Below are 43,915 nucleotides of genomic sequence, written 5' to 3' on the forward strand. Positions count from 1 at the left end.
CCAAGGAGGAGGGTGGCCGTCACACGCCGTTCTTCACGAACTACCGGCCGCAGTTCTACTTCCGCACGACGGACGTGACCGGGATCTGCACGCTGCCGGAGGGCACCGAGATGGTGATGCCAGGCGACAACGTGACCATGGACGTGGCGCTGATCGTGCCGGTGGCCATGGAGGAGAAGCTGCGCTTCGCCATCCGCGAGGGCGGCCGCACCGTCGGTGCCGGCGTCGTCGCCGCCATCAACGATTGAGATCCGGTCCGGAGCGGCGCGCCCTGCCGCTCCGCCTCTTCGGCGCCGGTCTCCGTCTCGACGGGGGCCGGCGTTGTCGTGTCGGCGACGATTTCCACCCGGAGTCGCTGCGCGGCGCCTGCCGGGCTCGATGCCAAACCGGATCCGCCTCGCCGCCCCTGTTTCCTCGCGCCTGAAGCTCCTCGGAATTCGATCCGGCGCCGGCCGCCTCGAATCGGTCACGCGCCCCCTTGCAAGCCGGGCCGCGATGGGGCATTGGGCGGTGCGCTAGGAGTGTAGCTCAACTGGTCAGAGCGCCGGTCTCCAAAACCGGAGGTTGCGGGTTCGAGTCCCTCCACTCCTGCCAGACATTCAGCCCGATCCCGAGCGCCGGCCCGGTCGACAAGCCGGGGGAGTTGCGCTAGAGCGGGCGCAATCCGAGATCTGAAGCGACCGTCGGTGCGGGCCCATCCGGGTCCTCGGCGCCGACATTCGCATTCCCGGATGCGGTCTCTGCCTCGGGGCCGAACACGCACAGACACTGGCGCCATGGCATCGAACGAAGCGACCAAGAAGGTGGACCTGGTGCGCGGCGCAGCCCGCGGTCCCGTGAATCCGCCGCCGGCCCGTCCGGCGACGCCGTCCCGGGCGCCGCAGAAGCGCGCCACGCCGGGCGAGTTCTTCGCGCAGGTCCGCGACGAGGCCCGCAAGGTCACGTGGCCGAGCCGCCGGGAGACCACCATCACCACGATCATGGTCTTCGTGATGGTCGTCGCCGCGAGCCTGTTCTTCACGGTGGTGGACCAGGCCCTGCGCTTCCTGGTCGGCCTGATCCTGGGCGTCTGAATTCTGGGTGTGTGAGGGCGGCTCGCCGCCGATGGGGGAGCCCCCCGCGGACTTTTCGGAGTTGAACGGAACCGTGTCGAAGCGCTGGTACATCGTCCACGCCTACTCGAACTTCGAGAACAAGGTCGCCCAGTCCATCAAGGATCAGGCGGCCCAGCGCGGGCTGACCGAGCTGTTCGACGAGGTGATGGTCCCGACCGAGAAGGTCGTGGAGGTGCGCCGTGGCCGGAAGGTCGATGCCGAGCGCAAGTTCTTCCCCGGCTACGTCCTGGTGAAGTGCGACCTCACCGACGAGGTCTACCACCTCATCAAGAACACCCCGAAGGTCACGGGCTTCCTCGGCGCCGACAAGTCGAAGCCGGTGCCGATCCCCGATGCCGAGGCCGAGCGCATCAAGGGCCAGGTGGCCGAGGGTGTCGACCGGCCCAAGCCCTCGATCTCCTTCGAGATCGGCGAGACCGTCCGGGTCGCCGACGGCCCGTTCGCTAGCTTCAACGGCACCGTCGAGGAGATCGACGATGCTCGCTCCCGCCTCAAGGTGGCCGTGTCGATCTTCGGCCGCGCGACTCCGGTGGAGCTGGAATACGCCCAGGTCGAGAAGGCCTGAGCCTCTTGAATTTGGCGGTGCTGAAGCCGCCCCGTCCTTCCGGCCGTCGCTGAGCGGCGGCCGCGCGTTTGCCGTCTCCTCTTAAGGAGGCGGCATCATCCGCGGGAGATCCGCCCGGCCTCGCCTCCGGGATCCACGGCTCGCACCGCGACCTGCAACCGTCCGACCCGCCGCGCTTCAGGCCGCGTGGGGGCGGATCCTCATTGGGAGCAGTCCCATGGCGAAGAAGATCACGGGCTACGTGAAGCTTCAGGTCCCGGCCGGCGCGGCGAACCCGTCGCCGCCGATCGGTCCCGCGCTCGGTCAGCGCGGCCTTAACATCATGGAATTCTGCAAGGCCTTCAACGCGAAGACCGCGCAGATGGAGAAGGGCACCCCGATCCCGGTGATCATCACCGCGTATCAGGATCGCTCCTTCACCTTCGAGATGAAGCAGCCCCCGGTCACCTTCTTCCTGAAGAAGGCCGTCGGCCTGAAGCTCGGCAAGAAGCCGGCCTCCGGCTCCAAGACCCCGGGCAAGGGTCCGACCGTCGGCAAGATCTCCGAGGCGCAGCTCCGCGAGATCGCCGAGAAGAAGATGCCCGACCTCAACTGCGACTCGATCGAGTCGGCCGTCGCCATGATCCGCGGCTCTGCCCGGGCCATGGGCCTCGAAGTCACGGCCTGAGGGAGGACATCATGGCTAAGGAAGGCAAGCGCATCCGCGCCGCCCGCGAGGGCATCGAGGTCACCAAGCTCTATCCCCTCGACGAGGCGATCAAGCTGGTGAAGGAGCGGGCGACCGCGAAGTTCGACGAGACCGTCGAGGTCTCGATGAATCTCGGCGTCGACCCCCGTCACGCCGACCAGATGGTCCGCGGCGTCTGCAATCTGCCGAACGGCTCCGGCCGGACGGTCCGGGTCGCGGTCTTCGCCCGCGGCGCCAAGGCGGACGACGCCAAGGCCGCGGGTGCCGACATCGTCGGCGCCGAGGATCTCCTGGAGATCGTGCAGAGCGGCAAGATCGACTTCGATCGCTGCATCGCGACCCCCGACATGATGCCGCTGGTCGGCCGTCTCGGTAAGGTGCTGGGTCCGCGCGGCCTGATGCCGAACCCGAAGGTCGGCACCGTCACCATGGACGTGAAGGGCGCCGTCGCCGGCGCCAAGGGCGGCTCGGTGGAGTTTCGCGTCGAGAAGGCCGGTATCGTCCATGCCGGCGTCGGCAAGGTCTCGTTCGACGCCGACAAGCTCGTCGAGAACATCAAGGCCTTCGCGGACGCCGTCGCCAAGGCGAAGCCCGCGGGCGCCAAGGGCACCTACGTCCAGCGCATCGCCGTCACCTCGACGATGGGCCCGGGCGTGAAGGTCGAGCCGAACACGGTCCTGACCGCCTGAGGCAAGGCTCATAGTCCACGCTGCGGAGCGCCCGGCCGGAAACGGCCGGGCGTTTTTTTTCCGTGGCGGGGCGGCGATGGAGCGAATTTCCCACGTCTACATGCTCGCGAGTCGGCGAAATGGGACGCTGTACACGGGCTCGACCACGGATCTCGCGCGGCGCGTTTGGGAACACCGCACGGGCGTCATGCCGGGCTTCACCCGGGATTACGGTGTGACCATGCTGGTCTGGTATGAGGCTTACCCGCGGATCATCGATGCGCGGGTGCGGGAATATGCGATCAAGCGGTGGCGACGGGCTTGGAAGCTCGCGCTGATCGAGGAATTCAATCCGGTGTGGCGGGATCTGTATGATGATCTGAGCCGATGAGCCACTGCGCGGCGCGTCGTGTGCTGGGTCCCGGATCAGGTTCCGCTTCGCTCCACCTGTCCGGGAAAGGGGTGGTGCAGGATGAAACGTCTACCCTTTCCCGGGCGCATGCAGCGCCAGCGGAATGCGACCCGGGACCCAGCACAAGAATCGCCGCCAAGCAGCACCACTCTTCCTCACGCCTTTCTCAACCCCAGAGGGGGGCGCCAACGCGCGCGGCTGTGCTAGATAGGCCACCATGCGATGCACCCTGACGGTCACCTCCAAGCGACGCATCCTGTGCGTCTTCCCCGCCTACACGCCGTCCTTCGGGACGTTCTCCCACGCCTACCCGCTGATGGGCGGGGTGAAGGCGTTCATGCCGCCCCAGGGGCTGCTGCTGATCGCGGCCTATATGCCGGATGCGTGGGAATGCCGGTTCATCGATGAGAATATCCGCCGTGCGAGCCCGGCCGACTTCGCCTGGGCCGATGCGGTGTTCGTCTCCGGGATGCACATCCAGGAACCGCAGATCCACGACATCCGCGACCGCGCCCGCGCGGCCGGCAAGGTGACGGTGCTGGGCGGCCCCTCGGTCTCCGGCGCCCCGGAGAAGTACGGCGATTTCGACTACCTCCATGTCGGCGAGATCGGCGATGCCACCGACCAGCTCGTCGCGCGCCTCGACGCCGACCTGACCCCGCCGCCCGCCCAGGTGCTGCTGGAGACGAAGGACCGCCTCGCGCTGGCGGATTTCCCGGCCCCGGCCTACGAGGCGGCGCCGCTCAAGCGCTACCTGATCGGCTCCCTGCAATTCTCCTCGGGCTGCCCCTATCGGTGCGAATTCTGCGACATCCCGCAGCTCTATGGCCGCCAGCCGCGGCTGAAGAGCCCCGAGCAGATGTGCGCCGAACTCGACGCCATCATCAGCCAGCCGGGCCACCCGGCGGTGGTCTACTTCGTCGACGACAACTTCATCGCCAACCGCAAGGCGACCCGCGAGATGCTGCCGCACCTCGTGGCCTGGCAGAAGAAGAACAACTACCCGCTCCAGTTCGCCTGCGAGGCGACGCTGAACATGGCCAAGCAGCCCGAGATCCTCGAGCTGATGCGGCAGGCGAACTTCATGACGGTGTTCGTCGGCATCGAGACGCCGGAGGCAGAAGCCCTCAAGGGCATCGACAAGACCCACAACGCGGCCGTGCCGATGTACGAGGCGATCGAGACCCTCAACTCCTACGGGCTCGAGGTGACCTCGGGCATCATCCTGGGCCTCGACTCCGACACCGACAAGTCCGAGCAGAACCTGATCGACTTCATCGACCGGTCGGCGATCCCGGTGCTGACCATCAACCTGCTCCAGGCCCTGCCCAAGACCCCGCTCTGGGACCGGCTGGAGCGTGAGGGCCGGCTCCTCCACGATGCCAGCCTGGAGTCGAACGTCCTGTTCAAGCGCCCGCACGATTCGGTGGTGAAGAGCTGGCGCCGGGCGATCGCGCATGCCTACGAGCCGGACAAGATCTTCGAGCGCTTCAAGCACCAGTGCGCGGTGACCTATCCGAACCGGATCACCACGCCGCCCGCCGGCAAGCTGACCTTCACCAACTTGCGGCGCGGGTTGATCCTCGGCTTCAATATCATCACCCGGGTCGGAATCTTCTCCGACTACCGCAAGCCGTTCTGGAGCGCGGCCGGCTACGCGCTGAAGCGGGGGCAGATCGAGGCGGTGTTCAACATGGGCTTCGTGGCCCACCACCTGATCCGCTTCACCCGCGAGGCCCTGCGCGGCGAGCACAACGCCTCTTTCTATGCCGCCAAGGCCGCGGAGGCGAAGGCGGCCCGCGACCGGAGCTGGTGGGAGGCGGCCCGGCGCAAGCTGGTCCCCGAGCGCGAGGCGGCGTAGCCTGGATCCGACGACCCGCCGAGCGATGCAATCGCGGCAAGGCTCCTCCGCTAGCCCTTGCCTGCGGCGGAAAAGTCGCGCTTCGGCCCTTGGCAGGCGGCTTGCTAGGCTCTATACACCGCGCCTCACGCATTTCATCCTTACGGAAGGAAACGGCCGATTGGCCGGTTTCCGCTCGAAATGTCGCCCGGGCAACCGGGTGGCACTGGCCGGCAGGATCCAGAGGGCACCACGCCCCGCGGAGCCTCGTCCGGCCATGTCCTGTCCGAGACTGCAGGTGCCGGTTCGCCGGCTTAATCCACCAGCCTGCACAGACGGGGAAGACCGAATTCGAAACGCCTCGCCACGGCCCAGGCCGCGGAGGGGTATCGGTTTGAACCAACTCACCCGAAGCGGCCCCTCAAGGGTACGTGCGGGGACAGGGCCGCGAAGCGTCGTTCGGACGTTCCCGGTCTTTCGAAGGCCGAGACCACGTCCGGGCGGCATGTGCAACCGGCGGGCCCGATTCCGGGTCCCGCCAACCGGAGAGAGCCCAGTGGACCGGACAGCTAAAGCTGACCTCGTCTCGACGCTCAACGGCGTGTTCAATCAGAGCGCCGTCGTCGTCGTGGCCCACTACAAGGGCCTCACGGTCGCCGACATGCAGAAGCTGCGCTCGCAGATGAAGCAGGCCGGCGCCACCGTGAAGGTCGCCAAGAACAGCCTCGCCGGCATCGCACTCGATGGTACGGACGTCGCCTCCATCAAGCCGCTCCTGAAGGGCCCGACCCTGCTCGCCTATTCGGGCGATCCGGTCGCAGCCGCCAAGGTCGCGGTGGATTTCGCCAAGACGAACGACAAGCTCGTGATTCTCGGCGGCGCGATGGGCACGACAACCCTGAACCCGGACGGCGTGAAGGCCCTCGCCTCGCTCCCGTCCCTCGACGAACTGCGCGCCAAGATCGTGGGCCTCGTGCAGGCGCCCGCGACGAAGATCGCTCAGGTCGTCAATGCGCCGGCGGCGAAGCTCGCCCGCGTGTTCGGGGCCTATGCCACCAAGGACGAGGCCGCCTGAGGCCCTTCAAAAACCACCCGTTCGAACCGATATCTGAGAGGAATTCAAAATGGCTGATCTTGCCAAGCTCGTCGACGACTTGTCCTCGCTGACCGTGCTCGAGGCCGCTGACCTGGCCAAGATGCTCGAAGAGAAGTGGGGCGTCTCGGCCGCCGCTGCCGTCGCCGTCGCCGCCGGTCCGGCTGCCGGTGGCGCCGCGGCCGCCGTCGAGGAGCAGACCGAGTTCACGGTCGTCCTCGCCGCCGCCGGCGACAAGAAGATCGAGGTCATCAAGGAGGTCCGCGCGATCACCGGCCTCGGCCTCAAGGAAGCCAAGGACCTCGTCGAGGGCGCGCCGAAGCCGGTCAAGGAAGGCGTCGCCAAGGACGAGGCCGAGAAGCTCAAGGCCCAGCTCGAGAAGGCCGGCGCCAAGGTCGAGCTCAAGTAAGTCGACGATGGGCCGGCCCCGGCCCATCACCCCACGCAGGCCCGTCTCGGGCCTGTCGTGACTGGAGCCCGCGGGTGCTGCGCCCGCGGGCTTTAGGCCGCTTCGGCGGACGGTCCCGGGCGGGGCCGATTGAGAGAGATTCGGTTCGGTGGCGCGGCTCGGCGGGGCGCGCGTCACGGCCCGGCGCGGGAGGCCCCTTCACGGGAGCGCTTCCCCGGGCGCGAGGCACGCGGGTAGGAGCGAGGTCACATGGCCAACACGCTGGTCGGTCGCAAGCGCATTCGGAAGTTCTTCGGCAAGATCAAGGAAGTTGCCGAGATGCCGAACCTCATCGAGGTTCAGAAGGCGTCCTACGACCAGTTCCTGATGGTCGACGAGCCCGAAGGCGGGCGCGGCGACGAGGGGCTGCAGAGCGTGTTCAAGTCGGTCTTCCCGATCTCCGACTTCGCCTCCACGGCCCTCCTGGAATTCGTGCGCTACACCTTCGAGGCGCCCAAGTACGACGTGGACGAGTGCCGCCAGCGCGGCATCACCTTCGCGGCGCCGCTGAAGGTCACGCTCCGCCTCATCGTGTTCGATGTCGATCCCGACACCCAGGCCAAGTCGGTCAAGGACATCAAGGAGCAGGACGTCTACATGGGCGACATGCCCCTGATGACGGAGAACGGCACCTTCATCGTCAACGGCACCGAGCGCGTCATCGTCTCGCAGATGCACCGCTCGCCGGGCGTGTTCTTCGACCACGACAAGGGCAAGACCCACTCGTCGGGCAAGCTCCTGTTCGCCGCCCGCATCATCCCGTACCGGGGCTCCTGGCTCGACGTCGAGTTCGACGCCAAGGACATCGTGCACGTCCGCATCGACCGGAAGCGCAAGCTGCCGGCGACGTCGCTGCTCTACGCGCTGGGCCTCGACGGCGAGGAGATCCTGTCGACCTTCTACAACCGCGTCGCCTACGACCGGGACGGCGCCGACTGGCGCGTGCCGTTCGATGCCGAGCGCATGAAGGGCATGAAGGCCACGGTCGACCTGATCGACGCCGATTCCGGCGAGGTCGTGCTCGAGGCCGGCAAGAAGCTCAACGCCCGCAACGCCCGCCAGATCACCGAGAAGGGGACCAAGTTCCTCAAGGCGACCGACGAGGATCTCGTCGGCCAGTACATCGCCGAGGATCTGGTCAACGCCCACACCGGCGAGATCTGGGCCGAGGCCGGTGAGGAGATCACTGACAAGCTCCTGAAGAGCCTGGAGGATGTCGGCATCACCGAGCTGCCGGTACTCGACATCGACCACGTCAATGTCGGTCCCTACATCCGCAACACCCTGGCGGTGGACAAGAATTCCGGCCGCGAGGGTGCGCTGTTCGACATCTACCGGGTCATGCGCCCGGGCGAGCCGCCGACCCTCGACACCGCCGAGGCGATGTTCCACTCGCTGTTCTTCGATTCCGAGCGCTACGACCTCTCGGCGGTCGGCCGCGTGAAGATGAACATGCGCCTCGACCTCGACGCCGCCGACACCGTGCGCACGCTGCGCAAGGAGGACATGCTGGCGGTGGTCAAGGCGCTCGTGGAGCTGCGCGACGGCAAGGGCGAGGTCGACGACATCGACCACCTCGGCAACCGCCGCGTCCGCTCGGTGGGCGAGCTCATGGAGAACCAGTACCGTCTGGGCCTCCTGCGCATGGAGCGTGCCATCCGCGAGCGCATGAGCCAGGTCGATATCGACACGGTGATGCCGCAGGACCTGATCAACGCGAAGCCCGCGGCCGCCGCCGTGCGCGAGTTCTTCGGCTCGTCGCAGCTGTCGCAGTTCATGGACCAGACCAACCCGCTCTCCGAGGTGACGCACAAGCGCCGCCTCTCGGCCCTCGGCCCGGGCGGTCTGACCCGCGAGCGCGCCGGCTTCGAGGTGCGCGACGTGCACCCGACGCATTACGGCCGCATCTGCCCGATCGAGACGCCGGAAGGCCCGAACATCGGCCTGATCAACTCCCTCGCCACCTTCGCGCGGGTCAACAAGTACGGCTTCATCGAGACCCCGTTCCGCCGCGTGCGCGACGGCGTGGTCACCGACGAGGTCGCCTACCTCTCGGCCATGGAGGAGGCGAAGTACTACGTCGCCCAGGCCAACGCCCAGATGGACGAGAACCGCAAGCTCACGGAGGACCTCGTGGTCTGCCGTCGCGCGGGCGAAGTGATCGTCGTGGGTCCTGAGCGCGTCGACCTCATGGACGTGTCGCCGAAGCAGCTCGTCTCGGTCGCCGCGGCTTTGATCCCCTTCCTCGAGAACGACGACGCCAACCGCGCGCTCATGGGCTCGAACATGCAGCGCCAGGCGGTGCCGCTTGTCCGCGCCGACGCCCCGTTCGTGGGCACCGGCATGGAGGCTGTGGTCGCCCGCGATTCCGGCGCCGCCATCGCGGCCCGCCGGGCCGGCATCATCGATCAGGTCGACGCGACCCGTATCGTCATCCGCGCCACGGAAGAGGCGGATGCGACTAAGCCGGGCGTCGACATCTACCGTCTTCAGAAGTTCCAGCGCTCCAACCAGTCGACCTGCATCACGCAGAAGCCGCTGGTCCGCGTCGGCGAGTTCGTGAAGAAGGGCGAGATCATCGCCGACGGTCCCTCGACAGAGTTCGGTGAGCTGGCGCTCGGCCGGAACGTGCTCGTCGCGTTCATGCCGTGGAACGGCTACAACTTCGAGGACTCGATCCTGCTCTCCGAGCGGATCGTGAAGGATGACGTGTTCACCTCGATCCACATCGAGGAGTTCGAGGTGATGGCCCGCGACACCAAGCTCGGGCCGGAAGAGATCACCCGCGACATCCCGAACGTCTCGGAAGAAGCGCTCAAGAACCTCGACGAGGCCGGCATCGTCTACATCGGTGCCGAGGTGAATGCCGGCGACATCCTCGTCGGCAAGATCACCCCGAAGGGCGAGAGCCCGATGACGCCGGAGGAGAAGCTGCTCCGCGCCATCTTCGGCGAGAAGGCCTCGGACGTGCGCGACACCTCGCTGCGGGTGCCGCCGGGCGTCACCGGCACGATCGTCGAGGTCCGGGTGTTCAATCGCCACGGCGTCGACAAGGACGAGCGCGCCCAGGCGATCGAGCGCGAGGAGATCGAGCGGCTCGCCAAGGACCGCGACGACGAGCAGGCGATCCTCGACCGCAACACCTACGCCCGTCTGGCGGACGTGCTGATCGGCCAGGCGCCGGTGGCCGGCCCGAAGGGCTTCCGGAAGGACACCACGCTCACCCGCGAGCTGATCAACGACTACCCGCGCTCGCAATGGTGGCAGTTCGCCGTCATCGAGGACCGTCTCATGACCGAGATGGAGGCGATGCAGAAGCAGTACGACGAGTCGAAGAAGCGCCTGGAGCAGCGCTTCCTCGACAAGGTCGAGAAGCTGCAGCGCGGCGACGAGCTGCCCCCCGGCGTCATGAAGATGGTCAAGGTCTTCGTGGCGGTGAAGCGCAAGATCCAGCCTGGCGACAAGATGGCCGGCCGTCACGGCAACAAGGGCGTCGTGTCGCGGATTGTGCCGATCGAGGACATGCCGTTCCTGGAGGACGGGACGCATGCCGACATCGTGCTCAACCCACTGGGCGTGCCCTCGCGCATGAACGTCGGTCAGATCCTGGAGACGCACCTCGGCTGGGCGGCTGCGGGCCTGGGTCGCAAGGTGTCGAAGGCGGTGGATGCCTATCTGAAGTCGCACGATATCGCGCCGCTGCGGGAGGAGATGACGGCGATCTACTCCCCGGGCGAGCTCGACGGCCTGACGGACGAGGAGCTGGCCGAGGCCGGCAACAACGTCCGCCGCGGCGTGCCGATGGCCACCCCGGTGTTCAACGGCGCCAAGGAGGCCGACATCGAGCAGATGCTGGAGATGGCCGGGCTCGACCGCTCGGCGCAGTCGACGCTCTACGACGGGCGCACCGGCGAGCCCTTCGACCGCAAGGTGACGATGGGCTACATCTACATGCTGAAGCTCCACCACCTCGTGGACGACAAGATCCACGCCCGGTCGATCGGCCCGTACTCGCTCGTCACCCAGCAGCCGCTGGGCGGCAAGGCGCAGTTCGGCGGTCAGCGCTTCGGCGAGATGGAGGTCTGGGCGCTGGAGGCCTACGGCGCGGCCTACACGCTGCAGGAGATGCTCACGGTGAAGTCGGACGACGTGGCCGGCCGCACCAAGGTCTACGAGGCGATCGTCCGCGGCGACGACACCTTCGAGGCCGGTATCCCCGAGTCGTTCAACGTGCTCGTCAAGGAGATGCGCTCGCTCGGCCTCAACGTCGAGCTCACCTCCTCCAAGAAGGCGGCCAACGACCAGCTCGAGCCGCCGGCCGACGCGGCCGAGTAGATCTGAGAACCACACCTCCCGTGGCGGCTTCGGGCCGCCACGGTCGAGCGGGGAGGGGAGGGGCCTCCCGGCTACGACGACGGTGAGCAGCGCCCGCGCGGGGCGCGGCGCCGGATCTTTTTCAGGACGCGGTGGCCCGGGCGCAGGGTTGCCGGCGTCAACAAGGAGCGGATCATGAACCAAGAGGTCATGAACCTTTTCAACCAGCAGGCCACGCCGGTCAGCTTCGATCAGATCAAGATCTCGATCTCGTCCCCGGAGAAGATCCTCTCCTGGTCGTACGGCGAGATCAAGAAGCCCGAGACCATCAACTACCGGACCTTCAAGCCCGAGCGCGACGGCCTGTTCTGCGCGCGGATCTTCGGACCGATCAAGGACTACGAGTGCTTGTGCGGCAAGTACAAGCGCATGAAGTACAAGGGCGTCATCTGCGAGAAGTGCGGCGTCGAGGTCACCCTCGCGCGCGTCCGGCGCGACCGCATGGGCCACATCGAGCTGGCCGCCCCCGTCGCGCACATCTGGTTCCTGAAGTCACTGCCGAGCCGCATCGGCCTGCTGCTCGACATGGCGCTCAAGGACCTCGAGCGGATCCTGTACTTCGAGTCGTACTGCGTCATCGAGCCGGGCCTCACCCCCCTGAAGGAGCGTCAGCTCCTGTCGGAGGAGGAGTACCTGCGCGCCCAAGAGGAGTACGGCGAGGATAGCTTCACCGCCATGATCGGCGCCGAGGCCATCCGGCGCATCCTGCAGGAGCTCGACCTCGACAAGATCGCCAACGATCTGCGCGAGGAGATCGCGGTCACGACATCGGAGCTGAAGCCCAAGAAGCTCCTGAAGCGGCTCAAGATCATCGAGGCCTTCCAGATGTCCGGCAACAAGCCGGAATGGATGATCCTCACGGTCGTGCCGGTGATCCCGCCGGACCTGCGCCCGCTGGTCCCCCTGGATGGCGGCCGCTTCGCGACCTCCGACCTGAACGACCTGTATCGCCGCGTCATCAACCGCAACAATCGCCTGAAGCGGCTGATCGAGCTGCGCGCCCCCGACATCATCATCCGCAACGAGAAGCGGATGCTGCAGGAGGCGGTCGACGCGCTGTTCGACAACGGCCGCCGCGGCCGCGTCATCACGGGTGCAAACAAGCGCCCGCTGAAGTCGCTCGCCGACATGCTGAAGGGCAAGCAGGGCCGGTTCCGCCAGAACCTGCTCGGCAAGCGCGTCGACTACTCGGGCCGCTCGGTGATCGTGGTCGGTCCGGAGCTGAAGCTGCACCAGTGCGGCCTGCCCAAGAAGATGGCGCTGGAGCTGTTCAAGCCGTTCATCTACGCGCGCCTCGACGCCAAGGGCTTCTCGGCTACCGTCAAGCAGGCCAAGAAGCTCGTCGAGAAGGAGAAGCCGGAGGTCTGGGACATCCTCGATGAGGTGATCCGCGAGCACCCGGTGATGCTGAACCGCGCGCCGACGCTCCACCGCCTCGGCATCCAGGCCTTCGAGCCGAAGCTGATCGAGGGCAAGGCGATCCAGCTGCACCCGCTGGTCTGCGCCGCGTTCAACGCTGACTTCGACGGCGACCAGATGGCCGTGCACGTCCCGCTGTCGCTCGAGGCGCAGCTGGAAGCGCGCGTCCTGATGATGTCGACCAACAACATCCTGCATCCGRCCAACGGCCAGCCGATCATCGTGCCCAGCCAGGACATCGTGCTCGGCCTCTACTACCTGTCGATCGTGGCCGAGGGCATGCCGGGCGAGTTCAAGGCGGACAACGCCAAGAACCCGATGCAGGGCGTCTACGGCGATATGGGCGAGCTGGAGCACGCCCTCGCCGCCAAGGCCGTGTCGCTGCACACCAAGATCAAGTGGCGCTGGACCGGCATCGGTCCGGACAATCAGCCCCTGACCAAGACCTACGAGACCACGCCGGGGCGGGTGATCCTGTCCGGCGCCCTGCCGAAGCACGCCAAGGTGCCCTTCGAAGTCGTCAACAAGCTGATGACCAAGAAGGAGATCTCGGCGATGATCGACACCGTCTACCGCCACTGCGGTCAGAAGGAGTCGGTGATCTTCTGTGATCGGATCATGGCGCTCGGCTTCAACCACGCGTTCAAGGCCGGCATCTCGTTCGGCAAGGACGACATGGTCGTGCCGGACAACAAGTGGTCGATCGTCGACACCACCCGCGCGCTCGTGAAGGACTACGAGCAGCAGTACAACGACGGCCTGATCACCCAGGGCGAGAAGTACAACAAGGTGGTCGATGCCTGGGCCAAGTGCTCGGACAAGCTGGCCGCCGAGATGATGGGCCGCATCTCCGCGGTCCAGAAGGACGAGAACGGCGCCGACAAGCAGATCAACTCGATCTACATGATGAGCCACTCCGGCGCCCGTGGCTCGCCCGCCCAGATGAAGCAGCTCGCGGCGATGCGCGGCCTCATGGCCAAGCCGTCGGGCGAGATCATCGAGACCCCGATCATCTCGAACTTCAAGGAAGGCCTGGACGTTCTGGAGTACTTCAACTCCACGCACGGTGCCCGTAAGGGCCTGGCCGACACCGCCCTGAAGACCGCCAACTCCGGTTACCTGACCCGCCGCCTCGTCGACGTGGCCCAGGACGCCGTGATCCGCGAGGTGGATTGCGGCACGACCAACGGCATCAAGATGCGCGCCATCGTGGATGCCGGCCAGGTCGTGGCGACGCTGGCCACCCGCATCCTGGGCCGCGCCACGGCCGAGGATCTCGTGGCGGCCGATGGTACGGTGATCGTCAAGACCGGCGAGACCATCGAGGAGCGGCACCTGCCGGCGATCAACGCCGCCGGCATCCAGGAGGTGAAGATCCGCTCGGTGCTGGTCTGCGCCACCAAGAGCGGCGTCTGCGCCACCTGCTACGGGCGCGACCTCGCCCGCGGCACGCCCGTCAACATGGGCGAGGCCGTCGGCGTCATCGCGGCGCAGTCGATCGGCGAGCCGGGCACGCAGCTCACGATGCGCACCTTCCACATCGGCGGTGCGGCCCAGATCGCCGACTCGTCGTTCATCGAGTCGAGCTTCGAGGGCACGATCAAGATCCGCAACCGGGCCATCGCCAAGAACTCGGACGGGGACCTGATCGCGACCGGCCGCAACGTGGCGGTGGTGGTCGTCGGGTCGGACGGGGTCGAGCGGGCGGTCCACCGCCTGCAATACGGCGCCAAGCTCCGGGTCGATGAGGGTGACAAGATCAAGCGCGGGCAGCGGATCGCCGAGTGGGATCCCTACACCCGTCCGATCCTCACCGAGGTCGACGGCATCGTGGCCTACGAGGATCTGGTCGATGGCCAGTCGATGACCGAGACCACCGACGAGTCGACCGGCATCGCCAAGCGCGTCGTCGTCGACTGGCGCGGCTCGGCCCGGACGTCGGACCTGAAGCCCGCGATGGTCGTGGTCGATCGGGAGGGCAAGGCGCTCAAGCTGCCGCGCGGCTCGGACGCCCGCTACTTCCTGCCGGTCGATGCCATCATCGGCTTCGATCCGGGCGCGAAGGTCAATGCCGGCGACATCCTGGCCCGCGTCTCGACCGACTCGGCCAAGACCCGCGACATCACCGGCGGTCTGCCGCGGGTGGCGGAACTGTTCGAGGCCCGGCGCCCGAAGGACGCGGCGATCATCGCCGAGAAGTCGGGCACCATCGCGTTCGGCCGCGACTACAAGAACAAGCGCCGGCTCACGCTGACGCCGCATGACGGTTCGGAGGCGGTCGAGTACCTGATCCCGAAGGGCAAGCACATCCACCTGCAGGACGGGGACGTGGTCGAGCTCGGCGATTACATCGTCGACGGAAACCCCGCTCCGCACGATATCCTGGCGATCAAGGGCGTGGAGGAACTCGCGGCCTACCTCGTCAACGAGATCCAGGAGGTCTACCGGCTGCAGGGCGTGTCGATCAACGACAAGCACATCGAGGTGATCGTCCGTCAGATGCTGCAGAAGGTCGAGGTGACCGATGGCGGCGACTCGGACATCCTCTCGGGTGACCAGATCGACCGGACCGAGCTGACCGACTTCAATGAGAAGTTGCTCGCCGAGGGCAAGAAGCCCATCCAGGGCGTTCCGGTCCTGCTCGGCATCACCAAGGCGTCGCTGCAGACGAAGTCGTTCATCTCGGCGGCCTCGTTCCAGGAGACCACCCGCGTCCTCACCGAGGCGGCGGTCAACGGCAAGGTCGACACCCTGGAAGGCCTGAAGGAGAACGTGATCGTCGGGTCGCTGATCCCGGCCGGCACCGGCTCGATGGTGGCGGATATCCGCTCCATCGCTCGCCGCCGCGACGCGATGATCCTGCAGCAGAAGCAGACCGAGAGCGGCGCGATGCCGGTCGAGGAGCTTCCGCCTGCCGCCGAATAAGGGCTAGCGGCAGGTTCGTGATGGGAGAGGGCGGCCTCCGGGCCGCCCTTTTCTGTTGTGGCGTGCCCCTGTCAACGCGGCCGTCTTTGCGAGCGCAGCGAAGCAACCCAGGGCGGCGCCATGCTTGCTGACGTCCCGCTGCCCTGGTTCACTTCGCTCCGCTCGTGATGACGGAGCGGGAGGCGTCAGCCGCAGCGTTCAACCCGAGACCGTATCGAGACACGCGCAACCACCCGGCCTTAACGGCGGCTCAACCATGCCGCGCGATAAATCCCGGGCGGCCGCAGAAACACCCTGGAAACGGGGAGGATCGGGCCGGTTCGGGTGCGTGAGTGCGGGTCTGGCGTCGTGGGCACGAGACGAGGACGGGAATCGAGCCTGCGCTGGCTCTCGGCGGCCCTAACGCCCTGGATGGTCGGGTTCGGCCTGCTGGTGTCGTTCACGGCCGATGCCGGCACGGAGAACGCCATCGGTGCGAGCCGGCTCGGGGTGATCGATGCCGAGACCGTTCCGCCCCTGCCGCCCGGCACCCTGCTGATCGGATCCGCCCTGCGCCGCCTCGGCGGCGAGCCGCCCCAGGCGGTGTTCAAGACCGGCGCGCACGTCTTCCCGGTGGTCCAGCGGGGGGGCAAGGGCAACCCGGCACGGCCCCCGGCCGAGAGCTTCGCCCGCCGGGCTGCCAACCTGCGGGAGCCCGGGGGCGCCCTGGTGTTCGGCGACGTCACCGGCAGCGTCACCGGCGTGCTGACGCAGGGAGCCGCGGTCTGGGATCCGGATTCCGAGCCGGAGGCCGCCTTCGTCCCCGTGCCTGATCTCGGCCTCACCACCGGCGCCGGCACCGCCGCCTCCACGGGGGAGGGTACGGCCGACCTCACCGAGGATGGCGGTCCCGAGCGCTTCGACGGCTCGACCCCGCCGGTGCCCCGCGCCATCGCCCTGTCCTCCACGACGCCGGCGCCCGCGGACGCGATCCCCGTCGAGATCGCCGCCGCGAGCCTCGCGCTGCCCGATTTCGCGATCCGCACCGAGCGCCCGGACAGCGCCCAGCCGGTGCCCGAGGATGCGCGCCGGCGCTACGCCGACCTGATCGACCCGAACGCCCTCGACAAGGAGCAGCGCTGCCTCTCCGAGGCGGTCTATTTCGAGGCCCGGAGCGAGCCCGAGGCGGGCCAGGCCGCCGTCGCCCAGGTGGTGCTCAACCGCGTGAAGAGCGGTCTCTACCCGGCGAGCGTCTGCGGCGTCGTCTACCAGAACCGGCACCATTACATGGGCTGCCAGTTCTCCTTCGCCTGCGAGGGCAAGTCCCTGCGCATCACCGATGCCGGCGCCTGGGAATCGGCGACCCGCATCGCCCGCTCGGTGATCGAGGGCCGGACCTACCTCGCCGAGGTCGGCGCCGCGACCCACTACCACGCCGACTACGTCCGTCCGGGCTGGGCGCGCCGCCTGCGCAAGATGGACGTGATCGGCCGCCACATCTTCTACCAGCTCCGCGCCGGGCAGACCTGACCCGGGACGGATCGGGCTTCATAAGAGTGCCTGTCGAAGATCTAAACAATTCTACCTAGGTAGGCGACGACTAAGCAGTCGAAACCAAGGGTTAATTTTACCTTCGATTCTGATAATGCTTGCGCGCCAGGCAACGAGTCTGGCCTCTGGTACGTCGAGACGAGCGCCGCCTGCGCGCCGCTTCTCGTAGTAATGCGTATCAGAGGATGTCCATGACCGCGCCGGCCGCTCGCACCGCTCTCCTTGCCGCCACCCTCGGCGGCGTTCTCCTCGCGGCACCCGCCCAGGCCGGCGGCTGCTACGGCTCCGAATGCTACCGCCACGTCGTCACGCCGCCGGTCTACGACACCGTGCAGGAGAACGTGCTGGTGCGCCCGCCCCGGACGGTCTACCGCACCGCGCCGCCGGTCTACGACACGGTGTCGGAGCGCGTGATGGTCTCGCCGGGCGGGCGGTTCTGGCAGACGAGCCGCGGTCCCGGCGGCGAACTGATCGGATGCTGGGTCACCACGCCGCCGCGCTTCGCCGTGCGCACCCGGACCGTGCTGGTCCGTCCGGCGCAGTCGATCCCCGAGACGATCCCCCCGGAATACGCCAGCGTCAGCCGGCGGGTCCTCGTGGCGCCCGCCCGTGCCGGCTGGGTGCCGGTCGGCGGCGGCTATGGGGGCGGCTACGGCTACCGGTCCGCCGCCTATGGCGGCCCGCTGGTCGGCTCGATCCCGGACGCGGTCGGCATCACCGGGGCCAGTTCCTCGGATGTCGGCGTCGGTCTCGGCTTCTACACGGGCAGCCGGTACGAGGGTTACTGATCCGATCCCGGAGGCTTGATTCCGGACGTCCCGGCGACACCTCACCGCACAACACGGGAGGTGACGATGGGAACGTTCAAGGCCTGGGTGGTCGAGAAGACCGAGGGCGGCCAGAGCCTGGCCTTCCGGGATTTCGACGACGCCGACCTGATGGACGGCGACGTCACCGTGCGGGTGACGCACTCGACCCTGAACTACAAGGACGGCCTCGCGCTCACCGGCGCCTCGCCGGTGGTGCGGCGCTTTCCCATGATCCCCGGCATCGATTTCTCGGGGATCGTGGAGACGTCGGACCATCCCGAATACAAGCCGGGCGACACGGTCGTGCTCACGGGCTGGGGTGTCGGCGAGACGCATCTCGGCGCCTACGCCCAGCGCGCCCGGGTGAAGGGCGACTGGCTGGTGCCCTTGCCGCAGGGATTGACGGCCGAGCAGGCCATGGCGGTGGGCACCGCCGGGTACACGGCGATGCTGTGCTGCATGGCTCTCGAGGCCCACGGCGTGAAGCCGGAGCACGGCCCGGTCATCGTCACCGGCGCCTCGGGCGGCGTCGGCTCGGTCGCCGTGGCGCTCCTCGCGCGGGCGGGCTGGCACGTGATCGCCTCCACGGGCCGGGACGGCGAATCCGACTACCTGAAGGGCCTCGGCGCCGCCGAGATCCTCGACCGGGCCGAATTGTCGAAACCCGGCAAGCCGCTCGGCAAGGAGCGCTGGGCCGCGGGGGTCGACGCGGTCGGCTCCACGACGCTCGCCAACGTGCTGGCCATGACCAAGGCCGACGGCGCCGTCGCCGCCTGCGGACTGGCGCAGGGCATGGACCTTCCGACCTCGGTGGCGCCTTTCATCCTCCGCGGCGTCTCGCTGCTCGGCATCAACAGCGTCACCACCCCGCAGAAGAAGCGCCGCGAGGCCTGGGCGCGCCTCGCCCGGGACCTCGATCTCGACAAGCTCGCCGCCATGACGCGCAAGGTCCGCCTGGAGGAGGTCGGCCGGATGGGCGACGACATCCTGGCCGGCAAGGTCCGGGGGCGGACCGTGGTGGAGGTCGGGTAGGGCGGCTTTCAGGGCGTCGTCCGGGCCTGCGCGGTCGCGTCCCGCGCCCGGCGAGGGCTCGATCCGGTGTCCGATGGGATGGGCGACGGGGTTTTGGGGCCAGGACCGCGGGTCGGGGCCACGGGCCGGGCCTCTTTCTCGACCGCGCGGGAACCATTGCCGTGCTTTCGCTGTAGATGCCTTTATGAGCGTTGCATTCGTCAAAGAGCCCGAAGGCGGGGAAGCATTCGAGAACCTGCCGGATCGGCCGATCTCACCCCACACCAACTTCGTCACGCCGGAGGGCCTCGCGCAGATCGAGGCCGAGGTCGCGCGTCTGGAGAAGGAGGTCGCCTCCCTGGATCCCGCCGACAAGGCGGAGGATTCCCGTATCGGACGCGACCTGCGCTACTGGGCCGCCCGGAAGAACACCGCGCAGCTGGTGGAGCCCAAGAGCGGTGACACCGTTCAGTTCGGCGCCACCGTCACGGTGGTCCGCGAGGACGAGTCCGGGAAGGAGACCCGGCAGACGTTCCGGATCGTCGGCGAGGACGAGGCGGACCCGCACAAGGGCTCGATCTCCTACGTAGCCCCCCTGGCCCGGGCGATCACCGGCAAGACCGTGGGCGACGTGGTCGAGGTGAACGGTCACGACGTCGAGGTGGTCGAGATCCGCTGAGGCGGTCAGCGGCCCTCGAAGCGCGGCCTCAGGGGCACGAGCGCCTCTGCGACATGCTCCATGAAAGCCCGGACCCGTGCCGCGTGACGCAGGTCGGGATGCGTCAGGATCCAGAGGTCCGCCCCCAGCTCCGGATGCGGTCCGGACAGGCGGCGCAGCGCCGGGTTGGTGTCGGCTGTGAAGCAGGGAAGCGGCCCGATGCCGAGACCGGCCTCGACCGCCGCCTCCAGTCCCAGCACCGCGTTGATCCGCAGGCGGACGCGGTCGGGCGTCACCCGCGCCTCCACGAACCGCGTGAACGAGCCCCCCGCCACCAGGGGGCCTGGACTGATCCAGGCCTCCCGGGCGAGGTCGCCATAGGTGCGATCCGCGCGGCCATAGATCCCCCACGCCGTGAGGGCGAGACGCCGCCCGACCAGCGTCTCGCTCGGCTCCCGGCTGATCCGGATCGCCACGTCGGCATCCCGGCGTGAGAGGTTGAGCGTCGCCTCGGCGAGGATGAGCTCGATCCGAATGTCAGGGTACCGCTCCGTGAAGCTCGCGAGCATCGGCATCAGCAGCTCTGCGGCGAAGCCCGCCGGCGCGGTCACCCGCAATTCGCCGGACGGGTTCTCGCCCTGACCGGCCACCACGCGGGCGAAGCGCGTCACGTCCGCCTCGATCCGCCCGGCCGCCGCGATCATCGCCTGTCCGGCGGCCGTCGGCACGTAGCCCGTGCGCAGCCGCTCGAACAGGCGCGTGTCGAGCGTCGCCTCCAAGGCGGCGAGGCGCCGGAACGCCGTCGAGTGGTTGATCCCCAGGTCCTTCGCGGCCGCGGTCAGGCCGCCGCGTTCGGCCACGGCCTTCACGAAGCGGAACGCGTCCCAGTCGAGTGCCACGCCTGGATCCTTGCATCTGTGCAAGAGCACTCTTGCACGGCGGGGCATTCTTGCAAGACGCCGGATGCGCGATGGAGGAGCTTTCCGCCGGCCGATGAACCGGCCGTCCGACACGCAGGAGAAACCACCCCATGGCCAAGGTTCTGGTGCTGTACTACTCGACCTACGGACACGTGGAGCAGATGGCGTATGCCGTCGCCGAGGGCGCCCGCGAGACGGGGGCCGAGGTCGCCGTGAAGCGCGTGCCGGAGCTGGTGCCGGAGGAGGTGGCCCGCCAGAGCCACTTCAAGCTCGATCAGGCGGCGCCGATCGCCACCGTCGACGAGCTGGCGCAGTACGACGCCATCATCTTCGGAACGCCGACCCGCTACGGCAACATGGCCTCGCAGATGAAGCAGTTCATCGATCAGACCGGCGGCCTCTGGATGAAGGGCGCGCTGGTCGGCAAGGTCGGCTCGGTCTTCACCTCCACGGCCTCGCAGCACGGCGGCCAGGAGACGACGCTGACGAGCTTCCACACGGTGCTGTTCCACCACGGCATGGTGGTGGTCGGCCTGCCCTACAGCTTCCAGGGTCAGGCGGGTGTCGAGGCGGTCAAGGGCAACACGCCCTACGGCGCCAGCACGATCGCGGACGGCGACGGGTCCCGTCAGCCCAGCGCCATCGAGCTGGAGGGCGCCCGCTTCCAGGGCCGTCACGTGGCGGGAATCGCCGCCAAGCTGGCGCGGGACTGAGGAGCCAAGAAAAAAGGCTCGGATTGCTCCGAGCCTGGAAGGGAAAAGGCCATTTGGGGGCTGAGAAGGCCTTCGTGATCAATAAACGGACCAGCGCGAAGTCTGTTCCGCTGCCGGCGAAAAATTCTGCGCCGTCAGCGGGGCGCGGCGGCCCGGACGAGGCGGTCGCGGATCGCCTCGCCAAGGCCTGCCTCGGGGATCGGCGCGACCGCGATGGTCTCGGCCCCCGACGCGTCGAGATCGCGCAGGGCACCGAACAGCCGGGCCGCCGCCTCCGCGGGATCGCCCGCCGGACTCAGGTTGAGACTGGCCCGCGCGGTTTCGTGACCGGCCGGACGCCCGGCCCCGAACAGCAGCACCGCCTCGCCGGGCTCGATCCGCACCGCGTCCAGGCGCACCCGCGCCCGCGGCGCGTAATGCGAGGCGAGCATGCCGGGGCTCGCCGGCTGGTCGGCCTCCGCCGCGTCCGGAGCCGCGGGGTCCTGGCCGAGCACCGCCCGCAGCGCCGCCCGCGTGATGCCGCCGGGCCGCAGCACCCGCGGCGTGCCGCCGAGGCAGGCCACCACCGTCGACTCGACGCCCACCGGCGTGTCGCCGCCGTCGAGCACCGCGGCGATCCGGCCTGCAAGATCGTCGAGGACGTGGGTGGCCCGGGTCGGGCTGACCCGCCCCGAGCGGTTGGCCGAGGGCGCCGCCACCGGCCGGCCGGCCTCCGCGAGAAGGGCCTGCGCGAGCGGATGCGCCGGTACCCGCAGGGCGAGGCTCGGCAGGCCGGCGCGGGCGAGGTCGCAGACCCGCGTGCCCGGATGCGCCGGAACGACCAGGGTCAGGGGGCCGGGCCAGAAGGCCTCCGCGAGGCGCCGCGCCTGCGCGTCGAAGACCCCCTCCGCCAGGGCCGCCTCCGCATCCGCCAGATGCGAGATCAGCGGGTTGAAGCGCGGCCGCCCCTTGGCGGCGAAGATGCCCGCCACCGCGGCGGCGTCGGTGGCATCCGCCCCGAGCCCGTAGACCGTCTCGGTGGGGAATGCCACGAGCCGTCCCGTCCGCAGGAGCGCGGCGGCCTCCGCGATCCCGGCCGCGTCGGGGTGGAGCCGCCGGGTCGCCGCCGGGGCCGTTGACCCGGGATCATTCATGCGGGAAGCCGTCTCCGAGGTCATGGCGGCGCAAGCCGCGCGCGCCTATCCTCACCCCGCCCTAGCGCCGGTGCGCGGGCGCGGTCAAACCCGCCCCGGTTCGAACGCGCGGGCGGGCCGCAACACGGGAGGATCGTATGAGTTACCGCGCCCCGGTCCCCGAGATGCTCTTCACCCTCCGGCACGTGGCCGGGCTCGACGCGGTCGATCCCGACGACGCCGAGGCGATCCTGACCGAGGCCGGGCGGATCGCCGCCGGCGTGATCGCGCCGCTCAACCGCCTCGGCGACCGGCACGGCACCCCGTTCGCCGACGGGCGGGTCACGACGCCGCCCGGCTGGCGGGAGGCCTATCGCACCTTCACGGAGGGCGGCTGGAACGGGCTCTCGGCCGAGGCCGACCATGGCGGCCAGGGCCTGCCGAAGCTGGTCGAGGCCGCCTGCACCGAGATGTGGAACGGCGCCAACCTCGCCTTCGGCCTCTGCCCGCTGCTCACCCAGGGCGGCATCGAGGCGCTGGCGGCCCATGGCTCGGACGACCTGAAGGCGCGCTACCTCGCCAAGCTGGTCTCGGGCGAATGGCCCGCCACCATGAACCTCACCGAGCCCCAGGCGGGCTCCGACCTCGCCCTGCTGCGGACCCGGGCCGTCCCGGCGGGGGACGGCACCTACCGGATCACCGGCAACAAGATCTACATCACCTACGGCGAGCACGATCTCGCCGACAACATCGTCCACCTCGTCCTGGCCCGGCTGCCCGACGCGCCCGCCGGCACGCGGGGCATCTCCCTGTTCCTGGTGCCGAAGGTGCTGCCGGACGGCACCCGCAACGACCTGCGCTGCTCCGGCATCGAGCACAAGCTCGGCATCCACGCCTCGCCGACCTGCTCGATGGCGTTCGGCGACAACGGCGGCGCCACCGGCTGGCTGATCGGCCAGGAGAACAAGGGCCTCGCCTGCATGTTCACGATGATGAACGCGGCGCGGCTCGGCGTCGGCCTGCAGGGGGTCGGGGTCGCCGAGGCGGCGACCCAGCGGGCGCTGGCCTACGCCCAGGAGCGCCGCCAGGGCCGGGCTGTCGGGGCCGCCGAGGCGACGAGCCCGATCGTGGCGCATCCGGACGTCCAGCGGATGCTGCTCACCATGAAGGCGTTCACGGCGGCCGCCCGCGCCATCTGCTACCTCACCGCCGCGGCCCTTGACGCGTCGAAGGGGCCGGAGGGGCAGCCCGCCCTGGACCGCGCCTCCCTGCTGACCCCGGTGGCGAAGGCCTTCGCGACGGACCTCGCCAACGAGGTGACCTCGCTGGGCGTGCAGGTCCATGGCGGCATGGGCTTCGTGGAGGAGACGGGCGCGGCGCAGCTCATGCGCGACGCCCGCATCCTCGGCATCTACGAGGGCACCAACGGGATCCAGGCGATCGACCTCACCGCCCGCAAGCTGCCGCTGAACGGCGGGGGCACGGTCCGGTCGCAGATCGCCTGGATGCGCCGGGCCGCGGAGGGGCTGCTCAAGGCCGGCGATCCCGCCTTCGGCCACATGGCGGCGCGGCTGCGCGACGGGATCGGCAGCCTCGACCGGGCGACGAGCCACCAGCTCGCCGCGCTGACCTCGAACCGCCCCGAGGCGGCGCTGGCCGGTGCGACGCCGTATCTGCGCCTGTTCGGCCTGACGCTCGGGGGCGCCTGCCTCGCCCGCAGCGCCCTGGCCGCGAGCGCCGCCCTGAGGGCCGGCGCGACCGATCCGGCGCAGGCCGCTCGCATCGCCCTGGCCCGGTTCTACGCCGAGAACCTGCTGACCGCGGCCGGCGGCCTGGAGCAGACCGTCGTGGCGGGTGGCGCCTTCACGGACGACGCCGCCCTGGCGCTGGCGGTTTGAGGAGCGGATCATGGCCGACACCGTCGCGATCGACGATCTCCCGGGCGGCGTCCGCCTGATCACCCTGAACCGCCCGGAGAAGAAGAACGCGCTCACCGGCGCGATGTACGAGGCCATGCGCGAAGCGCTGGGGGAGGCCGACGCGTCGGACCGGATCGGCGCCGTAGTCTTCGCGGGCCAGCCCGGCATGTTCAGTGCCGGCAACGACCTCGCCGACTTCATGGGCCGGTCGTCCGGTGACAAGGCCGGGAACGGGTTCAGCGCCTCGCCGGCGCTGGCCTTCATCCGCCAGCTGGCCCGCACCCGCACCCCGATGGTGGCGGCTGTCGACGGGATCGCGGTGGGCATCGGCGCGACGCTCTGCCTGCACTGCGACCTCGTCTACGCGAGCCCGGCGGCCCGGCTGCGCATGCCCTTCGTCGAACTTGGCCTCGTGCCGGAGGCGGCGTCGAGCTACCTGCTGCCCCTGCGGGTCGGCCGGCTCAAGGCGACCGAGCTGCTGCTCCTGTCGCGACCGCTCGAGGCCGACGAGGCGCAGGCCCTCGGCCTCGTCAACGCGGTGCTGCCGGCCGACATGCTGGTGGAGCAGGCCATCGCCCAGGCGACCCGGCTGGCCGCCCTTCCGCGCGGGGCGCTGACGGCGTCCCGGGCGCTGATCCGGGGCGATCAGGCGCAGGTCGAGGCGGCCCTGGAGGCGGAGGCCAAGGCCTTCGACGCGCAGCTGCGCTCGCCCGAATCCCAGGAGCGGCTCGCCGCCTTCCTGTCGCGGTCGAAGCCCGCGTCCTCGGCGTGAGCCCGCCCGACCTCTCCCGGAAGATCTGCCTCGTGGCGGGCGCGTCGCGGGGCGTCGGGCGGGGGCTCGCCCGGGCGCTGGGGGAGGCGGGAGCCACCGTGATCGTCACCGCCCGGTCCAGCGAGACGGGCGCGCGCACCGAGATGCGGTCCGAGGCGATCGAGGATACCGCCCGCCTGGTCGATGCCGCGGGCGGGCGCGGGCACCACTACCTCTGCGACCACCGCTCCGAGCGTGCCACCGACACGCTGGTGCACTGGGTCCTGCGCCGGTTCGGGCGGATCGACGTGGCGGCCTGCAGCGTCTGGAGCGGCAACGAGGGCTACGACGGCGAGCGCTACCCGGACGGTGCCGGCTGGGGCACGCCGTTCTGGCGCCGCTCGGCGGAACCGTATCTCGGCCTCCTCGAAGCCGGTCCGGTGCCGGCCCTGCTGCTCGCTCGGGCTGTCGCCCCCGCCATGGTGGCGGCGCGCGCCGGCCTGCTCGCCCTCGTCTCCTTCGGGACCGAGGATTACCTCGGCGACGTCTACTACGATGCCGCCAAGGCGGCCTCCAACCGGCTGGCCCTGGCCTTCGCCCGGGAACTCGCGCCCCATGGCGTCACCGCCCTTGGCCTCTCGCCGGGCTTCGTGGCGACCGAGCGGGCGCGGGATCTCGGCCAGGAGAAGCACGCCACCGAGAGCCCGCTCTACGCCGGCCGGGCGCTGGCGGCGCTGGCCGCGGACCCCGATGTCGCGGCCCGGGCCGGCGCGGTCCTGCATGCCGGCGACCTCGCCCGGATCTACGGGTTCACCGATGCCGACGGGACGCAGCCGGAGCGGTTCCGGGTCGGGCCGTGACGGTCCCCGGCCTGTCGCCGAAATGGCGCAGCGCTCCGGCAAACGGGGCGGATGCGCCCCGGTGCCGGCCGGCGGGGTTGATTCGCGGCGTCCGGACGGGCGTGCTGTCCGGATCGGCGGCTCCGATTGCTGCGGGAGCGAAAAACGGCCTTAATTCCCCCGCAGGTCAGGTCTCGATCCCGTGTCCGCTCCGATCTCAGATCGGGCCGGGACCGTGCGTGTGAACGAAGGAAACTGGCATGTCGGAAGCGAACACGGCCCCGCGCGTGCTGATGGTGTTCCCGAAGTTCTACGAAAACTCCATGTGGAACTTCAAGGAGGCCATGGAGCTGCAGGGCGCCCGCGCGCCCGCGCCCCCGCTGGGCCTGATCACCCTGGCCGCGATGCTGCCGCCGGCCTGGCAGGTGAGTCTCGTCAACCGCAACTGCGAAGAGCTGACGGACGCGCAGATCCAGGCGGCCGACCTCGTGATGACCGGCGGCATGCTGCCTCAGGAGCCCGACTGCCTCGTGGTCATCGACCGCTGCGTGGCGCTGGGCACCCCCGTCTGCGTTGGCGGTCCGGCCCCGACCTCGACGCCGGAGGTCTACGACAAGGCCGACTTCCTGGTGCTGGGCGAGGCCGAGGGCATCCTCGACAAGTTCGTGGCCGCCTGGGAGGCCGGCGAGCGCCGCGGCCGGCTCACGGCCGAGAAGTTCAAGGCCGACGTCACCAAGAGCCCGATCCCGCGGTTCGACCTGCTGACCTTCAGCCACTACCTCTACATCGGCGTCCAGTTCTCCCGCGGCTGCCCGTTCACCTGCGAGTTCTGCGACATCATCGAACTCTATGGCCGCGCGCCGCGGACCAAGACCACGCCGCAGATGCTGGCCGAGCTCGACCGGCTGTACGGCCTCGGCTACCGCGGCCACGTCGATTTCGTCGACGACAACCTGATCGGCAACAAGAAGGCCATCAAGCTGTTCCTGCCGCACCTGATCAAGTGGCAGGAAGACCACGGCTACCCGTTCAAGTTCTCCACCGAGGCCTCGCTGAACCTCGCGGACGATGACGAACTGCTCGGGATGATGCGGGACGCGAACTTCTTCGCCCTGTTCACCGGGATCGAGACGCCCGACGAGGCGACCCTCATCCAGACCCAGAAGAAGCAGAACACCAAGCGGTCGATCGCCGACAGCGTGCACAAGCTCTACGAGCACGGCATGTTCGTTACGGCCGGCTTCATCGTCGGCTTCGACACCGAGAAGGACAGCATCAGCAAGGCGATGTCGCTCTGCATCAGCCAGACCGGCATCCCGATCGCCATGGTCGGCCTGCTGTTCGCGCTGCCCAACACCCAGCTCTCGCGCCGCCTGCGCAAGGAAGGGCGCCTCTACGAGAACTACGCGGCGACCACCGCCGACCAGGGCGACCAGTGCACGCAGGGCATCAACTTCGTGACCCTGCGCCCGCAGCGCGACGTGCTGGCCGACTACCGGGACGTCCTCGAGGAGATCTACGACCCGCCGAACTTCTTCGACCGGGTGCGCGTGGTCGCCCGGCAGGTGAAGCGGCCGAAATTCGCCGCGCAGAAGCTGAACTGGGGCCACATCGCCCACGATCTCTACTCGCTGCTCCGCGTCTGCTGGCGGATGACCGTGCGGCGCCCGGAACTCGCCAAGCATTTCTGGAGCGTGTTCCTGGAGACCGCCCGGCGCAATCCGGCCGCCCTGGAGGCCGTGGTCACCAACATGGTGATCTACCTCCACGTGTATCCGTTCTCCCGCTACGTCATCAGCGAGATCAACGGCCGGATCGCCGAGCTCGAGGCCGGTCGCTGGGTGCAGCCGCCGGTCCTCGCCCCCGAGGTAGAGAGCGGCGGCAAAGCGGCGCCGGTGGGCAAGGTCGCGGCCAAGGCCGAGGTCAAGCATCTCGCGGCGGTGGCCTGAGCGGGAAGCCTTCCCGACTCTGATCCATCACCCTGAGGTCGTCGGGCTGCAGATCCGTCCGCGGGCCGCCCGGGGCGGCGCCCCACCCGGCCCGTGCACGCGCGCGCCGCTTGCAGGCGCGATCGACAGACCCTAGCTGAGCGACGGCGAGGCCACGTCCTCCCCCCGCGCGTGGGGCACAAGTCCGGGACGGCCCGGCCCTTTCAGGAGGGCCGGCATGGCCTGGATCTATCTCGTCACCGCGGGTCTTTTCGAAGTCGTCTGGGCCTTCGCGATGAAGCAGTCCGACGGCTTCACGCGCCTCTGGCCGACGGCGATCATGGCCGTGTCGATGACCGGCAGCGTCGGCTTCCTGGCGCTGGCGATGCGCACGCTTCCGCTGGGAACCGCCTACACGATCTGGACCGGCATCGGCGCCGTCGGCGCCTTCCTGGTCGGCCTCGCCGTGCTGGGCGAGCAGGCGAGCGCCAGCCGGATCCTCGCCGCCGGCCTGATCGGGTCCGGGCTCGTCCTGATGAAGCTGTCGAGCCCGGGCTGAGCGTCAGGCGGCGCGCACCGTCTCCAGGAAGGCGTCGATCTCCCGGCGCAGCTCGGCGGATTGCTCCGAGAGGCTGGCCGCCGAGGCGAACATCCGCGTCGCGGCGGCGCCCGTATCGTCGGCCGCCCGCGCCACCTCGTCGATCGTCCCGGTGACGGCGCCGGTGCCGGACGCCGCCTCGGCGACGTTCCGGGCGATCTCCCGGGTGGCCGAACCCTGCTGCTCGACGGCGGCCGCGATCGAGGTCGCCACACCGTCGATCTCGCGGATGCGCGCCGCGATGCCGTCGATCGCCGCGACCGTCTGCCCCGTCGCCCCCTGGATGCGGCCGACCTGTCCGGCGATCTCCCCGGTGGCCTTGGCGGTCTGGGCGGCGAGCAGCTTGACTTCGCTGGCGACCACCGCGAAGCCGCGGCCCGCATCCCCGGCGCGGGCGGCCTCGATCGTGGCGTTGAGGGCCAGCAGGTTCGTCTGGCCGGCGATGTCGGTGATGAGGCGCACGACATCGCCGATCCGGCCCGCCGCGACGCTCAGTTCCTGCACGAGGCCGGCGGTCTCGCCGGCCTGGATTACCGCGCCCCGGGCGAGATCGGCGGAGCCGTCCACCTGGCGGCCGATCTCCAGAACCGAAGCGCCGAGTTCCTCCGCAGCCGCCGCCACCGTGCCGACATGCAGGGCGGCCTCCTGGGCGGCGCCCGCCACGGTCGCCGAGCGTTCGGCGGTGTGCGTCGCCGTGCCGGCCATCGCCTCGGCCTCGGCACGCAGCCCGAGGGCGGCCTCCGCCACCCGCGCCAGCACGCCGCCGACCGCGGCCTCGAACGCCTCGGCCATCGCGTGGACGGCGTGTCGGCGCTGGACCTCGGCCCCGTCCCGCGCCACGGCCGTCTCGCGCTCCAGGGCGCGGGTGTGGATCAGGTTGTCCTTGAACACCTGTACGGCCGCCGCCATCGCGCCGATTTCGTCGCGGCGTCCCGTGTGCGGGACCGGTACGGTCTCGTCGCCCTCGGCCAGCCGGCCCATCGCGCCGGTCATGCGCTGGATCGGGCGCGCGATCCCGAACAGGGCGAACAGCATCGCGGCGGCGGCGACCGCGAGGCCCACCACGGTGGCGGCCATCGCGATGAGCTTGGCGCGCGTGGCCTCCTGCACCGTCTCGGCGACGTTGGCCTCGGTCTGCGCCCGGGCCGCGGCGATGGCCTCGGTGAGGCTGGCCACCGCCGCGTCGTTCTGCGCGCCCGTCGCGGGATCGAGCACCAGCGCGAGGGCGCCCGGCTGATCCCCCGCGATCATCAGTTCGACCACCTGCAGCTGGATGTTCTGATAGGCGTTCCAGGCGGTGGTGAAGCGCTCGTAGACCGCCCGATCCCTGGGGCTCGTCAGGCGTTCCTGATAGCCCTGCCGCAGGCCGGAGAGTTCGCCGAGGGTGTCGGTGAGCGCCGTCTGGTTCCTGTCGAGGCTCGCGGCGTCGGGGGATGCCACCGCGAGCCGGTAGAGCCGCAGGCGCGCGTCCCGGACGGCCGTGCCGATGGCCTCGGCCTGATTCTGCGCCGGCAGGGCCTGCTGCGAGATCGCCACGGCGTTCCCCTCGATCTCCGACAGGGCCACCGCGCTGGCGAGTCCCTGGCCGACGGCGGCGAGGGCCAGCAGGCCGATCGCGCCTGCTAGAACCGTCTTGAGGGAGAATCGCATGGGAGGGTCCGTCCTGAAGGTCCGTGCCGGCGGCCGCGCCGCGCCTACAGGTCTCCCATGCTCTGGCAGAGGTCTTAAAATTTCAGCGGCGCTATACCAGCATTGCCGCTACAGCCACTTCTTCCACCGGAAGAAAAAGTACGGAAATACAGCGGCGACCACCATCATGATCAGCGCCATCGGGTAGCCGAACGTGAGATCTAGTTCCGGTATGGATTTAAAGTTCATGCCGTAGATCGACGCGATCAGCGTCGGCGGCATGAACACGACCGCCATGACCGAGAACAGCTTGATGATGTTGTTCTGCTCGAGGTTGACGAGGCCGAGCGTTGCGTCGAGCAAAAATTGGATCTTCGTCGACAGGAAGGTGGCGTGCTCCTCGAGGGACTGAAGATCCCGCAGGGTCGAGCGCACGTCCTCGCGCAGGTCGCGCGGGGCCTTGTTGGTCCGATAGGTCGCCGACAGCGAGAGCAGGATCCGCTCCATGGAGACGAGGCTCTCCCGCTGCTTGGAGATCAGGTCGCCGTGCCGGCCGAGGGCGCGCAGCGTGTCCTGCAGCGCGGTGTTGCGAGCGGACGGATCGTCCTGCACCTCGAAGATCTTGCCCGACAGGCGGTCGATGCGCTCGCCCTGAAGCTGCAGCACGTCGGCGGCCCGGTCGATCACCGCTTCGATCAGCCCCGCCAGGATGGTCTCGCCGGAGGTGGCGGAGGCGCTGCCGTTGCCCATCGAGCGCCCGGCGCGCTGCGTGTACATGCGGAACGCCTGTGGCTCCTCGTGGCGCACGGTCACGAGCCGGTTGCCGCGCAGGATGAAGGTGATGCCGGCAAGCCCCGGCTCCTCGGCATCGCTGACCTTCGAGAGCACCCGCCCGGTCATGTAGCGGGCTCCGTCCTCCACGTAGAGCAGCTCCGAGGGTTCGATGTCCTTCATCTCCTCGCGGGTCGGCACCTCGATGCCGGCGAACGATTCGACCTTCAGCTCCTCTTCGCGGCTCGGGCGGATCAGGTCGAGCCAGACGGTGTCCTCGGGAATCGTGTCCTGGAGATCGATGACGCGGCGCTCAAGCAGCGTGGATCCGGCGCCGCCGGCGGGCTGGTGGATGAAGATCACGAACGGGTCTCGGATGCGGATCGGCCACGGTGCAGCGCAGGATTACAGCCCGCATCCGGCACGACGCTGGCCGATGCAAGCTGTGCCGCGGATGTGGCGCTGTTTTCTGACGCTTCCGTGACATCCCGGTCCGGCGCGTCGGCGCCGTTCGATGTCAGGACGCCGGAAGAACCGGCGGACGGCGGTGATGGCGATCGCCGCCGGGGTGGCACAACGGGCCTCGACGAACGCCGTCCCGGACACCGCTCAGCCGACCACCCGAAAGGCCGTCCTCCGGGCGGCCGACGACGTTCGCTCCCCATCGCGCTCCGCCGGGACGGCCATGGAGGGGTGGTGCCCCGGTCCGTGCACGCGAGAGACGGTCCGATCCAGGCTCAGTTGCAGCCGTCACAGATGCTGCGGTCGATCTTGTCGGTCAGGGCGCGCTCGCGCCGCTGCTCTTCGCGAGAGGGTATTTCCCCAGGGCCGAGCGACGTCCCGGGGGGCTTGGTGACGCCGAAGCGATTGGTGTTGGGGGCCGTGATCGTCGACCCGGGACCGCCGCCGGTACCGGTCTCATCGGGGGCGACGGTCTGCGCCGCCAGCGGGGCGGCGAAGGCGAGGCTCAGCGCCGCCAGGGTCGCGGGACGATACAATCCTCGGGTCATGGAACCTCTCCCATCATCGAGAGAACGTGAAACCGTGCCGCGGGTTGCGTGTCCTATCGGCGCCGCGCGGGCTCGCGCCGGAACACGCCGATCATCTCGACATGGCCCGAATGGCGGAACTGGTCGACCGGCGTGACGCTCTCGAGCCGGTACCCTCCGGCGACCAGTGTCGCCGCGTCCCGGGCGAAGGTCCCGGCATCGCAGGCGATGCCGATCACGAGCGGCACGCGCGCGGCGGCCAGTTGCCGGGCCTGTGCCTCCGCGCCGGCCCTGGGCGGGTCGAACACCACCGCGTCGAAGGCGTCGAGTTCGAGGGGAAGCAGGGGCCGGCGGAACAGGTCGCGGCGCTCGGTGGTGATCCCGCGCAGGCCCGAGGCCGCCCGCGTGGAGCGGTCGAGGCCGGCGAGGGCGGCCGCGTCGGATTCGACGGCGTGGACCGCGGCCGTCCGGGCGATCGCCAGCGTCAGGGGTCCACAACCCGCGAACAGGTCGGCGACGCGCCGGGTGCGGGGTCCGAGGGCCGCCAGGGTCAGGTCGCAGAGCGTCGCCTGCCCGGCCGCGGTCGCCTGCAGGAACCCTCCGGGGGGCGGGTAGAGGCGGATCGAGCCGGCGGTGACCGAGACCGGCTCGGCCTCCATGAGGCGCTCGCCGTGCAGGGAGAGCCGGGCGAGGCCGAGTTCGCCGGCGATTCGCACCAGCGCGGCGCCGACACCGGCGCTCACCGGCCCGTGGCCGCGCAGGTCGACATCGAGGCCATGGTCGGTGGCGGTGACGGCCATGTCGAGGGGTTTGCGCCCGTGCCCCAGCGGGGCGGCCAGACGGCGCGCCACGTCGGAGGCCGCATGCAGCGCCGGCACCGTGATCGGGCATTGGTCGATCGGCACCAGCGCGTGGCTGCGCGCCGCCATCAGCCCGGCCTCGGCGCGGCCGTCGATCTCCCGCACGTGCAGGGTGAGGCGGCGGCGTCCGGCGCCGTGCGCGTCGATGGCCGGGGCCGGCTCCACGGCGAGGCGGGCCTGGGACAGGGCCTGGGCGACGAGGCCGCGCTTCCAGGCGAGTTCCGCCGGCCGCGCGAGGTGCTGGGTGCGGCAGCCGCCGCACCGCATGTAGTAGGGGCAGAACGGCTCGACCCGGTCGGGCGAGGCCTGCACGATGCCGAGGAGTTCGGCGCGGCGCTGCTCGCGGCGGATCTCGGCCCGCTCACCGGGCAGCGCGAAGGGCACGAGGAGCCCGTCCTCCGCCACGCCGTCGCCGCGGGCGCCGAGGTCCCGGATCGTGACCGTCTCGCTGGCAGCTGTCTCGCTCACGGCAACCTCGCACCGATCAGGAATTCGGCATTGCCGTCGCCGCCCGGCACTGGCGAATCGATCAGGCCCAGGATCGTGGCGCCGAGCCCCTCCAGGGTCCCGCGAACCGCCGCGCAGACCTCGGCGTGGACCGCCGGATCGCGCACGAGGCCGCCGCGGCCGACCCGCGCGCGGCCGGCCTCGAACTGCGGCTTGATCAGCGCGACGAGGTCCGCCCCCGGGGCCAGCAGCGGCGGCAGGGCCGGCAGAACGAGGCGCAGGCCGATGAAGCTCACGTCCACGGTCGCGAGATCGGGCGCCGGGGTGAGGGCGTCCGGGCCGAGGCTGCGGATGTCGGTGGCGTCCCGGTTGGTCACGCGCGGGTCCCCGGCGAGGCGCGGATGGAGCTGCCCCCGGCCGACGTCGAGGGCGTGGACGTGGCGGGCGCCGCGGGCGAGCAGCACGTCGGTGAAGCCGCCGGTCGAGGCGCCGACGTCGAGGGCGACCCGGCCGGCCGGGTCGAGGCCGAACGCGTCCAGGGCCGCGGCGAGCTTGAGGCCGCCCCGGGAGACGTAGGGATGTTCGGGCACCGCCTCGACCCGTGCCCCCGGGGCGATCGGGTTCGAGGGGCGCGTGAGCGGCCGCCCGTCGATCCGCACCAGCCCGGCGCGGATCGCGGCCTGGGCGCGAGCCCGGCTCTCGAAATGGCCTTGCGCCACGAGGAACAGGTCGGCGCGCAGGGGCGACGGGTCGTCCGCCGGCGGCGCGCGGTCCGGGATGGGCCGGTCTCGGGTCATCAGGGCTTCGTGCGGCCGCGGCAGGTCTGCGGCGGAGGTTTCGGACCGCCGCCCTGTCGAAGGCCGGCGCGCCCCCTACCTAGACCGGTCCGGAGAGGAGAGCCACCGCATGAACCGCACCCTGCCGCTGCTTGCATTGCTCGGGACCGTCGCCGCCGGCGGCGCCCTGGCGCAGGAGCCTCCGAAGGAGGCGGCCAAACCGGCAGAGACCTACTCGGCACCGATCAAGAACGCCAAGGGCGACGCGATCGGCACGTTGGCGATCCGCGACGGGGCGAACGCCCTGGTCCTGCGCGTCACGATCCAGCCCGGCGGCCTGCCGCCCGGCTGGCACGGCATGCATTTCCACGCCGTCGGCGACTGCTCCGACCCGAAGTTCATGAACTCGAAGGCGCACGTGAACCACGACCAGAGCAAGCACGGCCTGCTCAATGCCGAAGGGCCGGACGAGGGCGACCTGCCGAACCTCTACGCGGCGCAGGACGGCTCGGCCAACGCCGAGGTCTCGAGCGAGACGCCGCTCAACGGCGAGGGCGGCCTCAAGGACGGCGACGGCGCGGCGCTGATCATCCACGCCAACGAGGACGACCACAACACCCAGCCGATCGGCGGCGCCGGCGACCGCGTCGCCTGCGGGGTGATCAAGTAGCCGTCGCGGAGGGGGACGGCACGGCCGGCGGGATCGGCCGCGGCCGGCCGTCCTCGTCGATGGCCACGAAGGTGAAGGTGGCCTGCGTGACCCGCTCGCGGACCTGGGTGCAGAAGCGCCGCGCCCAGGCCTCGACCTCGATCTTCATCGAGGTCCGGCCGACATGCGACACCCGGGTGTAGACRCACAGCACGTCGCCGACCCGGACCGGCCGGATGAAGGTCATGGATTCGAGCGCCACGGTGACGACCCGGCCCTGCGCCCGGTCGACCCCCGCGATCCCGCCGGCCTGATCCATCTGCGAGAGCACCCAGCCGCCGAAGATGTCGCCGTTGGCGTTGGTGTCGGCCGGCATGGCGATGGTGCGCACCGTGAGGTCGCCCTTCGGCAGATCGACCTCGGCAGGCGGCGGCGCGCTGTCGGCCGGTGAGAGTGCGACGTGCTGCATGCCGTCCATCCGACCCCCGCGCCGTCAGGACAACAGGCCGACGAGCTTGAGGCCCGCCGCCAGCAGGACGGCGACCGCACTCAGGATGCATTCGAGCGGGATGGATTGCCAGAGGTCCGGCGTCGCCGCCGCGGGCTCGGCGCGTTGCGCAATATCGTTCATCGGGCCTCCTCCCGGGCGCACCGATCTGCCGTCGGCGGTCCCGTTGCCGGCACAATAAAGCAAGGGCCGCCCGCACGCACCCCGAATCAGGACGTGAAAAAGCCCGGCGGCTCGATGGAGCCGCCGGGCCGGTCAAGTCGACGAACCGATCAGTAGTAGAACCGGCGGCGCCAGTAGGGACGGCGGTAGAACGGCCGCGGGCCGTAGTAGAACCGGCGGCGGTAGTAGGGGCGGCGCCAGTAGGGCCGCGGGCCGTAGAAGCGGCGGCGGTAATAGTACTGGGCCTTCTCGGCTACCGCCGGCGCGGCTTCGGCGGGCAGGGCCAGCCCCGGGCCGATGGGCGCGGCGGACGCGCCCTCCGGCGCCGCAGCCGCGAAGCCCAGCACCAGCAGGGCCGCGAGCAGGAATTTCCTCAGCACGGTCTCGACTCCCTTCGTGTGGTTACGTCCTGGTCGACGAACCGCACGGGAAGCGAGGGCCATCCGCCCGGTCCGAAACGCTGCAACGCGTAGGCGAGCGGAACCGTTGCAGCGTAACCGCTGCGACGTTTCGGACAGGGTTGATCGCGGGTTGATCGCGGTGATCCGCCTGACAATCAGGCGATCTTCGTGGTCATGTCCTCGATGCGGGCCTCGGCGCTCTGGCGCACCAGGGCGATGCCGTGCTCGCAATCCTCGCGGCGCACGTAACCCTCGCCCGAATCGGCGATCACCTCGCCGTTGCGCGCCCGCAGGCGCCAGCGCCACTCGCCCTTGGCGTCCCGGTAGAGTTCGAACCGCATGGTGCCGGCTCCCGATTCATCCACTGCAACAACATGGGGGGCCGGCAGCGCAAAAAAAGGATGCATCTCCGGCGCTTGGACGGCGGACCGATCGCCGGGCCGACACCCGGGGCGCGCCGGGCAGAATCCGTGATGGCTTCAGATCCGACGCTGTTCATTGTTTTCGATCATGCGAATGCCGTTGTTTGCTCGACATAATCCCATCTACGCAGTATTCGCCTGCGTCGCAGGGGGCGGGCGAATCGTGCGGGCCGGCTCGGCATGGCCGGACCGCCGTGGCGTGAACGGATCGCGATGAGCGAAAACAGGGCACGGTCCAGCGCGTCGGAATGGGCGGTTCCGGAACGGCGGCTGTCCGCGATCTTCGCCGCCGACATCGCCGGCTATTCCAAGGCGATGCATGCCGACGAGAGCGGCGCCATGCGGGCGCTCCAGGCCACGCGGCGGATCGTCGACCGGCTGATCGCGGGCCGGCACGGGCGGATCGCCAACACGGCCGGGGACAGCGTGCTGGCCGAGTTCGCCTCGGTGATGGACGCTGTGTGCTGTGCGGTGGCGATCCAGAGGGCGCTCGCCGAGGCCGAGGGGGAGGCGGCGCAGTTCCGCCTCCGGATCGGCATCCATATCGGCGACGTCATGGTGCATGACGGCGATCTGTTCGGCGACGGCGTGAACATCGCCGCGCGCCTGCAGACCGCCGCCGAGCCCGGCGCGCTGCGGCTTTCGGAGGCTGCCTACCTGCAGGTGCGCGGCCTGTCGGAGATCGCGTTCGTCGATCTCGGGCTCCAGCGCCTGAAGAACATCGCCCGGCCGGTGCGGGTCTACGCCGTGCCGCCGCCGGACGAGCAGCCGTCGCGCGGCCTCCGGGCCGGCCGCGCCCGCGCCGTCCTGCGGCCCGCACTCGGCGCCGTCGCGCTCCTCGCCGCCGCGGGGCTGGCGCTGACCTGGCCCCGGCTCGTTGGATCCGAGCGGGCGGACGGGCCGGGCGAGGCGGCGCGCCCGCGTCTGTCGCTGGTCGTGCTGCCCCTCGCGAACCAGAGCGGCGAGGCGGACCAAGATTACCTCGCCGAGCAGCTCGCCGAGGATCTCTCCGCCGACCTCGCCCGCGCCCCGGGCACCTTCGTGATCGCGCACGGCACGGCCCAGGCCTACCGGGGACGGCCGGTCGAGCCGCGCGCCGTCGGTCGCGAACTCGGCGTGCGCTACGTCGTGCAGGGCAGCCTGCGGCAGAGCGGCGAGCAGGTGCGCTTTTCCGTGCAGCTCACCGATGTCGAGACCGGGGCTGCCCTCTGGGCGGATCGCTACGACGGACCGCGGGCCGCCGTCGGCGCCGCGCAGGATATCCTCGTCGCCCAAGTCGGCCGCGCCCTCGGCGTGCGGCTCCTGGAGGCCGCCACGCAGTCCCGGTCGGGCCAGCCGGCGGATGCGGTGGACTTGGTCATGCGCGGACAGGCGCTGCTCAACCGGCCCTTCGCCCGCGACAACCACGCCCAGGCCCGACCGCTGTTCGAGCGCGCGCTCGGTCTCGATCCGGCGAATGTCGATGCGCGCCTGGGGCTGGCCGAGGTGCTGGTCGACGGTGTGCTGAACGGCTGGACGACCGAGCGGACGGCGGATCTCGACACGGCCGAGCAGGCGATCGCGTCGGTCCTGCAGGGCGACCCGACGCAACCCTTCGCGCATTACCTGCGGGGGGAGACCCTGCGCGCCCGCGCGCGCTACGCGGACGCCCTCGCGGCCTTCGACCGGGTGCTCGCCCTGAATCCGAGCTTCGCCCGGGCCTACGCCTATCGCGGTCTCATTCAGATCTTCCTCGGCCGGGCCGAGGAGACGGAGCGCGACATCGCCGCTGCCGTCCGCCTCAGCCCGAAGGATCCCCTGCTCGGTGCGTGGCTCGCCCGGGACGGCTTGGCCAAGCTCCATCTCGGGCAGGATCAGGCGGCGATCGAGCCGCTGCGCCGCGCGGCGGCCGTGAACCCGCGCTTCGACTTCCCGCACCTCTATCTCGCCTGCGCCTTCGCGCGGCTCGGCCGGGAGGCCGAGGCACGAGCCTCCCTCGCCGAGTTCCTCAGGCTGCGGCCGGGCTACACCCTCGCCCGCTACCGAAGCCTGACCTCCGACGATCCGACCTTCCTCGCCCAGCGCGCGCGCCTCTACGAGGGACTGCGCCAGGCTGGCCTGCCGGAGAACTGAGCCCGGGCGGCACCCACGAGAGCTTCCCCGTGGTGTGGTGGATTAGAAGTTTTCTTCTTTTCGATATAGGCTGAACCTGCGCTGCGCCGACAAGCCTGCACAATAGCGGGAGGCTCGCGCCCGACTGCGGAGGAACCATGAACGAGATCGTCAAGCCGGACTCCCTGATCGTCGCCGAGGCGGAGAGCCTGACGGAAACGTTCTTCGGAGGCTGCCCGCACGATTGCCCCGACACCTGCTCGATGCTGTTCGACGTCAAGGACGGCCAGCTCCAGGGCGTGCGCGGCAACCCGGATCACCCGATGACCCGCGGCGGTCTCTGCGTGAAGCTCAAGGATTACGAGAAGCGCCACTACCATCCCGACCGGCTGCTCTACCCGATGAAGCGGGTCGGGCCGAAGGGGTCGAAGCAGTTCGAACGCATCACCTGGGACGAGGCGCTGGACACCATCGTGTCGCGCTGGAAGGCGATCATCGACCAGTACGGGCCGGAGGCCATCGCGCCCTACAGCTACCTGGGCAACCAGGGCCTCGTGCACGGGCTGAACGGCGGCGACGCCTTCTTCAACCGCATGGGCGCCACCGTGACCGAGCGCACTTTCTGCGGCGAGGGCTCGTGCACGGCCTGGCTGCTCACGGTCGGGCCGACGGCGGGCCTCGACCCGGACAGCTACATCCACTCCAAGTACATCGTGATCTGGGCCTGCAATTCGGTCAGCACGAACTTGCACCACTGGGCCATCGTCAAGGACGCCCAGAAGAAGGGCGCCAAGGTCGTCGTCATCGACGCCTACTCGTCGCGCACCGCCAAGGCGGCCGACTGGCACATTGCCCCCAAGCCCGGCACCGATGGCGCGCTCGCCATGGCGCTGATCAACTCGATCATCGCGCAGGGCCTCGTCGACCAGGACTACGTCGACAACCACACGGTCGGCTTCGAGGAGCTGAAGGAGCGCGCCGCGGACCGCACGCCGGAATGGGCCGCCGAGATCACCGGCGTCTCCGCCGACGACATCCGCAAGCTCGCCCGGGAAATGGCGACCGAGCAGCCGGTGGGCATCCGCATCGGCGTGGCTCTGGAGCGCCACTACGGCGGCGGCCAGACCATCCGGGCGGTCGCCTGCATCCCGGCGCTCACCGGCGCGTGGCGCCATGTCGGCGGCGGGATCACCCAGTTCGGCGTCTGGGAGCACCCGTACAAGTTCGACGTCATCTGCCGGCCCGACCTGATCCCGGAGGGCACCCGGGTCGTCTCGAACCTGCAGATCGGCCGGGCACTCACCGGCGAGATGAAGCTCGACCCGCCGATCATGTCGATGATGTGCTGGAACTCGAACCCGGTGACGCAAGCCCCCGAGACCGACAAGGTCGTCGAGGGACTGATGCGCGAGGACCTGTTCATGGTCTCGGCCGAGCACTTCATCTCGGACACGGCCTCCTACGCCGACATCCTGCTGCCTGCCACCATGGGCGCCGAGATGGAGGACATGATCCTCTCCTGGGGCCACCTCTACCTGACCTACAACACCAAGTGCGCCGAGGCGCCCGGCGAGGCGATCCCGAACAACGAGATCTTCCGGAAGCTCGCCGCGCGGCTCGGCTACGAGGAGGAGAACTTCAAGTGGAGCGACAGCGAGTGCCTTGAGCACTACGTCGACTGGAACGCGCCGGCCTGCGAGGGCATCGACCTCGCCTACATGCGCGAGCACGGCTTCGCCCGCCTCAAGGTCGGCACGCCGGACGATCGCGCCCCGCACCGGGAGGGCAACTTCCCGACGCCGACCGGCAAGTGCATGCTCAAGGTCGAGGACGCCACGAACTTCGTCGCCCCGCCGTTCCGGCAGATGTACGAGGGCTTCCAGCCCGGCGAGGCCCTCGACCCGCTGCCGGACTACCTCGGCCCGCGCGAGTCGCACGCGAACGATCCCGAGCTCGCCAAGCGCTACCCGCTCAACATCGTCTCGCCCAAAAGCCACTACTTCCTGAACTCCTGCTACGCCAACATGGAGGACAAGCAGAAGGGCCAGGGCGAGCAGTTCGTGATGATCAGCCCGCACGACGCCGAGGCTCGCGGCATCCGGGATGGTGACAAGGTTCAGGTCGCCAACGACCGCGGCGCCTTCAAGGGCGTGGCCCGCATCACCGATGACGTGAAGGCCGGCATCGTCGTGGCGACGCTGGGCTACTGGCGTCAGCTCAACGAAGGCACGGTCAACAGCATCTCGTCCGGCGCCTTCACCGACATGGGCCACGCGCCCTCGTTCTCCGACAACCTCGTCGAGGTCGCGAGGGCGAACTAACCGTTTCGCGCGGTGTGACCCACCGCGTGATCGCGCGCAGCGCGGTGAACCTGGGCAGCGCTATATCCACGGATGTGGCGCCAGCCGGATGGCTTCGGTGCGCCCGCGAGGACGGCGAAGCCGTCATCCGGGGAGGGGATCGGCGCTCCGCCGCCGGCGGGACCATCCGGCTGGCTGGGCTCTCGCCTCGGTCGCGGGCAGACCCCGGCTGTCCATCGGTGCGGAAACGGAGAGATTCACGATCCGGGTGAGGAGGATCGCGGAGACCGTTCGGCTTATCATCGGTGCGGCGCGACACGCTGCATCTTCCCCGAGCCGGCGCCCCGCCATGATGGCCATGACCCGGCGCGTCCCCGTGTCCGAGACTGCGTCGTCCGGAACCGGCACCACCGGTTCGGTGCTGCCGGTCGCGCGCTCGACGCGGGCGGACATGCCGGGTAGCCGCGTGTGGTCGGGGTTTCGCACCGCGTTGCGCACCCGCGTGCCCAGCGTCTCGGGTTTCACCTGCGCGGCGTCACCGCCGGCTTGCCCGGCGAGGGACGGGGGCACCAACGACCGAACCGGCCATCAACCATAAAAAGGCCGCCCGGGACGGACCCGTCCCGGGCGGCCTGAACGCCGATCTCAGGAGCGGGGCGCCCGCTCCAGCCAGCCGATGTTGCGGCCCTCGCCACCGCCGCCGCCGCTGCTGCGCGGACGCGCATCGGCCCGCTGGGGCCGAGCGTCCCGGATCGGGCGGCCCTGGCTCGGGCGCTCGCCCTGGGGCCGGGCGGGGGCGGGCCGGTCCGACCGGGCCTCGCGGCCCTGCGGGCCGGGACCGCGGCCGTCACCGCGAGCATCGACCCGGCTCTCCTGGGGGCGGCCCTGACGGGGCGCACCCTGGCCGCCGAAGCCACGGCCGCCACCGGGCTGTCCCTGCTGGGGACGACCCTGCTGCTGCCGGGGCCGCTGGCCCTGACGGCCGCCGCCGGGGCGCTGCTGCTGACGCTCGGGCCGGCGCTCCTCCTCGCGGGCGATCTCGGCGGCTTCCTGGCGCGAGGGCGGGGTGAAGCCCTCGGGGAAGCCTCCAACCGGCACCTTCTGCCGGGTGATGCGCTCGATGTCGCGCAGGTAGGCCTTCTCCTCGTCGTTGCAGAACGAGATCGCGAGCCCGTCCGCGCCCGCCCGGGCGGTGCGGCCGATCCGGTGGACATAGCTCTCGGGCACGTTCGGCAGGTCGAAGTTGATGACGTGGCTCACGCCCTCGACGTCGATGCCGCGGGCCGCGATGTCGGTGGCCACCAGAACCCGGCAGTCGCCGTCCTTGAAGGCGGCCAGCGCCCGCTCGCGCTGGGGCTGGCTCTTGTTGCCGTGGATCGCCGCCGCCGCGATGCCGACCTTGTCGAGGCCGCGCACCACGCGATCCGCCCCGTGCTTGGTGCGGGTGAAGACCAGGACGCGCTCGATGGCCGGATCACGCAGGATATGGCCGAGCAGCGCCTGCTTGGCGCCGGTATGGACGAAGATCACCTGCTGGTCGACGCGCTCGGCCGTGGTGGCCACCGGCGTCACCGCGACCTGAACCGGGTCGGCGAGGTACTGCGCCGCCAGCCCAGCGATGTTCTTCGGCATCGTCGCCGAGAAGAACAGGCTCTGGCGCTTCTCGGGCAGCATCTTCACGATGCGCTTGAGGGCGTGGATGAAGCCGAGGTCGAGCATCTGGTCGGCCTCGTCGAGGACGAGGATCTCGACGCCGTCGAGGGTCAGGGACCGGCGCTCGATCAGGTCGATCAGCCGGCCGGGCGTGGCGACAAGGATGTCGACGCCGGGCGCCAGGGCGCGCTCCTGGCGGCTGATGGTGACGCCGCCGAACACCACCGTGTTGGTGAAGGACAGGTGGCGGCCGTAATCCGAGAAGGATTCGGCGATCTGGTTGGCGAGTTCGCGGGTCGGCGAGAGCACCAGCACCCGGCAGCCGCGGCGCGGGGCGCGCCGGTCCGAGAGGGCGAGGCGGTGCAGGATCGGCAGCGCGAAGGCCGCGGTCTTGCCGGTGCCGGTCTGAGCGATGCCGCAGAGGTCGCGACCCTGCATGGCCGGCGGGATCGCCTGGGCCTGGATCGGGGTCGGCGTGACGTAGCCGGCTTCGCTGAGTGCCCGCAGGACGGGCTGGGCGAGGCCGAAATCGGTGAATTGGGTCAAGGAGGTATCCGATGCAGCAGGACCGGCCTGGCCCCTCGCAGCTTCGCGAGCGGTGCCGTGTTCGGGTCGGTCCGTTGGCAGGGGGCAGCCCGCGTGATGGGGCGGCCCGGGTGCATGCACGTTATGAAGAGGGGGGCCGGATCACGCCGGTAGGCGTCCGATCCGTCACGCAGCCCCCTCAAGCGGGCCGTGACGGCCGCTGACGCTGCACCGCCGATATGACGATGTGCGCCTGCGAAGTCAATGCGCGGCAGGTTTGCGATCCCGTCGGGGCCGGGTCCCGGACCGAAACGCTCCGCCACGGGTCGGSCGGCCTGCGGCCGGGGTCAGCAGAACCACGCGGGGCCGGCGCATTTCCGGTGTCTCCCCTCGTCGTCCCAGGACGGATGGTGCTTGAGACTGCGGCAGGACCGCCCCGAGCGGGCGATGAGATCTCCGGGATCCAGCCCGATGTCTTCCAGATCTCTGCAATCGAAGCGGTGCAGATTTCTCAGATCCAGAAATTTACGGGACAAACATTTTATTGAAACGGCCACATGCTTGAACATCGGTCGCCTCCCTGCCTGAGGAAGAAGTAAAGATGCGTCAATGCTGATCTCGTTTCAGTGTCGCTGCGCACGTCAGCCTCGGAGACAGAACATCCCCGTTCCGGACTTGCGTTTCCGGATCGCCGTCATGCTATGATTGCCGCAACGAGGCGCCACGTTCAGGGTCCGGAGCGCAAGGCGAAAAAGGCGATGGCGAGGCGTCTGGCGGCTATCCTGGTGGCCGATATCGTCGGTTACAGCCGGCTGATGGGCACCGATGAAGCGGGTACGATCCGGCGCCTCAGAGTGCTCCGTCGCGACGTCACCGATCCGGCAATCAAGAACGCGCAAGGCCGCATCGTGAAGTCGATGGGGGACGGCCTTCTGGTCGAGTTTCCCAGCCCGCTGCGGGCCGTCGCCTGCGCGATCACCATCCAGCGGGCGATGGCCGGGTTCGAGCCGGCCTTGCCGGACGAGAAGCGGTTCAGGCTGCGCTTCGGGATCAACGTCGGCGACGTGATCGCCCAGCCGGATGGCGACCTGTTCGGCGACGGCGTCAACGTGGCGGCGCGCCTCGAGCCCCTGTCGGAGCCCGGCGGCCTGTGCGTGTCGCGCTCGGTCCACGAACAGGTGCGGGACAAGGTCCCCTACCGCTTCGAGGACCGGGGCAAGTTGGACCTGAAGAACATCGCGCGCCCGATCGGCGTCTTCGCCCTCTCGGCGGAGGCCGTCCAAAGCCTGGCGCCGCCCGACGACGACGAGGAGGACGCGGACGAGCCGCCCGCCGCGAGCCAGCCGGCTCCGCCCCCGCCTCCGGCCGCGGCGGCTCGCCCGCGCCGGGGCCTGGGC

Annotated in this window: 37 protein-coding genes and 1 tRNA gene; 26 read left to right on the forward strand and 12 right to left on the reverse strand. The window is 69.8% G+C overall.

The window, feature by feature from the left end:
• From ACXJKQ_RS21245 to greA, 16 genes are all read left to right on the forward strand, one after another.
• A partial coding sequence (locus ACXJKQ_RS21245; RefSeq protein WP_457107264.1) for an EF-Tu C-terminal domain-related protein occupies nt 1-248 on the forward strand: 248 nt, incomplete at its 5' end.
• A gap of 269 nt (nt 249-517) precedes the next feature.
• Nucleotides 518-594, forward strand: a tRNA-Trp gene (locus ACXJKQ_RS21250).
• Between the two features lie 182 nt (nt 595-776).
• Nucleotides 777-1,073, forward strand: a complete 297-nt coding sequence (gene secE, locus ACXJKQ_RS21255) for a preprotein translocase subunit SecE (protein ID WP_457107686.1) — start codon at nt 777-779, stop codon at nt 1,071-1,073.
• 73 nt (nt 1,074-1,146) lie between these two features.
• The gene (nusG, locus tag ACXJKQ_RS21260) at nt 1,147-1,680 is read left to right on the forward strand and encodes a transcription termination/antitermination protein NusG (protein ID WP_012320778.1); all 534 of its coding nucleotides are present in this window, start codon (nt 1,147-1,149) and stop codon (nt 1,678-1,680) included.
• A gap of 217 nt (nt 1,681-1,897) precedes the next feature.
• Nucleotides 1,898-2,347 carry a 50S ribosomal protein L11 gene (rplK, locus tag ACXJKQ_RS21265; RefSeq protein WP_043348285.1) on the forward strand — a complete coding sequence of 150 codons (450 nt, stop codon included), beginning with the start codon at nt 1,898-1,900 and terminating at the stop codon, nt 2,345-2,347.
• Between the two features lie 11 nt (nt 2,348-2,358).
• Nucleotides 2,359-3,057 (forward strand): 50S ribosomal protein L1, encoded by a 699-nt coding sequence (rplA, locus tag ACXJKQ_RS21270; protein WP_192711268.1) that lies wholly within the window; start codon nt 2,359-2,361, stop codon nt 3,055-3,057.
• 76 nt (nt 3,058-3,133) lie between these two features.
• A complete protein-coding gene (locus ACXJKQ_RS21275) occupies nt 3,134-3,427 on the forward strand; it encodes a GIY-YIG nuclease family protein (protein ID WP_457107687.1) in 294 nt (97 codons plus the stop codon).
• A gap of 238 nt (nt 3,428-3,665) precedes the next feature.
• The gene (locus ACXJKQ_RS21280; RefSeq protein ID WP_457107688.1) at nt 3,666-5,309 is read left to right on the forward strand and encodes a B12-binding domain-containing radical SAM protein; all 1,644 of its coding nucleotides are present in this window, start codon (nt 3,666-3,668) and stop codon (nt 5,307-5,309) included.
• Nucleotides 5,310-5,844: 535 nt separating this feature from the next.
• Entirely contained in the window at nt 5,845-6,363 is a 519-nt protein-coding gene (gene rplJ / locus ACXJKQ_RS21285) for a 50S ribosomal protein L10 (RefSeq protein ID WP_050735285.1), read from the forward strand.
• Nucleotides 6,364-6,412: 49 nt separating this feature from the next.
• On the forward strand, nt 6,413-6,790 hold the full coding sequence (gene rplL, locus ACXJKQ_RS21290; RefSeq protein WP_007566046.1) for a 50S ribosomal protein L7/L12: 378 nt from the start codon (nt 6,413-6,415) through the stop codon (nt 6,788-6,790).
• A gap of 249 nt (nt 6,791-7,039) precedes the next feature.
• Nucleotides 7,040-11,164 carry a DNA-directed RNA polymerase subunit beta gene (gene rpoB / locus ACXJKQ_RS21295; protein ID WP_457107689.1) on the forward strand — a complete coding sequence of 1,375 codons (4,125 nt, stop codon included), beginning with the start codon at nt 7,040-7,042 and terminating at the stop codon, nt 11,162-11,164.
• Between the two features lie 174 nt (nt 11,165-11,338).
• The gene (gene rpoC / locus ACXJKQ_RS21300) at nt 11,339-15,547 is read left to right on the forward strand and encodes a DNA-directed RNA polymerase subunit beta' (RefSeq protein WP_457107690.1); all 4,209 of its coding nucleotides are present in this window, start codon (nt 11,339-11,341) and stop codon (nt 15,545-15,547) included.
• A gap of 411 nt (nt 15,548-15,958) precedes the next feature.
• The gene (locus ACXJKQ_RS21305; RefSeq protein ID WP_457107714.1) at nt 15,959-17,056 is read left to right on the forward strand and encodes a cell wall hydrolase; all 1,098 of its coding nucleotides are present in this window, start codon (nt 15,959-15,961) and stop codon (nt 17,054-17,056) included.
• Between the two features lie 212 nt (nt 17,057-17,268).
• Nucleotides 17,269-17,865: a hypothetical protein gene (locus ACXJKQ_RS21310; protein WP_457107691.1), complete on the forward strand. Its 597-nt coding sequence runs from the start codon at nt 17,269-17,271 to the stop codon at nt 17,863-17,865.
• A 66-nt stretch (nt 17,866-17,931) separates the two neighbouring features.
• A complete protein-coding gene (gene acuI, locus ACXJKQ_RS21315; protein ID WP_457107692.1) occupies nt 17,932-18,918 on the forward strand; it encodes an acrylyl-CoA reductase (NADPH) in 987 nt (328 codons plus the stop codon).
• Nucleotides 18,919-19,102: 184 nt separating this feature from the next.
• Nucleotides 19,103-19,576 carry a transcription elongation factor GreA gene (gene greA, locus ACXJKQ_RS21320; protein ID WP_457107693.1) on the forward strand — a complete coding sequence of 158 codons (474 nt, stop codon included), beginning with the start codon at nt 19,103-19,105 and terminating at the stop codon, nt 19,574-19,576.
• A 5-nt stretch (nt 19,577-19,581) separates the two neighbouring features.
• Here the strand turns inward: greA and ACXJKQ_RS21325 are convergent, their stop codons facing one another.
• Entirely contained in the window at nt 19,582-20,454 is an 873-nt protein-coding gene (locus tag ACXJKQ_RS21325) for a LysR family transcriptional regulator (RefSeq protein ID WP_457107694.1), read from the reverse strand.
• Between the two features lie 131 nt (nt 20,455-20,585).
• On the opposite strand from ACXJKQ_RS21325, the gene wrbA reads away from it, so the two are divergent.
• The gene (gene wrbA / locus ACXJKQ_RS21330) at nt 20,586-21,188 is read left to right on the forward strand and encodes an NAD(P)H:quinone oxidoreductase (RefSeq protein WP_457107695.1); all 603 of its coding nucleotides are present in this window, start codon (nt 20,586-20,588) and stop codon (nt 21,186-21,188) included.
• Nucleotides 21,189-21,322: 134 nt separating this feature from the next.
• Here the strand turns inward: wrbA and ACXJKQ_RS21335 are convergent, their stop codons facing one another.
• Nucleotides 21,323-22,321, reverse strand: coding sequence for an L-threonylcarbamoyladenylate synthase (locus ACXJKQ_RS21335; RefSeq protein WP_457107696.1), 999 nt, complete (start codon nt 22,319-22,321; stop codon nt 21,323-21,325).
• 137 nt (nt 22,322-22,458) lie between these two features.
• On the opposite strand from ACXJKQ_RS21335, the gene ACXJKQ_RS21340 reads away from it, so the two are divergent.
• From ACXJKQ_RS21340 to ACXJKQ_RS21360, 5 genes are all read left to right on the forward strand, one after another.
• Entirely contained in the window at nt 22,459-24,198 is a 1,740-nt protein-coding gene (locus tag ACXJKQ_RS21340) for an acyl-CoA dehydrogenase (RefSeq protein ID WP_457107697.1), read from the forward strand.
• Between the two features lie 10 nt (nt 24,199-24,208).
• The gene (locus ACXJKQ_RS21345) at nt 24,209-24,991 is read left to right on the forward strand and encodes an enoyl-CoA hydratase-related protein (RefSeq protein ID WP_457107698.1); all 783 of its coding nucleotides are present in this window, start codon (nt 24,209-24,211) and stop codon (nt 24,989-24,991) included.
• Nucleotides 24,992-25,023: 32 nt separating this feature from the next.
• A complete protein-coding gene (locus ACXJKQ_RS21350; RefSeq protein ID WP_457107715.1) occupies nt 25,024-25,830 on the forward strand; it encodes an SDR family NAD(P)-dependent oxidoreductase in 807 nt (268 codons plus the stop codon).
• Nucleotides 25,831-26,069: 239 nt separating this feature from the next.
• A complete protein-coding gene (locus ACXJKQ_RS21355) occupies nt 26,070-27,758 on the forward strand; it encodes a B12-binding domain-containing radical SAM protein (RefSeq protein ID WP_457107699.1) in 1,689 nt (562 codons plus the stop codon).
• Between the two features lie 217 nt (nt 27,759-27,975).
• A complete protein-coding gene (locus ACXJKQ_RS21360; RefSeq protein WP_457107700.1) occupies nt 27,976-28,296 on the forward strand; it encodes a DMT family transporter in 321 nt (106 codons plus the stop codon).
• A gap of 3 nt (nt 28,297-28,299) precedes the next feature.
• Here ACXJKQ_RS21360 and ACXJKQ_RS21365 read toward each other — a convergent pair whose 3' ends face one another.
• The 5 genes from ACXJKQ_RS21365 to ACXJKQ_RS21385 form a co-directional block, all read right to left on the reverse strand.
• Complete coding sequence (locus ACXJKQ_RS21365; protein WP_457107701.1) at nt 28,300-29,985, reverse strand: methyl-accepting chemotaxis protein; 1,686 nt, start codon at nt 29,983-29,985, stop codon at nt 28,300-28,302.
• Between the two features lie 108 nt (nt 29,986-30,093).
• Nucleotides 30,094-31,098, reverse strand: coding sequence for a magnesium transporter CorA family protein (locus ACXJKQ_RS21370; protein WP_457107702.1), 1,005 nt, complete (start codon nt 31,096-31,098; stop codon nt 30,094-30,096).
• A 374-nt stretch (nt 31,099-31,472) separates the two neighbouring features.
• The gene (locus ACXJKQ_RS21375) at nt 31,473-31,745 is read right to left on the reverse strand and encodes a hypothetical protein (RefSeq protein ID WP_457107703.1); all 273 of its coding nucleotides are present in this window, start codon (nt 31,743-31,745) and stop codon (nt 31,473-31,475) included.
• Between the two features lie 53 nt (nt 31,746-31,798).
• Nucleotides 31,799-33,052: a class I SAM-dependent RNA methyltransferase gene (locus tag ACXJKQ_RS21380; RefSeq protein ID WP_457107704.1), complete on the reverse strand. Its 1,254-nt coding sequence runs from the start codon at nt 33,050-33,052 to the stop codon at nt 31,799-31,801.
• On the reverse strand, nt 33,049-33,828 hold the full coding sequence (locus ACXJKQ_RS21385) for a TlyA family RNA methyltransferase (RefSeq protein ID WP_457107705.1): 780 nt from the start codon (nt 33,826-33,828) through the stop codon (nt 33,049-33,051). The genes ACXJKQ_RS21380 and ACXJKQ_RS21385 overlap by 4 nt, the downstream gene beginning before the upstream one ends.
• 109 nt (nt 33,829-33,937) lie before the next feature.
• On the opposite strand from ACXJKQ_RS21385, the gene ACXJKQ_RS21390 reads away from it, so the two are divergent.
• Nucleotides 33,938-34,477, forward strand: a complete 540-nt coding sequence (locus tag ACXJKQ_RS21390; RefSeq protein WP_457107706.1) for a superoxide dismutase family protein — start codon at nt 33,938-33,940, stop codon at nt 34,475-34,477.
• On the opposite strand, the gene ACXJKQ_RS21395 is transcribed toward ACXJKQ_RS21390, so the two are convergent.
• The 4 genes from ACXJKQ_RS21395 to ACXJKQ_RS21410 form a co-directional block, all read right to left on the reverse strand.
• The gene (locus tag ACXJKQ_RS21395; RefSeq protein ID WP_457107707.1) at nt 34,470-34,925 is read right to left on the reverse strand and encodes an acyl-CoA thioesterase; all 456 of its coding nucleotides are present in this window, start codon (nt 34,923-34,925) and stop codon (nt 34,470-34,472) included. The two genes, ACXJKQ_RS21390 and ACXJKQ_RS21395, sit on opposite strands and share 8 nt — an antisense overlap.
• Before the next feature lie 24 nt (nt 34,926-34,949).
• A complete protein-coding gene (locus ACXJKQ_RS21400; protein ID WP_457107708.1) occupies nt 34,950-35,087 on the reverse strand; it encodes a hypothetical protein in 138 nt (45 codons plus the stop codon).
• 149 nt (nt 35,088-35,236) lie between these two features.
• Nucleotides 35,237-35,506: a hypothetical protein gene (locus ACXJKQ_RS21405; RefSeq protein ID WP_457107709.1), complete on the reverse strand. Its 270-nt coding sequence runs from the start codon at nt 35,504-35,506 to the stop codon at nt 35,237-35,239.
• A gap of 176 nt (nt 35,507-35,682) precedes the next feature.
• Nucleotides 35,683-35,868, reverse strand: coding sequence for a YegP family protein (locus ACXJKQ_RS21410; RefSeq protein WP_026605317.1), 186 nt, complete (start codon nt 35,866-35,868; stop codon nt 35,683-35,685).
• Nucleotides 35,869-36,162: 294 nt separating this feature from the next.
• Here ACXJKQ_RS21410 and ACXJKQ_RS21415 point away from each other — a divergent pair, with 294 nt between their 5' ends.
• Nucleotides 36,163-38,061: a tetratricopeptide repeat protein gene (locus ACXJKQ_RS21415; RefSeq protein WP_457107710.1), complete on the forward strand. Its 1,899-nt coding sequence runs from the start codon at nt 36,163-36,165 to the stop codon at nt 38,059-38,061.
• Nucleotides 38,062-38,198: 137 nt separating this feature from the next.
• A complete protein-coding gene (locus ACXJKQ_RS21420) occupies nt 38,199-40,361 on the forward strand; it encodes a molybdopterin-containing oxidoreductase family protein (RefSeq protein WP_457107711.1) in 2,163 nt (720 codons plus the stop codon).
• A 624-nt stretch (nt 40,362-40,985) separates the two neighbouring features.
• Here the strand turns inward: ACXJKQ_RS21420 and ACXJKQ_RS21425 are convergent.
• Entirely contained in the window at nt 40,986-42,539 is a 1,554-nt protein-coding gene (locus ACXJKQ_RS21425) for a DEAD/DEAH box helicase (RefSeq protein WP_457107712.1), read from the reverse strand.
• A gap of 737 nt (nt 42,540-43,276) precedes the next feature.
• Here ACXJKQ_RS21425 and ACXJKQ_RS21430 point away from each other — a divergent pair.
• On the forward strand, nt 43,277-43,915 hold a 639-nt coding region (locus ACXJKQ_RS21430), incomplete at its 3' end, for an adenylate/guanylate cyclase domain-containing protein (protein ID WP_457107713.1).

Source organism: Methylobacterium sp. P5_C11 (genome assembly GCF_054049775.1).

Excerpts from the sequence above, each read along its gene's own strand:
- secE (WP_457107686.1), top strand. The coding sequence starts at position 777 with ATGGCATCGAACGAAGCGACCAAGAAGGTGGACCTGGTGCGCGGCGCA.
- rplK (WP_043348285.1), top strand. The coding sequence starts at position 1,898 with ATGGCGAAGAAGATCACGGGCTACGTGAAGCTTCAGGTCCCGGCCGGC.
- rplA (WP_192711268.1), top strand. The coding sequence starts at position 2,359 with ATGGCTAAGGAAGGCAAGCGCATCCGCGCCGCCCGCGAGGGCATCGAG.
- ACXJKQ_RS21275 (WP_457107687.1), top strand. The coding sequence starts at position 3,134 with ATGGAGCGAATTTCCCACGTCTACATGCTCGCGAGTCGGCGAAATGGG.
- ACXJKQ_RS21280 (WP_457107688.1), top strand. The coding sequence starts at position 3,666 with ATGCGATGCACCCTGACGGTCACCTCCAAGCGACGCATCCTGTGCGTC.
- rplL (WP_007566046.1), top strand. The coding sequence starts at position 6,413 with ATGGCTGATCTTGCCAAGCTCGTCGACGACTTGTCCTCGCTGACCGTG.
- rpoB (WP_457107689.1), top strand. The coding sequence starts at position 7,040 with ATGGCCAACACGCTGGTCGGTCGCAAGCGCATTCGGAAGTTCTTCGGC.
- ACXJKQ_RS21305 (WP_457107714.1), top strand. The coding sequence starts at position 15,959 with ATGGTCGGGTTCGGCCTGCTGGTGTCGTTCACGGCCGATGCCGGCACG.
- ACXJKQ_RS21310 (WP_457107691.1), top strand. The coding sequence starts at position 17,269 with ATGACCGCGCCGGCCGCTCGCACCGCTCTCCTTGCCGCCACCCTCGGC.
- acuI (WP_457107692.1), top strand. The coding sequence starts at position 17,932 with ATGGGAACGTTCAAGGCCTGGGTGGTCGAGAAGACCGAGGGCGGCCAG.
- greA (WP_457107693.1), top strand. The coding sequence starts at position 19,103 with ATGAGCGTTGCATTCGTCAAAGAGCCCGAAGGCGGGGAAGCATTCGAG.
- wrbA (WP_457107695.1), top strand. The coding sequence starts at position 20,586 with ATGGCCAAGGTTCTGGTGCTGTACTACTCGACCTACGGACACGTGGAG.
- ACXJKQ_RS21335 (WP_457107696.1), bottom strand. The coding sequence starts at position 22,321 with ATGAATGATCCCGGGTCAACGGCCCCGGCGGCGACCCGGCGGCTCCAC.
- ACXJKQ_RS21340 (WP_457107697.1), top strand. The coding sequence starts at position 22,459 with ATGAGTTACCGCGCCCCGGTCCCCGAGATGCTCTTCACCCTCCGGCAC.
- ACXJKQ_RS21345 (WP_457107698.1), top strand. The coding sequence starts at position 24,209 with ATGGCCGACACCGTCGCGATCGACGATCTCCCGGGCGGCGTCCGCCTG.
- ACXJKQ_RS21355 (WP_457107699.1), top strand. The coding sequence starts at position 26,070 with ATGTCGGAAGCGAACACGGCCCCGCGCGTGCTGATGGTGTTCCCGAAG.
- ACXJKQ_RS21360 (WP_457107700.1), top strand. The coding sequence starts at position 27,976 with ATGGCCTGGATCTATCTCGTCACCGCGGGTCTTTTCGAAGTCGTCTGG.
- ACXJKQ_RS21365 (WP_457107701.1), bottom strand. The coding sequence starts at position 29,985 with ATGCGATTCTCCCTCAAGACGGTTCTAGCAGGCGCGATCGGCCTGCTG.
- ACXJKQ_RS21375 (WP_457107703.1), bottom strand. The coding sequence starts at position 31,745 with ATGACCCGAGGATTGTATCGTCCCGCGACCCTGGCGGCGCTGAGCCTC.
- ACXJKQ_RS21385 (WP_457107705.1), bottom strand. The coding sequence starts at position 33,828 with ATGACCCGAGACCGGCCCATCCCGGACCGCGCGCCGCCGGCGGACGAC.
- ACXJKQ_RS21390 (WP_457107706.1), top strand. The coding sequence starts at position 33,938 with ATGAACCGCACCCTGCCGCTGCTTGCATTGCTCGGGACCGTCGCCGCC.
- ACXJKQ_RS21400 (WP_457107708.1), bottom strand. The coding sequence starts at position 35,087 with ATGAACGATATTGCGCAACGCGCCGAGCCCGCGGCGGCGACGCCGGAC.
- ACXJKQ_RS21410 (WP_026605317.1), bottom strand. The coding sequence starts at position 35,868 with ATGCGGTTCGAACTCTACCGGGACGCCAAGGGCGAGTGGCGCTGGCGC.
- ACXJKQ_RS21415 (WP_457107710.1), top strand. The coding sequence starts at position 36,163 with ATGAGCGAAAACAGGGCACGGTCCAGCGCGTCGGAATGGGCGGTTCCG.
- ACXJKQ_RS21420 (WP_457107711.1), top strand. The coding sequence starts at position 38,199 with ATGAACGAGATCGTCAAGCCGGACTCCCTGATCGTCGCCGAGGCGGAG.